Origin of the sequence: Pseudomonas huaxiensis (genome assembly GCF_003231275.1) — a bacterium.
In the GTDB taxonomy this organism is placed as follows: Bacteria; Pseudomonadota; Gammaproteobacteria; order Pseudomonadales; family Pseudomonadaceae; genus Aquipseudomonas; species Aquipseudomonas huaxiensis.
In genome coordinates, this window is record NZ_QKVL01000006.1 from 224,862 (window position 1) to 267,229 (window position 42,368).

Genomic DNA, 42,368 nt, shown 5'->3' on the forward strand with positions numbered 1-42,368 from the left:
CGGTAATGATCTTGATCCGCGAGCCGGGAATGCTGGCATCAGTGAGCATCTGGGTCTTGATCTTGGTGGTCAGCCAGGCGTCGTTGTTGCGGGCCAGCAGGGAGGAGGGCTGTAGCACCTGCAGCTCGTTGTGCACCTTCTTGACCTTCTGCACCTGGCTTGCGGCCTGTTCGGCCAGGCTCTTCAGATCGGCGCGCGGGGTCTGGCCGGCGAGCAGGACAACGCCGTTGAAGCTGCTGACGACGATGTGTGAGTTCTGGTCCAGGTCAGGGCTGGCCTTGGCGACGTTGACCGCCACCTTGGTTTCGATCAGTGAGTCGTCGATTTTGCTGCCGAGGGTGCGGGTGCCGCGGTCGTCCTCGATTGGAGACTCGCGGCTGGCATTGATCACCGAGCTGCAGCCGGTCAGGCTCAGGCACAGGGTCAGGGCCATCAGGCCGAGGCGATTTGGGGTCATTCTTCACTCCCGAACAGTTGGCTGTCGATCAGGTCGCAGAGGCAGTGGATCGCCAGCAGGTGGACTTCCTGGATACGTGCGGTGACGTTGGCCGGTACGCGGATTTCGACGTCTTCAGGTAGCAATAGCGAAGCCATTCCACCGCCATCGCGACCGGTCAAAGCTACGACAATCATTTCGCGATCATGTGCGGCCTGGATCGCCTGAATTATGTTCGCCGAGTTGCCGCTGGTGGAAATAGCCAGCAGTACGTCGCCCGGCTGCCCGAGCGCGCGGATCTGCTTGGAGAATATTTCGTTGTAGCTGTAGTCGTTTGCGATCGAGGTGATGGTCGAGCTGTCGGTGGTCAAGGCGATGGCCGGCAGGCTCGGGCGCTCGCGCTCGAAGCGGTTGAGCAGTTCGGAGGAAAAGTGCTGTGCGTCGCCGGCCGATCCGCCATTGCCGCAAGCGAGCATCTTGCCCTCGTTCAGCAAGGCATTGACCATGATCTGGCTGGCTTGCTCGATGTGGGGTGCAAGGACTTCCATGGCCTGTTGCTTGGTGTTGATGCTGGCCTGGAAGAGCTGGCGAATTCGGGATTGCATGTCCATCAGTGTGACCTTAAATGGGGCTGGCCGGGCGGGGATTGAAAGGCTCCCGGCACATGACTGTGCAGCCCGCGAAGCAAAGAGCAAAAAGTTGAATGGGTAAAGGCGCGTTCGTCGCAGTGGAGTCAGCTGTCGAAGGCATTTTGCAGCCAGTCGAGCGGTTGTCCTGAATGACCGCTCCCTTGCAGGGCGATCACATCGAAACGGCAGGGGTGACTGGCCCAGCGTGATTCCTCTTGCAGGAAATGCTGCGCGGCGAGCGTCAGTTTTTCCTGCTTGCGGGCATCGATGCTGCCGAGGGCGCCGCCAAAGCCTGCGTGCAGGCGATAACGAACTTCCACGAATACTACTGTATCGCGGTCGAGCATGACCAGATCAAGCTCGCCGCGTTTGCACCGCCAGTTTCGCGTCAGAAGCGAAAGGCCCTGGCTTAGAAGGTAATCCAGGGCCTGTTGCTCGGCCGCCATTCCGGCGGCCTGGCGCGAAGGTGTGGTCATCAACGAGGCGTATCAGGCAGGCGCTTGACCTGGCCGCCGGAGAACTCGGCCCACGGCAGTTGCCGTTCGATGCGCTGTGACGGGTTCATGGTCAAGCTGCCGGAGAGGCCTTCGATACGGTTGTCCGGCAATGCCTTCAGTTGGGTGAGGCGTGGCGCCAGGCTGTAGGCGTCGACACCCATGGCGTACAGCCGACCCAGGCTGCCGGCTGCTTGTGGCCACTGACGAACCACCTGCTGGCGCAGGCCGTTGCTGCTGTCGAGCAGCCATGGCGTTTCGCAGAAGCGAATGCCGGTCATGTCGTTGTACTGGTTGACGTCGCCACTGGCGCTGTAGACGTTGGAGGTCGCATAGACCGGTACGTCGCCGGCGTATTGGAAGTTCAGCGTCGGCTTGATCTGCTGAGCCTGCTGCGGAGTTGCGGCGAGGAAGATGAAGTCGATGTCCTGGCGACGCGACGGTTGTGCGGAAATGTTGCCGCCAACGGTGCTTTGCAAGCTCTTGGCGCGGCCTTCGCTCTGGCGCAACTGGAACAGATCGGCGATCTGCTGGGCCAGCGCGACCGGTTGTGCAACGCGCTCGGCAGCCAGCAGGGTGCCGCCTTTGGCTTCCCAGTCCTGGCGGAATGCCTTGAGTACGCGATCACCCCATTCGCCGCTCGGGACCAGTGCTACAGCACGGCGCATGCCGTCGGCGTAGGCGCGGCGGGACACTTCGCGCGCTTCGTCTTCGGCTGCGAGGCCAAACTGGAACAGCTGTGGCGGGGTGCTTTGGCCAGAATCGCTGTAGTTCAGTGCCAGCGTGGTGATCGGGAGCTGCGGGTGGCTGGCGAGCTGCTTGACCAGCGGTTTTTCCAGCGGGCCGACCACCAGTTGCACGCCAGCGGCCTGCGCCTGACGGTAGAAATCGTCGAGGGACGTCAGGCGGGAGCTGTCGAATACCTGGATGGCGGGTGGGTTCTGACCCGCTTGCTGGGCCTGAAAGTGTGCGGCCATGAAACCGTCGCGCAGGGCTCGGGCGACGCCGGCCAGTTGGCCTTCCTGTGGCAGCAGCAGGGCGATCTTGGTCAGCGGCTGGCTGGTCAGGCTCTTGAGTTTGACCAGTGGCGATGGCAGTTGCAGTGCGGCTGGATGATCGGGGTGTTGTGCTTTCCAGGTGTCGATGGCGGCTTGCTGTTGTTCAAGCGTGCCTGCGCTTTTGACTGCCAGGGCCAGGCTGGTCCAGCCGGCAAGGGTGTCGCTGCCCGCGCTCTGCAACTGCTCTGCGGGCAGTGCCGAGACCAGGCTCCATATGGCGTCATTGTTGGCGTTGGCGGCATCGCCACTCAGTAGTGGTGCCAGGGCAATGCGTTCCTGTGCGGCGGCAAGGGGCTGGCCGTCGGCTTCGAACGCTGCGGCGTGCACGCTGCGGGTGCGGGCCTGCTGGTCTTGCGGCAGTTCGTTCAGTCGCGCCAGGCTCGGATGGCTCAGGGCGGTCAGCGCGGCCTTGGGTTGATTGCGGCTCAGTGCCAGTTCAGCGGCCAGGGTGCTGGCGAAAACCTGCTGGGCCGGTTTCAGCGAATCCAGTTGGACCTGTTCGAGAATCCGGGTGGCCCGCGCAGTGTCTTTTTGCCGGTAAGCCTGGTCGGCGGCGCTCAGTCGCAGCAGCGCAGCTTTCTCTGGCGTCTTGCTGGCGGCGGCCTGTTCGAGCAGTTGCTCGATGCTGGCGTCTGGAGTGCGCGGCAGGTCGCCCAGGCTGGACGAAGGCGAACTGGCGCAGGCTGCCAGCAGGGTAGCGAGGCAGAGGGCTGAGAACAGCCGCAGGCATGCGATCATGTAAGGGTCCTGTTACTCGATCAAATTAACCTGCGATTGTACCCAAGCGCTGGCCCCGGCGCGATCTTGCTGGCGTGAATCCTTCGATACAAGTCGTGGCACGGGGTTGTCGGCAGTGTGGGGAGGCATTGTTTTCGGCGATCACGCTACAATGGCGGCTTTATCCAGATGACAGGTATGTGCTGTGACCGACGCTCCAGGTGTTTCCAATCCCGCCGCCGGAACCCTTTATGTGGTGGCCACGCCAATCGGAAACCTGGATGACATCAGTGCCCGTGCGCTGAAGGTGCTGGGCGAGGTCGCGCTGATCGCTGCCGAGGACACCCGACACTCGATCCGCCTGCTGCAACACTTCGGTATCAATACGCCTCTCGCGGCCTGTCACGAGCACAATGAGCGTGATGAGGGTAGTCGTTTCCTGACCCGGCTACTGGCAGGTGACAACGTTGCGCTGATCTCCGATGCGGGAACGCCACTGATCTCTGATCCGGGTTATCACCTGGTGCGCCAGGCGCGCGCGGCAGGTGTCAATGTCGTGCCGGTGCCCGGTGCTTGTGCATTGATCGCCGCACTTTCCGCGGCCGGCCTGCCCTCGGACCGCTTCATCTTCGAAGGTTTTCTTCCTGCCAAGGCCGTTGGGCGACAGGCGCGCCTGAACTTGCTCAAGGAAGAACCACGCACCTTGATTTTCTATGAGGCGCCGCATCGGATCCTGGAGTGCTTGCAGGACATGGAAGCGATTTTCGGTGCTGAGCGCCCGGCGGTGCTGGGGCGTGAGTTGACCAAGACGTTCGAGACCCTCAAAGGACTGCCTTTGGCGCAGTTGCGAGCGTTTGTCGAGGGTGACAGCAATCAGCAGCGTGGGGAGTGTGTAGTGCTGGTTGCGGGCTGGACGGCTCCGGAGGATGAAGAGGCCGTCAGTGGTGAAGTATTGCGCGTACTTGATTTGTTGTTGGCCGAGATGCCGCTCAAGCGAGCTGCTGCATTGGCCGCGGAAATTACCGGTGTGCGCAAGAATGTTTTGTATCAAGTCGCGCTGGAAAAACAAAAAAACAAGTGATGTCACTGTGACATTATTTGTATTGTTCACTTGTTCTCGGACCGCTCTCCCGTTACTCTTTGCGGCGGAGAGTCGATTGGACAGTCGCTGCCTTCTTTTGTTCCGCAAAAGAGGGGGGAGGAAAGTCCGGGCTCCATAGGGCAGAGTGCCAGGTAATGCCTGGGGGGCGTGAGCCTACGGAAAGTGCCACAGAAAATAACCGCCTAAGCACTTCGGTGCCGGTAAGGGTGAAAAGGTGCGGTAAGAGCGCACCGCACGTCTGGTAACAGTTCGTGGCTAGGTAAACCCCACTCGGAGCAAGACCAAATAGGGTTCCATATGGCGCGGCCCGCGTTGGAACCGGGTAGGTTGCTAAAGACGTCCAGTGATGGCCGTCGTAGAGGAATGACTGTCCTCGACAGAACCCGGCTTACAGATCGACTCTCCACCTTTTTCCCTCCCTGCTTGATTCGATAGCAGACGTGCTCTGGTAATACCGAAAAAGTCTTACTCTTAATAAATCACTTTAACTTCTCTCTCTATTCGATTGAGTGAGTTCGCGTTTCATCCTCGAAAACCCCTCCGAATTACCCTGTTGTCTGTCCTTGTTACGCTAAATCGCCGATCTGTAAGGGTTTTCCTTATATGCGCGCCTTGACGGTGTGGCAGGCGGATTCCTATAGTGTGCGCAAGTGGCAGAAAGTGGCATGAAGTGGGTTTTCAGACACCAAAAAGCTAACAATTAGGGAATCGCAGCCGTGTTCCGCGGAGCAAACGCCATCAACCTCGACGCCAAGGGCCGTCTCGCGATGCCGAGCCGGTACCGTGACGAGCTTGAATCGCGTAGCTCGGGGCAGTTGATTGTGACGATCGATGCGGTTGATCCCTGCTTGTGTGTGTATCCGCTCGATGAGTGGGAACTGATAGAAGCCAAGTTGCGCGCCTTGCCGTCGTTACGCGAAGAGAACCGTCGCCTGCAGCGTTTGCTGATTGGCAATGCGGTGGATCTGGAGCTCGACGGCAGCGGTCGTTTTCTCGTTCCGCCGCGTTTGCGCGAATACGCCAAGCTCGACAAGCGAGCGATGCTGGTGGGGCAACTGAACAAATTCCAACTGTGGGACGAGGATGCCTGGAACGCTGTTTCCGCAGCGGACCTGGCAGCCATTCAACAACCGGGCGCCATGCCTGATGAACTGCGTGATTTGATCCTGTGACTATAGATAGCGGCTTTAACCACATCACTGTGCTACTGGACGAAGCCGTAGAGGCTCTCGCCGTGCGCGCCGATGGTTGCTATCTCGATGGTACCTTCGGACGTGGCGGTCACAGCCGACTGATTCTCAAACACCTTGGGCCTGATGGCCGTTTGCTAGGGTTCGACAAGGACCCTCAAGCGATTGCCACCGGGCAAGCGCTGGCGGCCGAAGACGGCCGCTTTGTCATTGTGCAGCGCAGCTTTGCCGAGCTGGGTTCGGAAGTTGCCGAGCGCGGCCTGTCGGACAAGGTCAGCGGCGTGCTGTTCGACCTGGGGGTGTCCTCGCCGCAACTGGATGACCCGGAGCGCGGCTTCAGTTTCCTCAACGATGGCCCGCTGGACATGCGTATGGACCCATCCCGGGGTGTCAGCGCCGCCGACTTCATCGCTTCCGCGCCTGAAGAAGAAATTGCCCGGGTATTCAAGGAATACGGCGAAGAGCGTTTCGCCAGGCGCATGGCCCGCGCCGTAGTCCTGCGCCGTGCAGAACAACCCTTTACCCGCACCGCCGACCTGGCCGAAGTGCTCAAGGTTGCCAATCCCGCCTGGGAAAAAGGCAAGAACCCCGCAACTCGGGCGTTCCAGGGGCTGCGCATCCATGTAAACAATGAGCTGGGCGACCTTGAAGTGGGTTTGCAGGCTGCACTCGATGCCTTGGAAGTCGGTGGTCGTCTGGTGGTGATCAGCTTCCACTCCCTGGAAGACCGCATCGTCAAACTGTTCATGCGCAAGCTGGCCAAGGGCGAGGCGGATAATCTGCCGCGTAACCTGCCGGTCCAGCACAAACCGTTCGAGCCGAAGATCAGGACCATCGGCAAGGCACAGTTCGCTTCCGACGCTGAACTCAAGGCCAACCCGCGGTCGCGCAGTGCCGTCATGCGTGTGGCGGAGAAGCTGCGGTGAGCAGGCTCTATGCCAAGCCTTTGCCCGGCGGGAGCTTCCTGATGCTCCTGCTGTTCATTGGCGTGCTCGTTTCCTCGGTCGCGGTGTCCTACAGCGCCCACTGGAACCGGCAACTGCTCAATACCTTGTACGGCGAGCTCAACGAGCGCGACAAAGCGCAGGCCGAGTGGGGCCGGCTGATCCTTGAACAAAGCACCTGGACCGCCCATAGCCGCATCGAAACCCTGGCCAGTGAGCAACTGAAAATGCGCATCCCTGCCGCAGATGAAGTGCGGATGGTGGCGCCATGATGAAGCTCGAAGGCGCCCTCTACCCCTGGCGCTTCCGGGTAGTGCTCGGTTTGCTGGCGTTGATGGTTGGTGCCATCGCCTGGCAGATCATCGACCTGCAGGTAGTCGACCGTGACTTCCTGAAAAGCCAGGGCGATGCCCGCAGCATGCGGCACATCCCCATTCCCGCACACCGTGGTCTGATTACCGATCGCAATGGCGAGCCTCTGGCTGTAAGTACTCCGGTGACCACTTTGTGGGCCAACCCCAAGGAAATGCAGGCTGCCAAAGACCGCTGGCCGGCGCTTGCCATCGCCATCAACCAGAACCCCAAGCAACTGACCGAACGCCTTGAGCAGCAGGCCAGTAAAGAATTCATCTACCTGGTTCGTGGCCTGACCCCGGAGCAGGGCCAGGTTGTGCTCGACCTGAAGGTTCCCGGTGTCTATGGCATCGAGGAATTTCGTCGTTTCTACCCTGCTGGCGATGTCGCGGCTCACATGGTTGGCTTTACCGACCTTGACGACCATGGTCGCGAAGGGGTCGAGCTGGCCTACGATGAGTGGCTGGCCGGCGTGCCCGGCAAGCGGCAAGTCATCAAGGACCGACGCGGTCGCTTGATCAAGGATGTCCAGGTCACCAAAAACGCCAAGGCCGGAAAGACCTTGGCGTTGTCGATAGACCTGCGCCTGCAGTACCTGGCCACCCGCGAATTGCGCAACGCGATTTCCGAGCAAGAGGCCAAGGCCGGCAGCCTGGTGATCATGGATGTGAAAACCGGCGAAGTGCTGGCCATGGTCAACCAGCCCACCTACAACCCGAACAATCGTCGCAGCATGTTCCCGGCGGCGATGCGCAACCGCGCCATCATCGACGTGTTCGAGCCGGGCTCGACAGTGAAACCGCTGTCGATGAGCGCCGCGCTGCAAAGCGGCCGCTGGAAGCCGACCGACAAGGTCGAAGTCTATCCGGGCACCCTGCAGTTGGGTCGTTACACCATTCGTGACGTTTCCAAGACGGAAGGCCCGGTCCTCGACCTGACCGGCATCCTGATCAATTCCAGTAACGTGGGCATGTCCAAAGTCGCCTTCGATATCGGTGGCGAAGCGATCTACCGCGTCATGTCGCAACTCGGTCTGGGTCAGTACACCGGACTTGGCTTCCCGGGTGAGCGGGTCGGCAACCTGCCAAACCACCGCGAGTGGCGCAAGGCCGAAACCGCGACCCTTTCCTATGGTTACGGCCTGTCGGTTACCGCGCTGCAACTGGTGCATGCCTACGCGGCCTTGGCCAACGACGGCAAGATGGTTCCGCTGAGCATTCTGAAAACGGACAAGGCGCCGGAAGAAACCCAGGTGGTGCCGAAAGAGACTGCCGAGACCATTCAGCAAATGTTGCAACAGGTTATCGAGGCGCCGCGAGGCGTTTTCCGCGCTCAGGTGCCGTCGTACCACGTTGCCGGCAAGAGTGGTACTGCGCGTAAGGCGACCATCGGTTCGAAGGGCTACACCGAAAACGCCTACCGCTCGTTGTTCGCTGGCTTCGGGCCGATGAGCGACCCGCGCTACGCCGTGGTTGTGGTGATCGATGAACCAAGCAAAGGCGGTTACTTCGGTGGTCTTGTATCCGCGCCGGTATTCAGCAAGGTAATGTCTGGCACGCTGCGTCTGATGAACGTGCCGCCAGACAACCTGCCCGCCCCGACACCTCAGCAGCAAGCCGATGCTGCGTCCGCCAAAGGAGGGCGTGGTTGATGACGATGCCATTGAGTAAATTGTTCGCCAACGCCAGCAGCGATCCTCTGATTCGCGAGCTGACCCTGGACAGCCGCAACGTGCGGGCAGGTGATCTGTTCCTGGCGGTACCCGGGGCCAAGGTCGATGGTCGTGACCATATCGCCGATGCGTTGAAGCGCGGCGCAGCCGCCGTGGCCTATGAAGTGCAGGGCGCTACGGTCCTGCCGATCACCAGCGTGCCGCTTATCCCGGTAAAGGGCCTGATTGCTCAGTTGTCGGAAATCGCCGGTCGCTTCTATGGTGAGCCGAGCCGTTTGCTGGACCTCGTCGGTGTCACCGGCACCAACGGCAAGACCAGCGTCACGCAGCTGGTCGCCCAGGCGCTGGACCTGCTGGGTCAGCACTGTGGTTTGATCGGTACGTTGGGCACTGGCTTCTACGGCGCACTGGAAAGTGGCCGTCTGACCACACCTGATCCGCTGGCTGTGCAGGCGACCCTGAATAATCTGAAGAAGGCCGGGGCTCGCGCCGTGGCCATGGAAGTTTCTTCTCATGCGCTGGAGCAGGGCCGGGTGGCCGCTTTGGCATTCGATATCGTCGTGATGACCAACCTGTCCCGCGATCACCTCGACTATCACGGCACCATGGAAGCTTACAAAGCCGCCAAGGCGCGCTTGTTCGCCTGGCCGAACCTGCGCTGCCGGGTGGTCAATCTGGATGACGATTTCGGCCGCGAACTGGCCGCCCAGCAAGGCGAATCCCGTCTGATCAGCTACAGCCTCAAGGATCCCGCCGCAACCCTGTATTGCCGCGAAGCCACCTTCGATGACGACGGCGTACGTGCGGTGCTGGTGACGCCACAAGGCGAGCACATGCTGCGCAGCCGCCTGCTCGGTCGCTTCAACCTGAGCAATATGCTGGCTGCTGTCGGCACCTTGCTGGCGATGGAGCATCCGCTCGACGAAATTCTCAAGGTCACCGCCAAGCTGGAAGGGCCGATCGGCCGGATGCAGCGCCTCGGCGGCGGCAGCAAACCGCTGGTGGTGGTCGATTACGCACACACGCCCGATGCCCTGGAAAAAGTGCTTGAGGCCCTGCGCCCCCACGCTCGAGGCAAGTTGACCTGCCTGTTCGGTTGCGGCGGTGATCGTGATCGCGGCAAACGCCCGCTGATGGCCGAGATGGCCGAGCGTCTGGCGGACCGGGTGATCGTCACTGACGACAATCCGCGCACTGAAGATCCGCTGGTGATTTTCGACGACATTCGTCCTGGCTTGACCAACCCTGAATCCGCCACCTTTATCTCCGGTCGCGGTGAGGCAATTGCTGGTGCCATCGCATCGGCTGCCGCGGACGACGTCATCGTCCTGGCTGGCAAAGGACATGAGGACTATCAGGAAATCAACGGCCAGCGGCATGACTTCTCCGATCTGGTTGAAGCCGAAAAAGCGTTGGCAGTCTGGGAGGCCTCTCATGCTTGAGCCACTTTCCCTCACCCAGTTGATCGAGCCGCTGAAGGGGCGCCTGGTAGGCGCTGATGCGCGTTTCGACGGTGTCAGCATCGACAGCCGCAAGATCGACGCGGGGCAACTGTTCGTCGCGCTGGCGGGGCCGCGCTTCGACGGGCATGACTATCTGAATGAAGTCGCCGGCAGAGGTGCCGTCGCGGCGCTGGTCGAGCGAGAAGTTGCCGGCGCGAGCCTGCCGCAGTTGGTTGTGGCCGATACCCGCCTGGCGCTGGGCCAACTGGCTGCGCTGAACCGTCGTGCATTCAAGCAGCCTGTAGCCGCCATCACCGGCTCCAGCGGCAAGACCACGGTCAAGGAGATGCTTGCCAGCATCCTGCGTACTCGCGGCCCTGTCCTGGCGACCCGCGGCAACCTGAATAACGATCTCGGTGCGCCGCTGACCTTGCTCGAACTGGCGCCGGAACACACTGCCGCTGTGATCGAGCTTGGGGCTTCGCGTATCGGCGAAATCGCTTACACCGTGGGTCTGACCCGTCCGAGCGTAGCGTTGATCAACAACGCGGGCACTGCTCATGTCGGTGAGTTCGGTGGGCCGGAGAAGATTGTCGAAGCCAAGGGCGAGATTCTCGAAGGGCTTGGAGAGGGCGGAGTCGCGGTATTGAACCTCGACGACAAAGCCTTTGGCATATGGAAACGGCGCACAGGTAAACATGCGGTATTGAGTTTTGCGCTGACCAACCCTGCGGCCGATTTCCATGCCAGCGAGATCGGCAACGACGAGCGCGGTTGCCCGGCCTTTGTGCTGCACGGTCCGCAAGGCCGTGTGTCGATCCAGCTCAATCTGCTGGGGACTCACAACATCAGCAACGCACTCGCCGCTGCGGCAGCCGCTCATGCCTTCGGTCTGACGCTGGACGGTATCGCGCAGGGCTTGAACACGGTGCAGCCAGTCAAAGGGCGCACGGTGGTGCAGATGACCGACGCGGGTACCCGGGTCATCGATGACACTTACAACGCAAACCCCACCTCGATGTGCGCGGCCGTTGATATACTTGCCGGCTTTTCCGGTCGCACCGTCCTGGTGCTCGGGGATATCGGCGAGTTGGGCCAGTGGGCAGAAGAGGGCCATCGTCAGGTTGGGGAATACGCCAAAGACAAGGTTTCCGCGCTGTATGCCGTAGGTCCGATGATGGCCCACGCGGTCAAGGCGTTTGGCAAGGATGCCCGCCATTTCGCAAGTCAAGCTGACCTGATCGACGCCATTCGCGGCGAGCAGGCCACTAACACCACTATTTTGATCAAGGGTTCGCGCAGCGCTGCGATGGAGAACGTCGTGGCGGCTTTGTGCGGTTCCAGCGGGGAGAAACATTAATGCTGCTGCTGTTGGCCGAGTACCTGCAACAGTTCTACAAAGGCTTCGCGGTCTTTCAGTACCTGTCCCTGCGCGGGATTCTGGGGGTACTGACTGCGCTGTCGCTGGCCCTTTGGCTGGGCCCGTGGATGATCCGCACTCTGCAGATCCGCCAGATCGGTCAGTCGGTCCGTAACGACGGTCCGCAATCGCACCTGTCCAAGTCCGGCACGCCGACCATGGGTGGCGCGCTGATTCTTTCCGCCATCGGCGTCAGCACGCTGCTCTGGGCTGACCTGAGCAACCGCTACGTCTGGGTCGTGCTGATCGTCACGCTGCTGTTCGGCGCCATCGGCTGGGTCGACGACTACCGCAAGGTCATCGAGAAGAACTCCCGTGGCCTGCCGAGTCGCTGGAAGTATTTCTGGCAGTCGGTGTTCGGTCTCGGCGCCGCGATCTTCCTTTATATGACCGCACCGACCAGCGTGGAAACCACCCTGATCGTGCCGATGCTCAAGGATGTCACCATCCCGCTGGGCGTCGGCTTCGTGGTCCTGACCTACTTCGTCATCGTCGGTTCGAGCAACGCGGTCAACCTGACTGACGGCCTCGACGGCCTGGCCATCCTGCCGACCGTACTGGTAGGCGGCGCCCTGGGTATCTTCTGCTACCTGTCGGGTAACGTGAAATTCGCCGAATACCTGCTGATTCCTTACGTGCCGGGCGCGGGCGAACTGATCGTATTCTGCGGCGCGCTGATCGGTGCCGGCCTCGGCTTCCTCTGGTTCAACACCTATCCGGCACAAGTCTTCATGGGTGACGTCGGCGCGCTGGCACTGGGTGCGGCGCTGGGCACCATCGCGGTAATCGTTCGCCAGGAAATCGTCCTGTTCATCATGGGCGGCGTGTTCGTCATGGAAACCCTGTCGGTCGTCATCCAGGTCGCTTCGTTCAAGCTGACCGGCAAGCGGGTGTTCCGCATGGCGCCGATTCATCACCACTTTGAACTCAAGGGCTGGCCCGAGCCGCGTGTGATTGTCCGCTTCTGGATCATCACCGTGGTGCTGGTGCTGATTGGCCTTGCCACCCTGAAACTGAGGTAGAGCGCGTGTCACTGATCGCATCAGACCACTTCCGCATCGTTGTCGGCCTCGGCAAGAGCGGCATGTCCCTGGTTCGCTTCCTGGCGAACCGGGGCGTTGCGTTTGCGGTGGCCGATACCCGGGAGAACCCACCGGAGCTGGCGACGCTGCGACGCGACTACCCACAGATCGAAGTGCGCTGTGGCGAGCTGGATGTGGACTTCCTTTGCCGCGCCGACGAACTCTACGTCAGTCCGGGCCTGGCGCTCGCTACACCTGCCTTGCAGCAGGCGGCCGCTCGCGGCGTGAAGCTGTCGGGTGATATCGAATTGTTTGCCCGCAATGCCAAGGCTCCGATCATTGCCATCAGTGGTTCCAACGCCAAGAGCACCGTGACCACCCTGGTCGGCGAGATGGCCGCTGCGGCGGGCAAACGTGTGGCAGTCGGCGGCAACCTCGGCACTCCCGCGCTGGACCTGCTCAGCGATGACGTCGAGCTGTACGTGATGGAGCTGTCGAGCTTCCAGCTGGAGACCACTGATCAGCTCAACGCTGAAGTGGCGACTGTGCTCAATGTCAGCGAAGACCATATGGATCGCTACAGCGGCCTGCCGGCTTATCACCTGGCCAAGCACCGGATTTTCCGTGGTGCGCGGCAAGTAGTGGTCAACCGTCAGGATGCCCTGAGCCGTCCGTTGCTGACTGAAGGCCAGCCGTGCTGGACCTTCGGCCTGAACAAACCCGACTTCAAGGCCTTCGGCCTGCGCGAAGAGGATGGCGAGAAGTACCTGGCGTTCGAGTTCCAGAACCTCCTGCCGGTACGCGAGTTGAAGATCCGCGGTGCACACAACCAGTCCAATGCCCTGGCGGCGTTGGCACTGGGTCATGCGGTCGGCCTGCCATTCGACGCCATGCTGGAAAGCCTGCGCAATTTCGCTGGCCTCGCCCATCGTTGCCAGTGGATACGCGAGCGTAATGAGGTCAACTGGTACGACGATTCCAAAGCCACCAACGTTGGCGCCGCTCTGGCTGCCATCGAAGGTCTGGGCGCCGATATCGACGGCAAGCTGGTACTGGTCGCTGGCGGAGATGGCAAGGGTGCCGATTTCTCTGGCCTGCGCGCGCCCGTTGCCGAGCATTGCCGCGCGGTGGTGCTGCTGGGTCGTGATGCCGAACGGCTGGCTGAAACGCTGGGCGACAGCGTGCCGCTGGTGCGGGTGAAGACACTCGATGAAGCGGTGCAGCAGTGTGCCGAACTGGCTCAACCGGGCGATGCGGTGTTGCTGTCGCCGGCCTGTGCCAGCCTCGACATGTTCAAGAACTTTGAAGAGCGTGGGCGCCTGTTCGCCCAGGCCGTGGGAGGGCTGGCATGATCTTCGGCGCCATCAAGCCCTACCCGTCGCCGCTGATCAGCGGCCGTGGCATCGACCTGGACTTCCCGTTCCTGGTCGGTTGCCTGGCATTGCTCGGGCTGGGCCTGGTGATGATCACCTCGGCGTCCTCGGAAGTGGCTGCGGCGCAGTCGGGTAACCCGCTGTATCACATGATTCGCCACCTGGTGTACGTGACCCTCGGGCTGGGCGCATGCATCGTCACCATGATGGTGCCGATCTCGACCTGGCAGCGCATGGGCTACCTGATGCTGATCGGTGCCTTCGGCTTGCTGATACTGGTGCTGGTCCCTGGTATCGGTCGCGAAGTTAACGGTTCCTGGCGCTGGATCGGCTTCAGCTTCTTCAACGTGCAGCCATCGGAAATCGCCAAGGTCTTCGTCGTCATCTATCTCGCGGGCTATCTGGTGCGTCGGCAGCAGGAAGTACGCGAAAGCTGGATGGGCTTCTTCAAGCCTTTCATCGTGCTGCTGCCGATGGCGGGCCTGCTGCTCATGGAGCCGGACTTCGGCGCCACCGTGGTGATGATGGGCTCGGCCGCGGCCATGCTGTTCCTCGGCGGCGTCGGTCTGTTCCGCTTCGGCCTGATGGTGGCGCTGGCAGTGGGTGCGGTGTTCGTCCTGGTTCAGGCGCAGCCCTACCGGATGGCCCGTCTGACAACCTTCACCGACCCGTGGGCGGACCAGTTCGGTTCCGGCTATCAGTTGACCCAGGCGTTGATCGCCTTCGGCCGCGGCGAGTGGTTCGGCGTCGGTCTGGGTAACAGCGTGCAGAAGCAGTTCTACCTGCCGGAAGCACATACCGACTTCGTGTTCTCGGTGCTGGCCGAGGAGCTGGGCGTAGTGGGCTCGCTGGCGACGCTGGCGCTGTTCGTCTTCGTCACTGTCCGCGCCTTGTACATCGGTCTCTGGGCCGAGAAAGCCAAGCAATTCTTCGCCGCCTACGTGGCGTTCGGGCTGGCGTTCCTGTGGATCGGCCAGTTCCTCATCAATATCGGTGTGAACATCGGCCTGCTGCCAACCAAAGGCTTGACCCTGCCTTTCCTCAGTTACGGGGGCAGTTCGCTGGTCATCTGCTGTGCCTGTGTGGGGTTGCTGCTGCGTATCGAATGGGAGAGCCGCACGCACCTTGGCAGCGAGGAACACGAGTTCGACGAAGACGACTTTGCCGAGGAGCCGAATCATCATGGCCGCTGACGGCAAGAACGTATTGATCATGGCCGGCGGAACCGGCGGCCATGTGTTCCCGGCACTCGCCTGTGCCCGGGAATTCCAGGCGCGCGGCTTTACCGTGCACTGGCTGGGAACGCCACGCGGCATCGAAAACGAACTGGTGCCGCAGGCTGGCCTGCAGTTGCACCTGATCAACGTCACCGGCCTGCGCGGCAAGGGCAAGCTGTCGCTGCTCAAGGCGCCGTTCACCCTGATCAAGGCCGTGCTGCAGGCTCGCCGGATCATCCGCCAGCTCAAGCCGGTCTGTGTGGTCGGCTTCGGCGGTTACGTGACTGGCCCCGGCGGCGTTGCCGCGAGGCTGGCGGGCGTGCCCGTGGTGATCCACGAGCAGAACGCCCGTGCTGGCACCGCCAACCGGCTGCTGGTGCCGCTGGCCGGCCGTGTCTGTGAAGCGTTCCCGAACACTTTCGACGCTAGCGAAAAACGTCGTACCACCGGTAACCCGGTGCGCAGTGAGCTGTTTCTGGAACCCGTGCGCGAAGCCCTGCCGGGACGCCGTGCGCGGCTGCTGGTACTGGGCGGAAGCCTCGGTGCCGAGCCGTTGAACAAGCTGTTGCCCCAGGCCCTGGCGCTGGTGCCGGAGGCCATTCGTCCCGAGGTGTTCCATCAGGCCGGGAAGAATCACGACCAGATCACCGCCGAGCGTTATCGCGAAGCCGGGATCGAGGCTCAGGTAGAGCCGTTTATCAAGGATATGGCCCAAGCCTATGGCTGGGCCGACCTGGTGGTGTGCCGTGCCGGCGCGCTGACCGTCAGTGAGCTGGCGGCGGCTGGCCTGCCTTCGATGCTGGTGCCCTTGCCCCATGCGATCGACGACCACCAGACCCACAACGCCCATTATCTGGCCCGCGAAGGTGCTGCCTTCCTGATGCCACAAGCGACAACTGGCGCAGCGCAGCTCGCTGAACGCCTGAACGAGGTACTGATGCAACCGGAAAAACTCGACACCATGGCCGCCACCGCGCGCCGCCTGGCCAAACCTGCTGCTACCCGCACCGTGGTCGACATCTGCCTGGAGGTGGCCCATGGTTGAGAACCAGAAAGCCATGCCTCAACCCGAGATGCGTCGCATCCGCCGCATTCACTTCGTCGGTATCGGCGGCGTGGGTATGTGTGGTATCGCCGAAGTGCTGCTGAACCTGGGCTACCAGGTGTCCGGCTCGGACCTCAAGGCCTCGGCAGTGACTGAGCGCCTGGAGTCCTTCGGCGCTGAAATCTTCATCGGCCACCGTGCCGAGAACGCCGCGACCGCTGATGTGCTGGTGGTTTCCAGCGCGATCAACACCGCCAACCCGGAAGTTGCCACCGCGCTGGAACGCCGTATTCCTGTCGTGCCGCGCGCCGAGATGCTCGCCGAACTGATGCGTTATCGCCACGGTATCGCAGTCGCCGGCACCCACGGCAAGACCACCACCACCAGTCTGCTGGCGTCGGTGTTCGCCGCTGGCGGCCTCGATCCGACCTTCGTGATTGGTGGCCGCCTGAATGCCGCGGGTACCAACGCCCAGCTTGGCACCAGCCGCTACCTGATCGCCGAAGCTGACGAAAGCGATGCCAGCTTCCTGCACCTGCAGCCGCTGGTGGCGGTCGTCACCAACATCGACGCCGACCATATGGCGACCTACGAAGGCGACTTCAACAAACTGAAGAAAACCTTCGTCGAGTTCCTCCACAACCTGCCGTTCTACGGCTTGGCCGTGGTCTGCCTGGATGACCCGGTAGTGCGCGAGATCCTGCCGCTGGTCAAGCGCCCGGCAGTCACCTACGGCTTCTGCGAAGAAGCCGACGTGCGTGCCATCAACGTGCGTCAGTCAGGCATGCAGACCCACTTCACCGTGCTGCGTCGTGACCGCGAGCCGCTGGATGTGTCGGTCAACATGCCGGGCAATCACAACGTGCTCAATGCGCTGGCGACCATCGCCATCGCCACCGACGAAGGTATCAGCGACGAAGCCATCGTCCAGGGGCTTTCGGGCTTCCAGGGTGTGGGTCGTCGCTTCCAGGTCTACGGCGAGCTGCCGGTCGAAGGCGGCAGCGTGATGCTGGTGGATGACTACGGACACCACCCGACCGAAGTGGCCGCGGTGATCAAGGCAGTCCGCGGTGGTTGGCCGGAGCGCCGCCTGGTGATGGTCTATCAGCCACACCGCTACAGCCGGACCCGCGACCTGTACGACGATTTCGTCCAGGTGCTGGCCGATGCCAACGTGCTGCTGTTGATGGAAGTCTACCCGGCCGGCGAAGAGCCAATCCCGGGTGCGGACAGCCGCCAGCTGTGCCGCAGCATTCGTCAGCGCGGCCAGCTCGACCCGATCTACATCGAGCGCGGCATCGAGCTGGCGCCAGTGGTCAAGCCGCTGCTGCGCGCCGGCGACATTCTGCTCTGCCAGGGTGCCGGTGATATCGGCGGGCTGGCGCCACAACTGTTGAAGAGCCCGTTGTTCGCTGGTGCGGTTGCCAGTCAGGAGAAATCGAAATGACTGAAGCCTACGCCAAACTGCATTCCACAATTGCGCCGAAAGACTTCGGTCGCGTCGCCGTGCTTTACGGTGGCAAGAGCGCCGAGCGCGAAGTGTCGCTCAAGTCCGGTGCTGCGGTGATCGACGCGCTGCGCAGCGGCGGCGTCGACGTGGTTGCCATCGACGTCGGTGACGACCTGCTGACCCGTCTGCAGAGCGAGAAGATCGACCGCGCCTTCATCATCCTCCACGGTCGTGGCGGTGAAGACGGCAGCATGCAGGGCCTGCTGGAATGCCTCGGCATTCCTTACACCGGCAGCGGCATCCTCGCCTCGGCTCTGGCCATGGACAAGCTGCGGACCAAGCAGGTCTGGCAGAGCCTGGGCATTCCGACCCCACGTCATGCCGTGTTGGCCAGCGAAGCCGACTGTATTTCTGCGGGCGCGGAACTGGGCTTCCCTTTGATCGTCAAACCGGCCCATGAAGGTTCCAGTATCGGTATGGCGAAAGTGACCAGCGTCGACGAATTGGTCGCTGCCTGGAAAGACGCCGCCACCTACGATTCGCAAGTGCTGGTCGAGCAGTGGATTCATGGTCCGGAGTTCACCGTTGCGGTGCTGCGTGACCAGGTGCTGCCGCCGATCGCGCTGGGCACCCCGCATACGTTCTACGACTACGACGCCAAGTACCTGGCTTCCGATACCCAGTACCGGATTCCGTGTGGCCTGGACAGCGCCAAGGAACAGGAATTGATCGACCTCACCGCCCGCGCCTGCGACGCCATTGGCATCGCCGGTTGGGGCCGTGTGGATGTGATGCAGGACGAGCAGGGCCGGTTCTGGCTGCTCGAAGTCAACACCGCGCCAGGCATGACTGACCATAGCCTGGTGCCCATGGCGGCGCGTGCGGCCGGACTCGATTTCCAGCAGTTGGTGCTGGCGATTCTGGCGGCGAGTGTCGAGGCGCGAGGTTAAGCCCATGCAAGGCGCGATGGTACGTCATCAGCAACCCGCTCCCGGCCGCAAGCCGGTGCCGCGTGGTGCCAGCCGGATGGTGGCGAAAGAGCCGCTGTCGGCGCGCCTGCCCAAGCCTGGCTTCAGTGTTTTCAAGCGACTGCTGTGGCCGATTCTTCTGGTGGCCGCAGGCTTTGGCGCCTATGAAGGCGCGCAGCGGTTGATGCCGTATGCCGACCGGCCGATCACCAAGATCGCCGTGCAGGGCGACCTCAGCTACATCAGCCAGCAGGCGGTGCAGCAGCGGATCGCGCCTTACGTCGCGGCGAGCTTCTTCACCGTCGACCTGGCGAGCATGCGCGCCGAACTGGAGCAGATGCCCTGGATCGCCCATGCAGAAGTACGCCGTGTATGGCCAGACGAAGTGGTGATCCGTCTCGAGGAGCAGTTGCCGGTGGCGCGCTGGGGTGATGATGCCTTGCTCAACAATCAGGGCCAGGCCTTCACGCCGCGCGAGCTGGCCAACTATGAGCACCTGCCGCAGCTGTTCGGGCCGCAGCGGGCTCAGCAACAAGTGATGCAGCAATATCAGGTACTGAACCAGATGCTGCGTCCCCTGGGCTTTTCGATCGCACGTCTGGAACTGCGCGAGCGTGGCAGCTGGTTCCTGACCACCGGCGCCGGAAGCGCCGGGCCGGGTATCGAACTGCTGCTGGGGCGTGACCATCTGGTGGAAAAGATGCGCCGCTTCATTGCCATTTATAACAAGACGCTCAAAGAACAGATCACGAACATCGCCCGCATCGATCTGCGTTACGCCAATGGCCTCGCCGTTGGCTGGCGGGAACCGATTGCACCGCCCGCGGCCCAATCCGCCGTGGCGAAGAATTAGAGAGAGGCAGGACCATGGCAAACGCGCATAGCGGCAAAATGATCGTCGGGCTGGATATCGGCACGTCCAAGGTGGTTGCACTGGTGGGCGAAGTCGCTGCCGACGGCACACTGGAAATCGTCGGTATCGGCACCCACCCGTCGCGCGGGTTGAAGAAAGGCGTGGTGGTCAACATCGAGTCCACCGTGCAATCGATCCAGCGCGCCGTCGAAGAGGCCCAGTTGATGGCCGGCTGCCGCATCCACTCGGCATTCGTCGGTGTGGCCGGCAACCACATCCGCAGCCTGAACTCCCACGGTATCGTCGCGATCCGCGACCGTGAAGTCAGCGCTGCGGACCTCGAGCGGGTACTGGATGCCGCCCAGGCCGTTGCCATTCCTGCTGACCAGCGCGTGCTGCACACCCTGCCGCAGGACTACGTCATCGATAACCAGGAAGGCGTGCGCGAGCCACTGGGCATGTCCGGCGTTCGTCTGGAAGCCAAGGTGCACGTCGTGACCTGCGCCGTGAATGCCGCGCAGAACATCGAGAAGTGCGTGCGCCGCTGCGGTCTGGAAATCGACGACATCATTCTTGAGCAGCTGGCGTCGGCCTATTCCGTCCTGACCGATGACGAGAAAGAGCTGGGCGTGTGCCTGGTGGACATCGGTGGCGGTACCACCGACATCGCGATCTTCACCGAAGGTGCAATCCGCCACACCGCGGTGATCCCGATCGCTGGCGATCAGGTGACCAACGACATCGCCATGGCGCTGCGTACACCGACCCAGTACGCCGAAGAAATCAAGATCCGCTACGCCTGCGCCCTGGCCAAGCTGGCGGGTGCCGGCGAGACCATCAAGGTGCCAAGCGTGGGCGACCGCCCGCCGCGCGAACTGTCGCGCCAGGCCTTGGCCGAAGTGGTCGAGCCGCGTTACGACGAACTGTTCACCCTGATCCAGGCCGAGCTGCGTCGCAGCGGCTACGAGGATCTGGTTCCGGCTGGCATCGTGCTGACCGGTGGCACTTCGAAGATGGAAGGCGCGGTCGAGCTGGCCGAGGAAATCTTCCACATGCCAGTACGCCTGGGCGTGCCGCACAGCGTTCGCGGCCTGAGTGATGTAGTCCGCAACCCGATTTACTCCACTGGTGTGGGTCTGCTGACCTACGGCCTGCTGAAGCAGTCCGATGGCGTGCCCGTGCCAGGTATTAGAAACGACAGCTATGGCGATGAACCAAAGGCTCCTGTGCTTGAGCGTTTCAAGCGTTGGGTCCAGGGCAACTTTTAAGTTTCAAAGCAGTAGTGGTAGGCGCAAAAACTAGAGAAAAATGAAAGGAGAGGGAAAATGTTCGAGCTCGTAGACAACGTCCCGCAAAGTCCGGTCATCAAAGTGATCGGCGTCGGTGGCGGCGGTGGCAACGCCGTCAATCACATGGTGAAGAGCAACATCGAAGGCGTCGAATTCATCTGCGCCAACACCGATGCTCAAGCGCTGAAAAACATCGGCGCACGTACCATCCTGCAACTGGGTACCGGTGTGACCAAGGGTCTGGGTGCTGGCGCCAATCCGGAAGTCGGCCGTCAGGCGGCTCTGGAAGACCGTGAGCGCATCGCCGAAGTGCTGCAGGGCACCAACATGGTGTTCATCACCACTGGCATGGGCGGCGGTACCGGTACCGGTGCTGCGCCGATCATCGCCGAAGTGGCCAAGGAAATGGGCATCCTCACCGTTGCGGTGGTGACCCGTCCGTTCCCGTTCGAAGGTCGCAAGCGCATGCAGATCGCCGATGAGGGCATCCGCGCGCTGGCTGAGAGCGTTGACTCGCTGATCACCATCCCGAACGAGAAGCTGCTGACCATCCTGGGCAAGGACGCGAGCCTGCTGTCCGCGTTCGCCAAGGCTGACGACGTGCTGGCGGGTGCCGTTCGCGGTATCTCCGACATCATCAAGCGTCCGGGCATGATCAACGTCGACTTCGCTGACGTGCGTACCGTGATGAGCGAAATGGGCATGGCAATGATGGGTACCGGCTGCGCCAGCGGTCCGAACCGTGCTCGTGAAGCCACTGAAGCGGCCATTCGCAACCCGCTGCTGGAAGACGTCAACCTGCAGGGCGCGCGTGGCATCCTGGTGAACATCACCGCCGGTCCTGACCTGTCGCTGGGTGAGTACTCCGACGTGGGTAGCATCATCGAGGCGTTCGCGTCCGATCACGCCATGGTCAAGGTCGGTACCGTAATCGACCCGGACATGCGCGACGAGCTGCATGTGACCGTCGTGGCCACCGGCCTGGGTGCAAAAATCGAGAAGCCTGTGAAGGTCATCGACAACACCCTGCAATCCGCCGCAGCCCAGGCTTCCACCCCGGCTCCAGCGCCTGTGCGCCACGAGCAACCGGCAGTGAACTACCGCGACCTGGAGCGTCCTACCGTGATGCGCAACCAGACGCACGCCGGTGCTGCAGCGGCTGCCAAGCTCAATCCGCAAGACGACCTGGATTACCTGGACATCCCGGCTTTCCTGCGTCGCCAGGCCGATTAATGAAATTTATCAGGGGTATTAGGGTGATTGGTGTTCAGCAAAGGCCGGGTCTGCTATTATCCCCAGCCTTTGTTGATACCAGTTCGCAATCTGTGCTGAAGCGGCCAATGCCATGATTAAACAACGCACCCTGAAAAATATCATCCGTGCCACAGGTGTCGGCCTGCACTCCGGGGAGAAGGTTTACCTGACCCTCAAACCTGCACCTGTGGATACCGGCATCGTATTTTGCCGAGCCGACCTCGATCCGGTGGTGCAGATTCCTGCCCGTGCGGAAAACGTCGGTGAGACAACCATGTCCACGACACTGGTCAATGGCGATACCAAGGTCGACACGGTAGAGCACCTGCTCTCGGCCATGGCTGGCCTGGGCATCGATAATGCCTACGTCGAGCTCTCCGCGTCGGAAGTTCCGATCATGGATGGTAGCGCTGGTCCCTTTGTATTCCTGATTCAATCTGCCGGCCTGGAAGAACAGGACGCGCCGAAGAAATTCATCCGCATCCTGCGTGAAGTGTCAGTCGAGGACGGCGACAAGCGCGCCACCTTCCTGCCTTTCGACGGGTTCAAGGTGAGTTTCGAGATCGATTTCGACCACCCGGTGTTCCGCAACCGGACTCAAAGTGCCAGCGTGGACTTTTCCAGCACCTCGTTCGTGAAGGAAGTCAGCCGCGCCCGTACCTTCGGGTTCATGAGCGACATCGAGTACCTGCGCAAGCATAACCTCGCACTCGGCGGTAGCGTGGAAAACGCCATCGTGGTGGACAAGGACGGCGTGTTGAACGAAGACGGCCTTCGCTATGAAGACGAATTCGTCAAACACAAGATCCTCGACGCCATCGGTGACCTCTACCTGCTGGGCAACAGCCTGATCGGCGAATTCCGTGGCTTCAAGTCCGGCCACGCGCTGAACAACCAGCTGTTGCGCAAGCTGATCGAGGAGAAAGATGCCTGGGAAGTGGTGATCTTCGAAGATGCCAGCACCGCACCGATCTCGTATATGCGTCCGGTAGCAGCTGTATAAGTTCGAACTCTCTCTCTAGTTTGAAGGCCACCTCCGGGTGGCCTTTTTTATTGCGCGGGATTCACTCGGTCGGCGGATTCTTGTTGCCCTTGCCATGGCTGGCCAGGCGCTCCAGCGCCGCACGAAGGTTCGGGTCGCTGATACCTTCCGCCGTCGCCTGGATGTTCTCCGCCGACTTGCTCGAAATATCCATTACATGACCGCCGGGGCGCGGGCTGCTGGCGGTCGGCTGGACCTTGAACTGGATGCGGCTGAGGCTGACGAACACGTCGAGTTGTTGCAGGGCGCGTTGCAGGCGTTTCTGCTGGTAGCGCAGGCGCGTTGCCCAGTGGCCATCGGTGACCACCAGCAACAATGTACCCTCGCGCCACGAAGCGACATGACAGTGCTCGCGGGCTGCGGGCTGCAACTGGCTTTCTACCAGACGCTGCAATTGCGCCAGACGCTGTGCATGGCTGAACAATGCCTTGAGGGGACGGGCTTCGCGCAGGAGTACGGCGGGGGCGCGAGCGGGAGAGGGGCGGTAGGCCATGAAGACACCTGCAATGACAGTGCTGGCAATCTTATCAGATCCCTCGTCGCACGCCGGACGGATGCGATTGGCCGCAATCTTGCGGCTGACGGGTTGAAGTTGGCGAAAAAGCCCTTATTGTAAAAAAGCCCCGTCAAAGCGCTGTGCCAGCATCGTGGAACTCCACCACTTTCCTCACCATCGTTTCCGGGTAGAATGCTCGTTCGCATGCGGCCAATAAGGGCTGCACGGGCGACTCACGGGGCCGCCCTCCATCCCTATGTGTGGAAGATCCTGCCGATATGTTTGCGCCTTTGTTAAAAAAACTTTTTGGAAGCAAGAACGAGCGTGAAGTCAAACGCATGCTCAAGACGGTACAGATCGTCAATGCCTTCGAAGAGCAGATGGTGGCCCTCTCCGATGAACAGCTGCGGGCCAAGACCGCCGAGTTCAAAGAGCGCCTGGCCAAAGGCGAGACCCTCGACCAGCTCCTGCCTGAAGCCTTCGCCGTCACGCGCGAAGCGGGCAAGCGGATCATGGGCATGCGTCACTTCGATGTGCAGTTGATCGGCGGCATGACCTTGCACGAAGGCATGATCGCGGAAATGCGCACCGGTGAGGGCAAGACCCTGGTGGCAACCCTGGGCGTATACCTCAACGCACTGTCCGGCAAGGGCGTGCACGTGGTCACGGTCAACGACTACCTGGCCCGTCGCGACGCCAACTGGATGCGTCCTCTATACGAATTCCTCGGCCTGACCGTCGGTGTCGTCACACCGTTCCAGCCGCCGGAAGAGAAGCGTATTGCCTACGCTGCCGACATCACCTACGGCACCAACAACGAATTCGGTTTCGACTACCTGCGCGACAACATGGCGTTCAGCATGGAAGAGAAATTCCAGCGCGAGCTGAATTTCGCCGTGATCGACGAAGTCGACTCCATCCTGATCGACGAAGCCCGTACTCCGCTGATCATCTCCGGTCAGGCTGAAGACAGCTCCAAGCTGTACATCGAGATCAACAAGCTGATCCCGCGCCTGAAGCAGCACATTGAAGAAGTCGAAGGCGAAGTCACCCAGGAAGGTCACTTCAAGGTTGACGAGAAGACCCGCCAGGTCGAACTCAACGAAGCCGGTCACCAGTTCATCGAAGAGATGCTCACCCAGGTCGGCCTGCTGGCCGAGGGCGAGAGCCTCTATTCCGCGCACAACCTGGGCCTGCTGACCCACGTCTATGCCGGTCTGCGCGCGCACAAGCTGTTCCACCGCAACGTCGAGTACATCGTTCAGGACGGTCAGGTTCTGCTGATCGACGAACACACCGGCCGTACCATGCCGGGTCGTCGCCTCTCCGAAGGCCTGCACCAGGCTATCGAAGCCAAGGAAAACCTGAACATCCAGGCCGAAAGCCAGACCTTGGCATCGACCACCTTCCAGAACTACTTCCGCCTGTACAACAAGCTGTCCGGCATGACCGGTACCGCTGACACCGAGGCGTTCGAGTTCGCCCAGATCTACGCCCTCAACGTGATGGTGATTCCGCCGAACAAGCCGTTGGCGCGTAAAGACTTCAACGACCTGGTGTACCTGACCGCCGAGGAGAAGTACGCGGCGATCATCACCGACATCAAGGAAAGCATGGCTTCCGGCCGTCCTGTCCTGGTCGGTACTGCGACCATCGAAACCTCCGAGCACATGTCCAACCTGCTCAAGAAAGAGGGTATCGATCACAAGGTCCTCAACGCCAAGTACCACGAAAAAGAAGCCGAGATCATTGCCCAGGCCGGTCGCCCGGGTGCGCTGACCATCGCTACCAACATGGCCGGTCGCGGTACCGACATCCTGTTGGGCGGCAACTGGGAAGTCGAAGTGGCTTCCATGGACAACCCGACCCCTGAGCAGATCGCCCAGATCAAGGCTGACTGGCAGAAGCGCCACCAGCAGGTGATCGAGTCCGGTGGTTTGCACGTAATTGCTTCCGAGCGCCATGAATCCCGCCGTATCGACAACCAGTTGCGTGGTCGTTCCGGCCGTCAGGGTGACCCGGGCTCCAGCCGCTTCTACCTGTCGCTGGAAGACAGCCTGATGCGTATCTTCGCCTCTGACCGGGTGAAGAACTTCATGAAAGCCCTGGGCATGCAGTCCGGCGAGGCGATCGAGCATCGCATGGTCACCAACGCCATCGAGAAGGCGCAGCGCAAGGTCGAAGGTCGCAACTTCGACATCCGTAAGCAACTGCTCGAATTCGACGACGTGGCCAACGAGCAGCGCAAGGTGATCTACCACATGCGCAACAGCCTGCTGGCTGCCGAGAACGTTGGCGACACCATCGCCGAGTTCCGTCAGGAAGCCCTCGACGCCACCATCAGCCAGCACATTCCGCCACAATCGCTGCCGGAGCAGTGGGATGTGACCGGTCTGGAAGCGGCCCTGGCCAGCGATTTCGGCGTGAAGCTGCCGATCCAGCAGTGGCTCGACGAAGACGATCACCTGTACGAAGAAACCCTGCGCGAGAAGCTGCTGAACGAGCTGCTGACCGCGTACAACGAGAAAGAAGACAGCGCCGGTGCCGAAGCCCTGCGTACCTTCGAGAAGCAGATCCTGCTGCGCGTCCTCGACGACCTGTGGAAAGACCACCTGTCGATGATGGACCACCTGCGGCACGGCATTCACCTGCGTGGCTACGCTCAGAAGAACCCGAAACAGGAGTACAAGCGCGAGTCGTTCACCCTGTTCCAGGAACTGCTGGACTCGATCAAGCGCGACACCATCCGCGTTCTGTCCCATGTCCAGGTTCGCCGCGAGGATCCGATCGAAGAAGAAGCCCGTCTGCGCCGCGAAGCCGAAGAACTGGCCCAGCGCATGCAGTTCCAGCATGCCGCCGCGCCTGGCCTGGAAGCTGCTGAATTGCAGGAAGACGGTGCCGAAGTCGCCGTTGCCGCCGCGCCGGTACGCAACGACATCAAACTGGGCCGCAACGAGCCGTGCTGGTGTGGTTCGGGCAAGAAGTTCAAGCACTGCCATGGCCAGATCGACTGATCTGACCCGCCAGTGTCACGCTGAAACATGAGCACCGCGCCGCGACAGGCTTGACCCGTCGCGGCGTTGTTCTATCTCAAGCGCCGTCGATCAAAGGCGGCATCTCAATGTTCTAGGAGCGCTTTCATGGCTGTTGGTCTTGGTCCTTTGCCAACGTTGCACCCGGTCCCCGGTTTCGAACTCGGTATCGCCTCGGCGGGCATCAAGCGTCCTGGGCGCAAGGATGTGGTAGTGATGCGCTGTGCCGAAGGCTCCAGCGTCGCGGGCGTTTTCACCCTGAACGCGTTCTGCGCTGCGCCGGTGATTCTGGCCAAACAGCGCGTGCAAGGCAGCGTACGCTACCTGCTGACCAACACCGGTAACGCCAACGCCGGTACCGGCGCACCAGGCCTGGCCGCTGCCGAGCGCACCTGCGCCAAGCTGGCCGAGCTGACAGGCGTTGATGCCAGCGCCGTGCTGCCGTTCTCCACCGGCGTGATCGGTGAGCCGCTGCCGGTCGAGAAGATCGAAGGCGCGCTGCAGGCCGCCCTGGACAACCTGTCCGAAAACCACTGGGCTGAAGCCGCCACCGGCATCATGACCACCGACACCCTGCCCAAGGGCGCCAGCCGCCAGTTCCAGCACGAGGGTGTGACCATCACCGTGACCGGCATCAGCAAAGGCGCCGGGATGATCCGTCCGAACATGGCCACCATGCTCGGCTACATCGCCACCGACGCCAAAGTCGCGCCGGCGGTACTGAAAGACCTGATGCTGGACGGCGCCAACAAGTCGTTCAACCGCATCACCATCGATGGCGACACCTCGACCAACGACTGCTGCATGCTGATCGCCACTGGCAAGGCCGATGTCGCCGAAGTCACTGAAGCCAGCGGCCCGCTGTTCGACGCGCTGAAAAAGGCCGTGTTCGAAGTCTGCATGGAAGTGGCCCAGGCCATCGTCCGTGACGGCGAAGGTGCGACCAAGTTCGTGACCGTGGAGGTCAACGGTGGTGGCAATCATCAGGAATGCCTGGACGTCGGCTACGCCGTTGCCCACTCGCCGCTGATCAAGACCGCGCTGTTCGCCTCCGACCCGAACTGGGGCCGCATCCTCGCGGCCGTTGGTCGTGCCGGCGTGCCGAACCTCGACGTCAGCCTGATCGACGTGTACCTGGGCAGCGTCTGCATCGCCAGCAAAGGCGGCCGCAGCGCGACCTACACCGAAGACCAGGGTGCCGCAGTCATGGCTCAGGAAGAGATCACCATCCGCATCGAACTGGGCCGTGGTGATTGCAGTGAAACCATCTGGACCACCGACCTTTCTCACGAGTACGTGAAGATCAACGCCGAATACCGGACCTGATCGAAGACGCGTCTCCGGCAAGCCCGCCAACCGCGGGCGGGCTTGCCGGTTCGGGTTATGTACCCAAGTGTGGATTTCTGGCGGAGAGTGAACGTTGAAACGAATTCATGTAGCAGCCGCGGTCATCCGCGGTGCTGACGGGCAAATCCTCATCGCTCGTCGCGACAAGACCCAGCACCAAGGCGGTCTCTGGGAGTTCCCCGGGGGCAAGGTTGAAGACGGCGAAACCGTGGACGCGGCCTTGGCGCGCGAACTGCGCGAAGAGCTGGGCATCGAAGTGACCGCGGCGCGGCCACTGATCAAGATCAAGCATGACTACCCGGATAAGCAGATTTTGCTGGATGTCTGGGACGTCAGCGGTTTCACGGGTGAACCCCATGGCGCCGAAGGCCAGCCGCTGGCCTGGGTGTCACCGAGGGACCTGGCGCAGTACGAATTCCCCGAGGCCAACCGGCCTATCGTCGCCGCCGCGCGTTTGCCTGGCGAGTACCTGATCACGCCGGATGACCTGGAAGTCCCGCAGATGCTGCGCGGCATCCAGAAGGCCATCGCCGGCGGGATCAAGCTGGTGCAACTGCGTGCGCCGAACATGTACGACCCCAAATACCGCGATGTGGCGGTGGATGCGGCCGGACTCTGTGCGGGCAAGGCGCAACTGATGCTCAAGGGACCCCTGGAATGGCTGGGCGATTTCCCGTCGGCCGGTTGGCACCTGACCTCCGAGCAACTGCGCAAGTACGCCGCCAATGGCCGTCCGTTCCCCAAGGAGCGCTGGCTGGCTGCGTCCTGCCATAACGCCGAAGAACTGGCCCTGGCTGAGCAGATGGGCGTGGATTTCGTAACCTTGTCACCGGTGCAGGCCACCCAGACTCATCCTGAGGCACAGCCATTGGGTTGGGATGCGGCACAGCAACTGATCGAAGGCTTCAACCGGCCGGTGTTCCTGCTGGGCGGCGTGGGCGCCGCCGAGCGCGAGCGCGCCTGGCGGATTGGCGCGCAAGGCGTGGCCGGGATCCGGGCTTTCTGGCCCGAGGTCTGAGTCGAATCCAGTGGGGCTGCTTTGCAGCCCTTCGCGACGGTCCGGTGTCCCGGCAATCGGTGCAATCGTAGGCGCGAGCTTGCTCGCGGTGTGGCCTGGCTCAGGGTTTCGCCGAGGCCTGCCACAGCACTTCGCCGATACCCTGGCGCCGCCCGATCAGACGTGCCGCGACGAACAGCAGGTCGGATAACCGATTGATGTAAGCCAGCCCGACACCCGCCAGCGGCTCTATCGCGTTGAGCTGCTGGCAGCGCCGCTCGGCGCTACGAGCCAGACTACGGCAGACATGGGCCTGGGCCACTAGCGCCGAACCGCCGGGCAGGATGAAGTTTTCCAGCGGGCCCAGCTCTTCGTTCCAGCGGTCAATGGCCGCTTCCAGCCGTTCCACTTCAATGGCGTTCAGCGCCTGGTAGCTGGGCATCGCCAATTCGCCGCCAAGGTCGAACAAGCGATGCTGACACGGTGCCAGCACCTCGATCACTTCTTCCAGTCCCTGTTCCGCCAGACCGGCCAGCAGCAGCCCCAGTTGACTGTTCAGCGTATCGACTTCGCCGATGGCTTCGATGCGCGGGTGGTCCTTGGGCACGCGTCGGCCGTCACCGAGGCCGGTTTCGCCCTTGTCGCCAGTGCGGGTGTAGATCTTCGACAGGCGAAAGCCCATGGTTCATGACTCCAGTTTGTTGGGCGCCGGAAGCGGCGCGAGGCTGGCGGCCAGCGGCAGGCGCAGGGTGAAGCAGGTGCCTTGGCCCGGCGCCGACTGCACTTCCATCTGGCCCTTGTGGTTGTTGGTGATGATGAAATATGACACCGACAGGCCGAGGCCTGTGCCCTGGCCGATTTCCTTGGTGGTGAAGAACGGTTCGAAGGTGCGTTTGCGCACGGCTTCGGGCATGCCGACGCCGTTGTCCTCGACCTGGATTTCCGCCCATGGCGGGTTGAGTCGGGTACGCAGGGTAATCCGTCCGGGCTCGCGGTCGTCTTCGCGCAGGTGAATGGCCTGGGCAGCGTTTTTCAGCAGGTTGAGCAGCACCTGTTCCAGTTCGTTGGCGGTGCCGGCCACCGGACCGAGCTCGGGGTCGAACTGGCGGACGATAGCCTGGCCCTTGAAGTCGAAGCCGATGGTCAGGTCGAAGTCGTTCCCGGCGATCTCCACGGCCTGGTCGATCAAGGCCGGCAGGTCGCAGGGCGCCATTTGGCGGTTGCTGCGCCGACTGAAGCTGAGCATGTGGGTGACGATCTTCGCCGCGCGGGCACCGGCCTGCTGGATGCCATCAAGCAGTTGCGGTACCTGGCGACCTTCCAGGTAGCGGTTGACGGTGGCCAGGTCAATGCCGGTCTCGTTGGCCTGTTCGAGGTTCTTCGGCAGTTCCGGGGACAGGCGCCGGCGAATGTTCTGCACGTTGTGCAGGATGGCGCCCAACGGGTTGTTGATTTCGTGGGCCATGCCCGCCGCGAGGCCGCCGACCGAAAGCATTTTTTCCGACTGCACCATCATTTCTTCCAGTGACAGGCGCTGGGTGATGTCGTCGATACGGATCACCACACCACGACCGCCGCCGCCCATCAGCGGATAGAAGGTCAGGGCGTAGTGGCGGGCGTCGTCGTCTTTGGTCCAGGTCACACGCTCGATCTTCGCCACCCGGTGCTTCTCGACGCTCTCATTGAGCTGCGGCAGGAACGGCTTGAGCGGTTCGAAGGCGAGGAAGATCGGCTGGTTCAGGGCTTCGTCCAGCGGCGTCCCGGAAAGGGCGCTGGCCTCCTGGTTCCATTGAGTGACGTAGAGCTGTTCATCGAGGGCGATCAGCGCTGAGGGCATGGAGTCGATGATGCTGTTGAGGTAGTTCTGGAAACCGGTGAGCTTGCGTTCGATCTTGCTGCGCACCTGGACTTCCAGTTCCAGCTTGCGGTTGGTGTGACGGGTTTCCTCGGCGAGCCCCTGGGCCTGGTCGAAGGCATGCTGGAACTCGTCGCGCGCGCGCTTGAGCTGCTGCTCGCGTGCTTCGATGCGCGACAACATGGTGTTGAACGCTTCGGCCAGGCTGCCGATTTCATCATGGTTGCCAGGGCTGGCGCGCAGGGCGTAGTTCTCTTCCCGGGTCACCTGGCGCGAGAGTTGTTCGAGTTGGTAGATCGGCTGTGTGATCAGGCGCTTGATCTGCCGGGCGATGATCATCCACAGCAGCACGCTGAATACGAGGATGCCCAGGCTGGCGGTGAGTGTTCCGGTGTAGAAGGCCATCGGCAGTTCGCTGCTGGCCACCAGCAACAAATGCCCCGGCGGGCTGCCGGGGCGGCCCAGGCTGACCAGTTGGGTGCTGCGGAATTCAGTCAGGCGCCAGCTTTCGATGTTGCGGTAGCGCTTGGGCAGGGCGATTGGCTCGCCGTGCTGCAACTGCGCTAGCAGCTTGCCATCGGAGCCGTAGAGGGCGGCGGCGCGCAGCGGCGAGTAGGTGTCGAGTTCCTGCAGCAGTTTGTTGGCGGCTTCGGGAGAGTCGGTGGCCTGCTGGGCGATCTGTGGAGTGGAGACCAGGCGGCCGATTGTTTGCAGGGCCTGTGGCGCCATGGCTTCCTGGGAGATCCAGTAGGCGGCGCTGATAAAGGTCAGGTTGGCCACCAGCAGGATGGTGATCAGCAGCACCAGCAGGGCGGCCAGCAATTTCTGGCCGACCGGCAGGTTTTCCAGGCGTTCGCGCAAGGGCATGGGGAAGGCGTGGTCCTGTGGTGGGAAGGGCAGGGTAACGCTGCCCTCAGTCGCTGGGCAATCCGTGGTTGTTCAGGTGTTCGACCAGGCGCCGGTGGAGCCGTTCCAGGTGCGCCAGGGTGTGTCCGTGACGGGCAGCGGTGCGGCAGGCGTGGCCGAGCAGATAGTGGATCTCGGTGCGGCGCCGGTTTCGAACGTCCTGGTACATCGAAGAGTAGTTGGCGGCCGTGGCCTGGATGACCCGTTCGACTTCCGTGGCCAGGTTTTCGGCGGCCTGCGGCTGACCGCAGACCTGCAACAGCTCGGCCAGCTCTGCGCACAGCGTCGCGACCTCGCAGTGGTGCTCGGTCAGGCCACCGTTGCGGCAATCGTAGAGCACGGTCAGCGGGTTGATCGCGCAATTGAGCGCCAGCTTGCGCCATAGGCGGGTGAGGATATCGGGCGTCCACTGGTGGGGGATGCCGGCGTCACTCAGGTCATCAAGCCAGTCTGGTGGCAGCGGGTTGGCCGGATCGCCCAGCCAGTTGAAGCCATGCCCGGCAAAATTCACCTGCCAGTCGTGCTCGCGAAAGGCACCCTCGGTACTGGAGGCGAAGATGCAGCGGGCCAGCGGTACGCGGGCGGCGACTTCGTCCTGGCTGCCGAGGCCGTTCTGCAGCAGGATGATTTCGGCATCCGCCGTCAGACGATGGGCGATGCTGGCGACAGCCTTTTCCGCGTCGTAGGCTTTGCAGGCCACCAGCAGTCGGCTGATTGGCCCGGTGGCCGCAGTGCTTTCCGCTGCGATAGGGAGGGTCCGCGGTTGTCCTTGCTCGACCAGCGTCAGGCCGCCTGTCGCCTCGTAGGCGTGCAGCCGTTGTGCGTCGCGCAGAATCAACCGGACCGGTTTGCCTGCCCGCGCCAGGCGGCAGGCCCAGAGGCTACCGAGGTTGCCGGCGCCGAGAATATGCCAGGTGCTGCTCATCAGCGTTTCCCAAGCGTTTATAATGAGCCCGCATTTTAACCGTCAAACCCGGTGCGCTCCATCGCGCTCCTCTCACAGGGGCGCCAGCGCGCCTTTATTTTTTGGAGAAAGATATGCCGTCGTTCGACGTGGTATCGGAACTGGACAAGCACGAAGTCACCAACGCCGTGGAAAACGCCGTCAAGGAACTGGATCGCCGCTACGACCTCAAGGGCAAGGGCAGCTTCGAGTTCAAGGAAAAGGACCAGACCGTCACCCTGACCGCCGAAGCCGAGTTCCAGCTCGAGGCAATGGTCGAAATCCTGCGCATGGCCCTGGTCAAGCGCAAGATCGACGTGCAATGCCTGGAAATCAAGGACCTCTACGCGTCGGGCAAGGTGACCAAGCAGGACGCGGTGTTCAAAGAGGGCATCGATAAAGAACTGGCGAAGAAGATCGTTGCTCATATCAAGGACGCCAAGCTCAAGGTCCAGGCCGCCATCCAGGGCGAGCAGATCCGCGTGACCGGCAAGAAGCGCGACGACCTGCAGGAAGCCATCGCGGCCCTGCGCGCCAAAGAGTTCGGCATGCCGCTGCAGTTCAACAATTTCCGCGACTGACAGCCTGCTTGCGGGAACCTTGGCATTTTGATGGCGTCCGAGGTTCCTGTAGCGCTGAAACGTTTGCGGCGCGATATTTTCAGATTTTTGCCGCACGGCTAGGAGAAAAGAATGGATTTGAACGCTGAGGTCGATCAACTGGTCAGGACTTCGCAAACCTGGGTCCCGTTGATCATGGAATATGGCAGCCGTTTGCTGCTGGCGTTGATCACTTTGGCGGTGGGCTGGTGGCTGATCAACAAGCTGACCGCGAAGCTGGGCCGCCTGGTGGCGATTCGCAATGGTGACCTGGCGCTGCAAGGCTTCATCAGCACCCTGGCCAACATCATCCTCAAGGTGCTGCTGTTCATCAGCGTTGCCTCGATGATCGGCGTTGAGACCACGTCTTTCGTAGCCGCGATCGGCGCCGCCGGCCTGGCTATTGGCCTGGCCCTGCAAGGCAGCCTGGCGAACTTCGCCGGCGGCGTGCTGATTCTGCTGTTCCGTCCGTTCCGCCTGGGCGACTGGATCGAGGCGCAGGGTGTCAGCGGAACCGTCGACAGCATCCAGATCTTCCACACCGTGCTGCGTACTGGCGACAACAAGACAGTGATCGTGCCCAACGGCAATCTGTCCAACGGCATCATCACCAACTACAACCGCCAGCCGACCCGCAAGGTGGTGTTCGATGTCGGCGTCGACTACGAAGCGGACCTGCAAAAGGCCCGCAACGTCCTGCTCGACCTGGCCAAGAGTGACCCGCGGGTGCATGCGGATCCGGCGCCGCAAGCGGTGGTCGCGACCCTCGGCGAAAGCTCCATCACCATTTCCCTGCGTATCTGGGTCAACACTGGCGACTATTGGGATGTGATGTTCATGCTCAACGAGCGTGCGCGTGATCGTCTGAAAAGCGAGGGCATCGAGGTTCCCTTTCCGCAGCGCATGATCCGTGTGGTGCAGGAAACCGCAACACAGTAAGCACAGCCGCTGCAGCCATCGCCGGCACATGCCTCCCCGGGGCATGTGCCGGCGATGTCGTTTGTGGCCGGGTATTACACTTCTTCACCTCTTCTCGCTACCGGCGCCCGGGCTTTTCTGGCATACAGGCCGGTCTGATATCCAATGCTGGCCGAATCATGACACCGCTTCTCAAGATCACCCCGTTCAGGGCCTTCTGCTTCGCCATGACCCTGGCGCTGTTCGAACTCCTCACCTACCTCGCCAGTGACGTGGTGATGCCCGCCATGCCGCAGGTGGTGACAGACCTGCAGGCCAGCCCCGAATTCATCCCCCATGCGCTGAACCTGTACCTGCTTGGCGGCGTACTGTTGCAATGGCTGATCGGCCCGCTGGCCGACCGCTATGGCCGGCGTCCGTTGCTGTTGGGCGGTTGCGCGTTCTTCTGCCTCGCGTGCCTGGCGACCTTCTGGGTCGACGGTATCGAAGTGTTCAACCTGCTGCGCCTGTTGCAAGGCATTGGCCTGGGCTTTGTGGTCACCGTCAGCTATCCGGCCTTGAACGAAGCATTCAGTGAAGCCGACGCGGTGCGGATGATGGCCTTGCTGGCGAACATCGCCCTGTTGTCGCCGTTGCTGGGGCCGTTGGTGGGCACGCTGATGCTGGAGTGGGTGTCCTGGCGCTGGCTGTTCGTGCTGTTTGGTGGCGCTGCCGTGCTGGCCTGGCTCGCCCTGTACCGCTTCATGCCGGAAACTCTGGGGGTGGAGCGCCGCGACGGCACCCGCCTGGAATTCCAGCCCATTCAGCTGTTGCCGCTCCTGGCCGGCTATGGCCAGTTGCTCGGTAACCGGCGCTTCGTTGCCGGCAGTGCGGCGCTGGGCTTGATCGGCCTGCCACTGATTGGCTGGATCGGCTTGTCGCCGGTGTTGTTGATCCACGACGAAGGCCTCAGCACGATGCAGTACGCGCTGTGGCAACTGCCGGTGTTCGGCGGGCTGATCCTCGGCAACCTGATCATCAACCGGGTCGCCGATCGCTACCCGCTGACCACTCTGGTGCGTGGCGCGCTGTGGCCGTTCCTGACGGGACTGCTGGCGGCGGTGCTGGCGACCTGGATTTATCCAAGCGTGCCGAGCCTGGTGGTCGGGTTGTCCCTCTACGCGTTGGGACTTGGCGTGGCCAATGCGGTGCTGTACCGCATGACCCTGTTCAGCAGCGAGCAAAGCAAGGGACTGGTGTCGGCCATGCTGGGGATGATCACCATCGCTCTGCTCGGCTTCGGCGGGGCGTTGATGGCGATGCTCGGGGCCGGTGCCGGCCTGCTGGCATTCGCCCTGGCAGCGGGGCTGTCAGGGGTGCTGGCGCTGTGGCCATTGTGGGTGGTGCTGAGGGACGGACGCGGGACGCTGGCGGTGCAGCCCTGATTCAGGGCTGCTGTTGCTCGCCGACCTGGCCGTTGCCGGGTTGCTCCGGCTCCTGCTTGCCGCGGCGCAGTTCCTGATGCCAGTGCAAGGCAATCAGGATCAGCGTCGGTACGCCCAGCAGCGCGGTGATCAGGAAGAAGTCGTGATAGCCGTACTTCTCGACCATCACGCCTGAGTAGCCACCGATCAGACGCGGCAGCAGCAACATGATGGAACTGAGCAGCGCGTATTGGGTGGCGGAGAACTTCAGGTTGGTCAGGCTCGACAGGTAGGCGACGAACGCCGACGTGGCCAGGCCCGAGCTGAAGTTGTCGAGGGAAATGGTCACCACCAGCATCTGCAGGTTGGGGCCCATGTCGGCCAGCATCAGGAACAGGATGTTGGTCGCCGCCGAGGCCGCGCCGCCGATGAACAGGATCGGCAGGATGCCGAAGCGCACGATCAGCAGCCCGCCGAAACCAGCGCCGACCAGGGTCATGATCAAGCCGAAGATCTTGCTGACGCTGGCGATCTGGTCCTTGGTGAAGCCCTGGTCGATATAGAACACGTTGGCCATCACGCCCATCACGGTGTCAGACATCCGGTAGGTCGCGATCAGCCCGAGCAGCAGCAGGGCCTGCCAGCGGTAGCGCTGGATGAAGTCGTTGACCGGGGTCAGCACCGGCGCCAGGCCGCGACGGCCCATGGCCGAGAGGCACAGGCAGGTGAGGGTGATGTAGAGGATGGCGCGCAGGAAAGCACGGTCTTCCAGCAGCAGGTCGAGCAGGCTGACCCCTTCGAACAGCACGCTGGCGAAGTCGGTGTTGTAGAGCTGGGTGAACATGGCCGGCACCGACACCAGCAGCACGATCAGCACGAAGACCGAAATCAATTGATGGCTGAAACCGTAACGAGCCGCCTGCAACTGGGTGCGCAGCGATACCGGTGGTTCACGCATCAACAGCGAGGTGAGCAATGCTGGCAGCATCATCACGCCGAACAGCACGTAGGTGCCGGTCCAGGCTTTGTGCATGTAGCTGAAACCGGTAGAGCCAAACCACTCGGCGAAGAACAGGGCGCCGGCGGTGGCAAGCAGGGCGGCGACCCGGTAGCCGGCCATGTAGCTGGCGGCGAGTGCGGCCTGGCGCTGGTCGTCGGCGATTTCCAGGCGGTAGGCGTCGACGGCGATGTCCTGGGTGGCCGAGGCGAACGCCACCAGCACCGCGAGGGCGATCAACCAGGACAGGTGTTTTTGCGGATCGCAGAAGCCCATGCCGACGAGGCCGATGACCACCAGTATCTGCGACAGGACCAGCCAGGATCGGCGTCGACCCAGCTTGCCGAGCAATGGCAGGCGCCATTGGTCGAGCAGCGGGGACCACACCCATTTGAATGCGTAGGCCAGGCCGATCAGGCTGGCGTAGCCAATGGTTTCGCGAGCGACTCCGGCTTCGCGCAACCAGACCGACAGCGTCGAGAACACCAGCATATAAGGCAGGCCGGCGGCGAAGCCGAGCAGCAGGAGCACCACGGTCGACGGGCTGGCATAGGCAGCAAGCGCAGCGCGCCAGGTTTTACGGGGCATGGGCCAACATCTGCCTCAAGATTACGAACACAAAGCGCGCACTCTAACTGTTGTGATCCATCGGACGCCAGCCATGGCGCGACATATCGACGCGATTATTGCGCAGGCTGACACCTTCGGCGCGCAATCGCGCCCGTTGTTCATCCCCGGAGGGTGTGCCCAAGGCCAGGCTCAAGCGCCCACCGGCGCCCAGCACCCGATGCCAGGGCAGACGGGTGTCGGGGGGTAACTGGCTCAGGGTGCGTCCGACCCAACGTGCGGCGCGGCCCAGGCCCGCCAGATCGGCCAGTTCGCCATAGCTGACGACTTTGCCTTCTGGCACCTGGCCCAACACCATATAGAGCGCCGTCCGTCGGTCTTCGGCGCGCTGCTGGGTCACGTCGGCTGAGGCTTTCATCGGGCAAGAACCAGCCGGGCACGGCGTTGGTGGAAACACTTGGCAATTGAACTCATTGGCATTGGTCAGGTCTGTCCTTGCTCGGGGGCTGAGCATCTGGATAATGCCCCACTTTTTTCGCGAACCTTAATGTCCGTATTGCCTATGTATTCTAGAACCTTGTTGTGCCTTGCATTGGTCGGCGTTTGCGCACCGGCTGTAGCCGATACCGTCTGGATGAAGAACGGTGACCGCCTGAGCGGCAAGATCAAGGTGTTCGACGGCGGCAAGCTGTTGCTGGAAACACCTTATGGTGGCTCGATCCCGCTGGACTGGAAGCAGGTCAAGACCCTGGAAAGTGACCAGGAACTGCTGGTCAAGCAGGATGAGTACAACGGTGAACGCGCCAAGTCGCTGCAAGCGGCGGATGCGGGCAAGGTGATCCTGGCCAACGGCGAGGCGCCGAAGACCGTGGAACTGGCGAGCATCCAACAGATCATGAAGCCCAAGCCCGTGGTCGAGGACCTGGTCTGGAAGGGTAATGTCGACCTCGCACTGGATTACAAACGTGCCGAGTCCAACACCGACGACTATGACGTTGATTTCAAGACCACCGCGCGTCACGGCCGCTGGCGGCACAATGCCGAGGGCGAATACAACCGCGACAGCAAGGACGACGTCACCACCACCAACAACTGGAGCGCCGAGTACGCACTCGACCGCTTCATCACCGACAAGTGGTTCTGGCAAGGCCGCCTGAACTACAAACGCGACCATATTGAAGACCTTACCCGTCAGCGCACCGTCGGTACCGGTCCGGGCTATCAGTTCTGGGATGACGAACTGGGCGCCTTCTCCCTCGGTTCGCTGCTCAACCGCACCGATTACGAATACTCCGACGGCGGTAAGGACAACTTCTACTCCGTCGGCGTGAAGTGGGATTACAACCGCTACCTGATCGGCAAGACCATTGAGGTGTTCACCAACGGTGAGGTGGGCAGACCGCTGGGTAGCGTCGCCGACTACAGCCTGGATGCCGAAGTGGGCCTGCGCTACAAGGTCACCGAGTGGGCATCGCTCAACCTCAAGGCCGAAAAAGACATCATCAGCGGCACCAATGACAGCGACCTGGACAAGACCCGCTACACCGCAGGCTTCGGCGTGACCTGGTAAGACCGACGAAGCTGGCCCCTTGGCATTGCGCGGTGATAATGATTAGCTTGTCGCATCACCGCCCGTGCCGGGCGGCCCGTTTTACCCAGGAGTCCAGACGTGAGCGCCAACGCTGCAAGGCAAGCCCGAGAACTGCTGCTCAAAGAGTACCGTGGGGTGCTCTCGACCCATTCCAAGTCGATGCCCGGCTTTCCTTTCGGCTCCGTGGTGCCGTATTGCCTGGACGCTGACGGCAATCCGCTGATCCTTATCAGCCGGATCGCCCAGCACACTCACAACCTGCAGAAAGATCCCAAGTGTTCGCTGCTGGTGGGCGAGCGCGGTGCTGAAGATGTGCAGGCGGTAGGCCGTCTGACCGTCCTGGCCGAGGCGCACAAGCTGGAGCAGCCGGAAGCCATCGAGGCCGCAGCCGAGCGCTATTACCGTTATTTCCCAGAATCGCGCAATTATCACAGCGCCCACGATTTCGATTTCTGGGTGCTGCAGCCGGTGCGTCATCGCTATATCGGCGGTTTCGGCGCCATTCACTGGATCGATCAGGTCACGCTCGCCAATCCGTTCGCCGGCAAGGCGGAACTGAGCATGGTCGAACATATGAATAGCGACCACACTAACGCCATCGCCCATTACGTTGCCCTGAGTGGTTTGCCGGACAGCGTGCCTGCGCAGTTGGCAGGTATCGACAGCGAGGGCATGCACCTGCGCATCGGCCAAAGCCTTCACTGGTTGGCGTTTGCCGAGCCCTGCAACAATCCGACACAAGTCCGCCAGGCCTTGGTTTCACTGGCTCACGCTGAACAGTGGCCACAGGTGCAGCAGGCCGAGGCTTGAAATTTCGAGCTGAAGTTACCATTTGAGGTCTTATTGGAAGGATGTCTTCCGCAGAGGAACCCTCGATGCGTGCTTTTCTACTGCTTTTCCTGATTTTCCCGATCCTGGAGCTGTACGTCTTTTTCAAGGTGAGCAGCTCCATCGGCTTCTTCCCGGCGCTGCTGCTGATCTTCGCCGGTTCGGCGCTGGGTGTGCTCGTAGTGCGCGTGGCCGGGTTGGCCACGGCGTTGCGTGCGCGTGAAAGCCTGCAGCGTGGCGAGCTGCCCGCCGAGGACATGTTTCATGGCTTGATGCTGGCCCTGGCCGGCGGCCTGCTGTTGATCCCGGGGTTCATCTCCGATGTGGTCGGCCTGCTCCTGCTGTTGCCGTTCGTTCGTCGTCTGTTTGTCAGCAAGCTGCGCAGCCGTGCAGAAGCCCAGGCCATGCGCCAGCGGGCGTTCGCCGACGATCCGTTCGAGGGTGCCCGGCCCGGCCCACAAGGTCGTGTACCGCGCGAGCCGAACGTGATCGAAGGCGAGTACGAACACCGCGACAAGTGATTCACGCCTGCGCGCAAAAGAAACGGCCCCGAGTGGGCCGTTTTTCATTCCGTCCGGTTCATAGCAAAAAAATTCCTTTGTGAGCCTTGTAATCGCCTTGGCCGACCTTATGTATGGGTCACCGCAAGGTTTCTGGGCATCCGCACCAGACAAAGACAACCGTGGCCCGCCCCGCGAGTCACGACCGGCAACGCCGGAAGCATCAACCCGCCGGTATTGATACCGGCCGATGAAAACCACTATCAGGAGAGATCGACAATGAAGCTTCGTCCTCTGCATGACCGCGTCGTTATCCGCCGCAGCGAAGAAGAATCGAAAACCGCTGGCGGTATCGTTCTGCCAGGCTCGGCTGCTGAAAAGCCAAACCGCGGCGAAATCGTCGCCGTCGGCACCGGTCGCATCCTGGACAACGGTGAAGTGCGTGCGCTGGCCGTGAAAGTGGGTGACAAAGTGGTTTTCGGCCCTTACTCGGGCAGCAACACTGTGAAAGTTGACGGCGAAGACCTGCTGGTAATGAGCGAGAACGAAATCCTCGCTGTTATCGAAGCTTGATTCCGCTGGTTTTCCGTTACTCCAAAGTATTCAAGGATTAAACGATCATGGCTGCTAAAGAAGTAAAATTCGGCGATTCCGCCCGCAAGAAAATGCTTGTTGGTGTCAACGTTCTGGCTGACGCAGTAAAAGCGACCCTGGGCCCGAAAGGCCGCAACGTGGTTCTGGCCAAGAGCTTCGGCGCTCCGACCATCACCAAGGACGGCGTTTCCGTCGCCAAAGAAATCGAGCTGAAAGACGCCTTCGAAAACATGGGCGCCCAGCTGGTCAAGGAAGTTGCTTCCAAGGCCAACGATGCTGCCGGTGACGGCACCACCACCGCTACCGTCCTGGCTCAAGCCATCGTCAACGAAGGCCTGAAAGCCGTCGCTGCCGGCATGAACCCGATGGACCTGAAGCGCGGTATCGACAAAGCCACCGCCGCTGTCGTCGCCGAGCTGAAAAACCTGGCCAAGCCATGCGCCGATTCCAAGGCCATCGCCCAGGTAGGCACCATCTCCGCCAACTCCGACAACTCCATCGGTGACATCATCGCCGAAGCCATGGAAAAGGTCGGTAAAGAAGGCGTCATCACCGTTGAAGAAGGCTCGGGCCTGGAAAACGAACTGTCTGTCGTAGAAGGCATGCAGTTCGACCGCGGCTACCTGTCCCCGTACTTCATCAACAAGCCGGACACCATGGTTGCCGAGCTGGAAGGCCCGCTGCTGCTGCTGGTCGACAAGAAGATCTCCAACATCCGCGAACTGCTGCCTGTTCTGGAAGCCGTTGCCAAATCCGGTCGTCCGCTGCTGATCGTGGCTGAAGACGTCGAAGGCGAGGCGCTGGCTACCCTGGTAGTCAACAACATGCGCGGCATCGTCAAGGTTGCAGCGGTCAAGGCACCTGGCTTCGGCGACCGCCGCAAAGCCATGCTGCAGGACATCGCTGTCCTGACCGGCGGTACCGTGATCTCCGAAGAAATCGGTCTGAGCCTGGAATCCGCTACCCTTGAGCACCTGGGCAACGCCAAGCGCGTAACCCTGTCGAAAGAAAACACCACCATCATCGACGGTGCTGGCGTTGAAGACGACATCCAGGCTCGCGTGAAGCAGATCCGCGCCCAGATCGAAGAGACTTCCTCGGACTACGACCGTGAGAAGCTGCAAGAGCGTCTGGCCAAACTGGCTGGCGGTGTTGCCGTGATCAAGGTCGGTGCCGGCACCGAAGTTGAAATGAAAGAGAAGAAAGCCCGCGTTGAAGACGCCCTGCACGCTACCCGTGCAGCCGTCGAAGAAGGCGTTGTACCTGGCGGCGGTGTTGCCCTGGTACGTGCTCTGTCCGCCATTGTCGACCTGAAGGGCGACAACGAAGACCAGAACGTCGGTATCGCTCTGCTGCGTCGCGCTGTTGAAGCGCCGCTGCGTCAGATCACTGCCAACGCCGGCGACGAGCCAAGCGTTGTGGCCGACAAGGTCAAGCAGGGTTCGGGTAACTTCGGTTACAACGCTGCTACCGGCGAATACGGCGACATGATCGAGATGGGCATCCTTGACCCAGCCAAGGTCACTCGCTCGGCGCTGCAAGCTGCAGCTTCGATCGGCGGCCTGATGATCACCACCGAAGCCATGATCGCTGATGCTCCAGTTGAAGCTGGTGCTGGTGGCGGCATGCCTGATATGGGTGGCATGGGCGGTATGGGTGGTATGGGCGGCATGATGTAAGCCAGCCTCACCCGCTACACCCAAAAGAGCCCCGCCTAGTGCGGGGCTTTTTTTATGGTGGATTCTTCAGTGAGTGCTGGGGTCATGATTCTTTGGTTTTTTGGCTTGGGAGCTGGAAGCTTATCCGTTCGATGTGGCGAGGCTA

The 42,368-nt window shown here is 61.8% G+C and carries 38 protein-coding genes and 1 other RNA gene (1 of these 39 only partly in view); 29 read left to right on the forward strand and 10 right to left on the reverse strand.

The genetic code is table 11. The annotated features are described in order from the left end of the window. From DM374_RS10255 to DM374_RS10270, 4 genes are all read right to left on the reverse strand, one after another. Positions 1-457, reverse strand: the 5' portion of a protein-coding gene (locus DM374_RS10255) for a BON domain-containing protein (protein ID WP_095154643.1). Its footprint begins 122 nt before the window's first position; 457 of the gene's 579 nt are visible here — the first part of the coding sequence; its start codon is at positions 455-457; its stop codon lies beyond the left edge, outside the window. Continuing rightward, positions 454-1,047, reverse strand: coding sequence for a phosphoheptose isomerase (locus DM374_RS10260; protein WP_095154645.1), 594 nt, complete (start codon positions 1,045-1,047; stop codon positions 454-456). The genes DM374_RS10255 and DM374_RS10260 overlap by 4 nt, the downstream gene beginning before the upstream one ends. 122 nt (positions 1,048-1,169) lie before the next feature. After that, positions 1,170-1,541, reverse strand: coding sequence for a YraN family protein (locus tag DM374_RS10265; RefSeq protein ID WP_110969729.1), 372 nt, complete (start codon positions 1,539-1,541; stop codon positions 1,170-1,172). After that, positions 1,541-3,355: a penicillin-binding protein activator gene (locus tag DM374_RS10270; protein WP_110969730.1), complete on the reverse strand. Its 1,815-nt coding sequence runs from the start codon at positions 3,353-3,355 to the stop codon at positions 1,541-1,543. Before DM374_RS10270 ends, DM374_RS10265 begins: the two co-directional genes overlap by 1 nt. A gap of 184 nt (positions 3,356-3,539) precedes the next feature. Here DM374_RS10270 and rsmI point away from each other — a divergent pair, with 184 nt between their 5' ends. The 18 genes from rsmI to lpxC all read left to right on the forward strand — a co-directional run bounded on the left by rsmI (position 3,540) and on the right by lpxC (position 22,932). Beyond that, positions 3,540-4,415 (forward strand): 16S rRNA (cytidine(1402)-2'-O)-methyltransferase, encoded by an 876-nt coding sequence (gene rsmI / locus DM374_RS10275; protein ID WP_110969731.1) that lies wholly within the window; start codon positions 3,540-3,542, stop codon positions 4,413-4,415. Positions 4,416-4,483: 68 nt separating this feature from the next. Further along, an RNA gene (gene rnpB / locus DM374_RS10280) (RNase P RNA component class A) lies at positions 4,484-4,843 on the forward strand. A 309-nt stretch (positions 4,844-5,152) separates the two neighbouring features. Then, the gene (gene mraZ, locus DM374_RS10285; RefSeq protein ID WP_095154653.1) at positions 5,153-5,608 is read left to right on the forward strand and encodes a division/cell wall cluster transcriptional repressor MraZ; all 456 of its coding nucleotides are present in this window, start codon (positions 5,153-5,155) and stop codon (positions 5,606-5,608) included. Continuing rightward, positions 5,605-6,552: a 16S rRNA (cytosine(1402)-N(4))-methyltransferase RsmH gene (rsmH, locus tag DM374_RS10290; RefSeq protein ID WP_404821329.1), complete on the forward strand. Its 948-nt coding sequence runs from the start codon at positions 5,605-5,607 to the stop codon at positions 6,550-6,552. The genes mraZ and rsmH overlap by 4 nt, the downstream gene beginning before the upstream one ends. Then, positions 6,549-6,842, forward strand: a complete 294-nt coding sequence (ftsL, locus tag DM374_RS10295) for a cell division protein FtsL (RefSeq protein ID WP_095154655.1) — start codon at positions 6,549-6,551, stop codon at positions 6,840-6,842. Before rsmH ends, ftsL begins: the two co-directional genes overlap by 4 nt. Then, the gene (locus DM374_RS10300) at positions 6,842-8,575 is read left to right on the forward strand and encodes a peptidoglycan D,D-transpeptidase FtsI family protein (RefSeq protein ID WP_177431542.1); all 1,734 of its coding nucleotides are present in this window, start codon (positions 6,842-6,844) and stop codon (positions 8,573-8,575) included. The genes ftsL and DM374_RS10300 overlap by 1 nt, the downstream gene beginning before the upstream one ends. Next, positions 8,575-10,038: a UDP-N-acetylmuramoyl-L-alanyl-D-glutamate--2,6-diaminopimelate ligase gene (locus tag DM374_RS10305; protein WP_110969733.1), complete on the forward strand. Its 1,464-nt coding sequence runs from the start codon at positions 8,575-8,577 to the stop codon at positions 10,036-10,038. Before DM374_RS10300 ends, DM374_RS10305 begins: the two co-directional genes overlap by 1 nt. Beyond that, positions 10,031-11,398, forward strand: a complete 1,368-nt coding sequence (locus DM374_RS10310) for a UDP-N-acetylmuramoyl-tripeptide--D-alanyl-D-alanine ligase (RefSeq protein ID WP_110969734.1) — start codon at positions 10,031-10,033, stop codon at positions 11,396-11,398. The genes DM374_RS10305 and DM374_RS10310 overlap by 8 nt, the downstream gene beginning before the upstream one ends. Then, complete coding sequence (mraY, locus tag DM374_RS10315) at positions 11,398-12,480, forward strand: phospho-N-acetylmuramoyl-pentapeptide-transferase (RefSeq protein WP_095154662.1); 1,083 nt, start codon at positions 11,398-11,400, stop codon at positions 12,478-12,480. The genes DM374_RS10310 and mraY overlap by 1 nt, the downstream gene beginning before the upstream one ends. Before the next feature lie 5 nt (positions 12,481-12,485). After that, on the forward strand, positions 12,486-13,832 hold the full coding sequence (murD, locus tag DM374_RS10320) for a UDP-N-acetylmuramoyl-L-alanine--D-glutamate ligase (RefSeq protein WP_110969735.1): 1,347 nt from the start codon (positions 12,486-12,488) through the stop codon (positions 13,830-13,832). Next, a complete protein-coding gene (ftsW, locus tag DM374_RS10325) occupies positions 13,829-15,046 on the forward strand; it encodes a putative lipid II flippase FtsW (RefSeq protein ID WP_095154666.1) in 1,218 nt (405 codons plus the stop codon). The genes murD and ftsW overlap by 4 nt, the downstream gene beginning before the upstream one ends. Beyond that, positions 15,036-16,115 carry an undecaprenyldiphospho-muramoylpentapeptide beta-N-acetylglucosaminyltransferase gene (murG, locus tag DM374_RS10330; protein WP_110969736.1) on the forward strand — a complete coding sequence of 360 codons (1,080 nt, stop codon included), beginning with the start codon at positions 15,036-15,038 and terminating at the stop codon, positions 16,113-16,115. The genes ftsW and murG overlap by 11 nt, the downstream gene beginning before the upstream one ends. Then, positions 16,108-17,562, forward strand: a complete 1,455-nt coding sequence (murC, locus tag DM374_RS10335) for a UDP-N-acetylmuramate--L-alanine ligase (RefSeq protein WP_110969737.1) — start codon at positions 16,108-16,110, stop codon at positions 17,560-17,562. Before murG ends, murC begins: the two co-directional genes overlap by 8 nt. Further along, positions 17,559-18,515 (forward strand): D-alanine--D-alanine ligase, encoded by a 957-nt coding sequence (locus DM374_RS10340; protein WP_095154672.1) that lies wholly within the window; start codon positions 17,559-17,561, stop codon positions 18,513-18,515. The genes murC and DM374_RS10340 overlap by 4 nt, the downstream gene beginning before the upstream one ends. 4 nt (positions 18,516-18,519) lie before the next feature. Beyond that, positions 18,520-19,386 (forward strand): cell division protein FtsQ/DivIB, encoded by an 867-nt coding sequence (locus tag DM374_RS10345; protein ID WP_095154673.1) that lies wholly within the window; start codon positions 18,520-18,522, stop codon positions 19,384-19,386. Between the two features lie 14 nt (positions 19,387-19,400). Further along, positions 19,401-20,654 carry a cell division protein FtsA gene (gene ftsA / locus DM374_RS10350; protein WP_095154675.1) on the forward strand — a complete coding sequence of 418 codons (1,254 nt, stop codon included), beginning with the start codon at positions 19,401-19,403 and terminating at the stop codon, positions 20,652-20,654. A 57-nt stretch (positions 20,655-20,711) separates the two neighbouring features. After that, positions 20,712-21,908, forward strand: a complete 1,197-nt coding sequence (gene ftsZ / locus DM374_RS10355) for a cell division protein FtsZ (protein ID WP_095154677.1) — start codon at positions 20,712-20,714, stop codon at positions 21,906-21,908. A gap of 112 nt (positions 21,909-22,020) precedes the next feature. Continuing rightward, on the forward strand, positions 22,021-22,932 hold the full coding sequence (gene lpxC, locus DM374_RS10360; RefSeq protein ID WP_095154679.1) for a UDP-3-O-acyl-N-acetylglucosamine deacetylase: 912 nt from the start codon (positions 22,021-22,023) through the stop codon (positions 22,930-22,932). A 61-nt stretch (positions 22,933-22,993) separates the two neighbouring features. Here lpxC and DM374_RS10365 read toward each other — a convergent pair whose 3' ends face one another. Further along, a complete protein-coding gene (locus DM374_RS10365) occupies positions 22,994-23,464 on the reverse strand; it encodes a DUF721 domain-containing protein (protein WP_110969738.1) in 471 nt (156 codons plus the stop codon). Positions 23,465-23,745: 281 nt separating this feature from the next. Here DM374_RS10365 and secA point away from each other — a divergent pair, with 281 nt between their 5' ends. The 3 genes from secA (at position 23,746) to DM374_RS10380 (ending at position 28,864) form a co-directional block, all read left to right on the forward strand. Next, positions 23,746-26,481 (forward strand): preprotein translocase subunit SecA, encoded by a 2,736-nt coding sequence (gene secA / locus DM374_RS10370; protein WP_110969739.1) that lies wholly within the window; start codon positions 23,746-23,748, stop codon positions 26,479-26,481. 126 nt (positions 26,482-26,607) lie between these two features. Next, positions 26,608-27,825: a bifunctional glutamate N-acetyltransferase/amino-acid acetyltransferase ArgJ gene (argJ, locus tag DM374_RS10375; RefSeq protein WP_110969740.1), complete on the forward strand. Its 1,218-nt coding sequence runs from the start codon at positions 26,608-26,610 to the stop codon at positions 27,823-27,825. Between the two features lie 94 nt (positions 27,826-27,919). Continuing rightward, positions 27,920-28,864 carry a Nudix family hydrolase gene (locus tag DM374_RS10380; RefSeq protein ID WP_110969741.1) on the forward strand — a complete coding sequence of 315 codons (945 nt, stop codon included), beginning with the start codon at positions 27,920-27,922 and terminating at the stop codon, positions 28,862-28,864. 100 nt (positions 28,865-28,964) lie between these two features. Here the strand turns inward: DM374_RS10380 and DM374_RS10385 are convergent, their stop codons facing one another. Genes DM374_RS10385 through DM374_RS10395 form a run of 3 tightly spaced genes read right to left on the reverse strand, consistent with a single transcriptional unit; the run spans position 28,965 to position 32,529 of the window. Beyond that, positions 28,965-29,525: a cob(I)yrinic acid a,c-diamide adenosyltransferase gene (locus DM374_RS10385; protein WP_110969742.1), complete on the reverse strand. Its 561-nt coding sequence runs from the start codon at positions 29,523-29,525 to the stop codon at positions 28,965-28,967. A 3-nt stretch (positions 29,526-29,528) separates the two neighbouring features. Continuing rightward, positions 29,529-31,565: a sensor histidine kinase gene (locus tag DM374_RS10390; RefSeq protein ID WP_110969743.1), complete on the reverse strand. Its 2,037-nt coding sequence runs from the start codon at positions 31,563-31,565 to the stop codon at positions 29,529-29,531. Positions 31,566-31,611: 46 nt separating this feature from the next. Further along, entirely contained in the window at positions 31,612-32,529 is a 918-nt protein-coding gene (locus tag DM374_RS10395) for a putative 2-dehydropantoate 2-reductase (protein WP_110969744.1), read from the reverse strand. Positions 32,530-32,642: 113 nt separating this feature from the next. Between DM374_RS10395 and DM374_RS10400 the strand changes: the two genes are divergently transcribed. The 3 genes from DM374_RS10400 to DM374_RS10410 all read left to right on the forward strand — a co-directional run bounded on the left by DM374_RS10400 (position 32,643) and on the right by DM374_RS10410 (position 35,488). Next, positions 32,643-33,128, forward strand: coding sequence for a YajQ family cyclic di-GMP-binding protein (locus DM374_RS10400; RefSeq protein WP_110969745.1), 486 nt, complete (start codon positions 32,643-32,645; stop codon positions 33,126-33,128). A gap of 111 nt (positions 33,129-33,239) precedes the next feature. Next, positions 33,240-34,085: a mechanosensitive ion channel family protein gene (locus tag DM374_RS10405; protein ID WP_110969746.1), complete on the forward strand. Its 846-nt coding sequence runs from the start codon at positions 33,240-33,242 to the stop codon at positions 34,083-34,085. Between the two features lie 158 nt (positions 34,086-34,243). Continuing rightward, positions 34,244-35,488 carry an MFS transporter gene (locus DM374_RS10410; RefSeq protein WP_110969747.1) on the forward strand — a complete coding sequence of 415 codons (1,245 nt, stop codon included), beginning with the start codon at positions 34,244-34,246 and terminating at the stop codon, positions 35,486-35,488. A 1-nt stretch (position 35,489) separates the two neighbouring features. Here DM374_RS10410 and DM374_RS10415 read toward each other — a convergent pair whose 3' ends face one another. Then, entirely contained in the window at positions 35,490-37,052 is a 1,563-nt protein-coding gene (locus DM374_RS10415; RefSeq protein WP_110969748.1) for an AmpG family muropeptide MFS transporter, read from the reverse strand. A gap of 43 nt (positions 37,053-37,095) precedes the next feature. Then, positions 37,096-37,449 carry an MGMT family protein gene (locus tag DM374_RS10420; protein ID WP_110969749.1) on the reverse strand — a complete coding sequence of 118 codons (354 nt, stop codon included), beginning with the start codon at positions 37,447-37,449 and terminating at the stop codon, positions 37,096-37,098. 144 nt (positions 37,450-37,593) lie between these two features. On the opposite strand from DM374_RS10420, the gene DM374_RS10425 reads away from it, so the two are divergent. The 5 genes from DM374_RS10425 (at position 37,594) to groL (ending at position 42,223) form a co-directional block, all read left to right on the forward strand. Further along, positions 37,594-38,601 (forward strand): DUF481 domain-containing protein, encoded by a 1,008-nt coding sequence (locus DM374_RS10425; protein ID WP_110969750.1) that lies wholly within the window; start codon positions 37,594-37,596, stop codon positions 38,599-38,601. Positions 38,602-38,700: 99 nt separating this feature from the next. Then, positions 38,701-39,432 carry a HugZ family pyridoxamine 5'-phosphate oxidase gene (locus tag DM374_RS10430; RefSeq protein ID WP_110969751.1) on the forward strand — a complete coding sequence of 244 codons (732 nt, stop codon included), beginning with the start codon at positions 38,701-38,703 and terminating at the stop codon, positions 39,430-39,432. Between the two features lie 65 nt (positions 39,433-39,497). Further along, positions 39,498-39,971, forward strand: a complete 474-nt coding sequence (locus DM374_RS10435) for an FxsA family protein (protein WP_110969752.1) — start codon at positions 39,498-39,500, stop codon at positions 39,969-39,971. Positions 39,972-40,229: 258 nt separating this feature from the next. After that, complete coding sequence (locus DM374_RS10440) at positions 40,230-40,523, forward strand: co-chaperone GroES (protein WP_095154713.1); 294 nt, start codon at positions 40,230-40,232, stop codon at positions 40,521-40,523. A gap of 47 nt (positions 40,524-40,570) precedes the next feature. Next, positions 40,571-42,223 (forward strand): chaperonin GroEL, encoded by a 1,653-nt coding sequence (gene groL, locus DM374_RS10445; RefSeq protein WP_110969753.1) that lies wholly within the window; start codon positions 40,571-40,573, stop codon positions 42,221-42,223. The last annotated feature ends 145 nt before the right edge of the window (positions 42,224-42,368 follow it).

Coding starts and splice junctions, on each gene's coding strand:
- murC (WP_110969737.1), top strand. CDS start 16,108: ATGGTTGAGAACCAGAAAGCCATGCCTCAACCCGAGATGCGTCGCATC.
- ftsA (WP_095154675.1), top strand. CDS start 19,401: ATGGCAAACGCGCATAGCGGCAAAATGATCGTCGGGCTGGATATCGGC.
- murG (WP_110969736.1), top strand. CDS start 15,036: ATGGCCGCTGACGGCAAGAACGTATTGATCATGGCCGGCGGAACCGGC.
- DM374_RS10425 (WP_110969750.1), top strand. CDS start 37,594: ATGTATTCTAGAACCTTGTTGTGCCTTGCATTGGTCGGCGTTTGCGCA.
- ftsW (WP_095154666.1), top strand. CDS start 13,829: ATGATCTTCGGCGCCATCAAGCCCTACCCGTCGCCGCTGATCAGCGGC.
- DM374_RS10415 (WP_110969748.1), bottom strand. CDS start 37,052: ATGCCCCGTAAAACCTGGCGCGCTGCGCTTGCTGCCTATGCCAGCCCG.
- DM374_RS10390 (WP_110969743.1), bottom strand. CDS start 31,565: ATGCCCTTGCGCGAACGCCTGGAAAACCTGCCGGTCGGCCAGAAATTG.
- DM374_RS10365 (WP_110969738.1), bottom strand. CDS start 23,464: ATGGCCTACCGCCCCTCTCCCGCTCGCGCCCCCGCCGTACTCCTGCGC.
- DM374_RS10435 (WP_110969752.1), top strand. CDS start 39,498: ATGCGTGCTTTTCTACTGCTTTTCCTGATTTTCCCGATCCTGGAGCTG.
- DM374_RS10395 (WP_110969744.1), bottom strand. CDS start 32,529: ATGAGCAGCACCTGGCATATTCTCGGCGCCGGCAACCTCGGTAGCCTC.
- secA (WP_110969739.1), top strand. CDS start 23,746: ATGTTTGCGCCTTTGTTAAAAAAACTTTTTGGAAGCAAGAACGAGCGT.
- DM374_RS10420 (WP_110969749.1), bottom strand. CDS start 37,449: ATGAAAGCCTCAGCCGACGTGACCCAGCAGCGCGCCGAAGACCGACGG.
- DM374_RS10265 (WP_110969729.1), bottom strand. CDS start 1,541: ATGACCACACCTTCGCGCCAGGCCGCCGGAATGGCGGCCGAGCAACAG.
- DM374_RS10345 (WP_095154673.1), top strand. CDS start 18,520: ATGCAAGGCGCGATGGTACGTCATCAGCAACCCGCTCCCGGCCGCAAG.
- DM374_RS10405 (WP_110969746.1), top strand. CDS start 33,240: ATGGATTTGAACGCTGAGGTCGATCAACTGGTCAGGACTTCGCAAACC.
- mraY (WP_095154662.1), top strand. CDS start 11,398: ATGCTGCTGCTGTTGGCCGAGTACCTGCAACAGTTCTACAAAGGCTTC.
- DM374_RS10305 (WP_110969733.1), top strand. CDS start 8,575: ATGACGATGCCATTGAGTAAATTGTTCGCCAACGCCAGCAGCGATCCT.
- lpxC (WP_095154679.1), top strand. CDS start 22,021: ATGATTAAACAACGCACCCTGAAAAATATCATCCGTGCCACAGGTGTC.
- groL (WP_110969753.1), top strand. CDS start 40,571: ATGGCTGCTAAAGAAGTAAAATTCGGCGATTCCGCCCGCAAGAAAATG.
- DM374_RS10300 (WP_177431542.1), top strand. CDS start 6,842: ATGAAGCTCGAAGGCGCCCTCTACCCCTGGCGCTTCCGGGTAGTGCTC.
- DM374_RS10385 (WP_110969742.1), bottom strand. CDS start 29,525: ATGGGCTTTCGCCTGTCGAAGATCTACACCCGCACTGGCGACAAGGGC.
- DM374_RS10410 (WP_110969747.1), top strand. CDS start 34,244: ATGACACCGCTTCTCAAGATCACCCCGTTCAGGGCCTTCTGCTTCGCC.
- DM374_RS10310 (WP_110969734.1), top strand. CDS start 10,031: ATGCTTGAGCCACTTTCCCTCACCCAGTTGATCGAGCCGCTGAAGGGG.
- DM374_RS10440 (WP_095154713.1), top strand. CDS start 40,230: ATGAAGCTTCGTCCTCTGCATGACCGCGTCGTTATCCGCCGCAGCGAA.
- DM374_RS10340 (WP_095154672.1), top strand. CDS start 17,559: ATGACTGAAGCCTACGCCAAACTGCATTCCACAATTGCGCCGAAAGAC.
- DM374_RS10400 (WP_110969745.1), top strand. CDS start 32,643: ATGCCGTCGTTCGACGTGGTATCGGAACTGGACAAGCACGAAGTCACC.
- DM374_RS10260 (WP_095154645.1), bottom strand. CDS start 1,047: ATGGACATGCAATCCCGAATTCGCCAGCTCTTCCAGGCCAGCATCAAC.
- argJ (WP_110969740.1), top strand. CDS start 26,608: ATGGCTGTTGGTCTTGGTCCTTTGCCAACGTTGCACCCGGTCCCCGGT.
- ftsZ (WP_095154677.1), top strand. CDS start 20,712: ATGTTCGAGCTCGTAGACAACGTCCCGCAAAGTCCGGTCATCAAAGTG.
- DM374_RS10270 (WP_110969730.1), bottom strand. CDS start 3,355: ATGATCGCATGCCTGCGGCTGTTCTCAGCCCTCTGCCTCGCTACCCTG.